General features: G+C 45.2%; 58 protein-coding genes (2 of these 58 running past the window's edge). 21 read left to right on the forward strand and 37 right to left on the reverse strand.

Annotation, left to right across the window (positions count from 1 at the left end; translation table 11 throughout):
* The 7 genes from ACE1OE_RS03950 to ACE1OE_RS03980 all read left to right on the forward strand — a co-directional run.
* Positions 1 to 133, forward strand: partial view of a PTS glucitol/sorbitol transporter subunit IIA gene (locus ACE1OE_RS03950; protein WP_372060646.1) — the 3' portion only. It extends 224 nt beyond the left edge of the window; only the last 133 of its 357 coding nucleotides appear in the window; the start codon falls outside the window, past its left edge; the stop codon is at positions 131 to 133.
* A gap of 53 nt (positions 134 to 186) precedes the next feature.
* A complete protein-coding gene (gene srlD / locus ACE1OE_RS03955; protein ID WP_372060645.1) occupies positions 187 to 963 on the forward strand; it encodes a sorbitol-6-phosphate dehydrogenase in 777 nt (258 codons plus the stop codon).
* Between the two features lie 265 nt (positions 964 to 1,228).
* Positions 1,229 to 1,570, forward strand: coding sequence for a transcriptional regulator GutM (locus ACE1OE_RS03960; RefSeq protein WP_241903195.1), 342 nt, complete (start codon positions 1,229 to 1,231; stop codon positions 1,568 to 1,570).
* 59 nt (positions 1,571 to 1,629) lie between these two features.
* Positions 1,630 to 2,406: a glucitol operon DNA-binding transcriptional repressor SrlR gene (gene srlR / locus ACE1OE_RS03965; protein WP_372060643.1), complete on the forward strand. Its 777-nt coding sequence runs from the start codon at positions 1,630 to 1,632 to the stop codon at positions 2,404 to 2,406.
* A 131-nt stretch (positions 2,407 to 2,537) separates the two neighbouring features.
* Positions 2,538 to 3,101 (forward strand): PTS glucitol/sorbitol transporter subunit IIC, encoded by a 564-nt coding sequence (srlA, locus tag ACE1OE_RS03970; RefSeq protein ID WP_102471925.1) that lies wholly within the window; start codon positions 2,538 to 2,540, stop codon positions 3,099 to 3,101.
* On the forward strand, positions 3,098 to 4,084 hold the full coding sequence (gene srlE / locus ACE1OE_RS03975; protein WP_449210229.1) for a PTS glucitol/sorbitol transporter subunit IIB: 987 nt from the start codon (positions 3,098 to 3,100) through the stop codon (positions 4,082 to 4,084). Before srlA ends, srlE begins: the two co-directional genes overlap by 4 nt.
* Positions 4,085 to 4,092: 8 nt before the next feature.
* Positions 4,093 to 4,452 (forward strand): PTS glucitol/sorbitol transporter subunit IIA, encoded by a 360-nt coding sequence (locus tag ACE1OE_RS03980; RefSeq protein ID WP_102471772.1) that lies wholly within the window; start codon positions 4,093 to 4,095, stop codon positions 4,450 to 4,452.
* Positions 4,453 to 4,523: 71 nt separating this feature from the next.
* Here the strand turns inward: ACE1OE_RS03980 and ACE1OE_RS03985 are convergent, their stop codons facing one another.
* Positions 4,524 to 5,654: a DUF1624 domain-containing protein gene (locus tag ACE1OE_RS03985; protein ID WP_449210230.1), complete on the reverse strand. Its 1,131-nt coding sequence runs from the start codon at positions 5,652 to 5,654 to the stop codon at positions 4,524 to 4,526.
* Between the two features lie 580 nt (positions 5,655 to 6,234).
* Between ACE1OE_RS03985 and ACE1OE_RS03990 the strand changes: the two genes are divergently transcribed.
* The 8 genes from ACE1OE_RS03990 to ACE1OE_RS04025 all read left to right on the forward strand — a co-directional run bounded on the left by ACE1OE_RS03990 (position 6,235) and on the right by ACE1OE_RS04025 (position 14,256).
* Positions 6,235 to 6,690: a hypothetical protein gene (locus ACE1OE_RS03990; RefSeq protein ID WP_449210231.1), complete on the forward strand. Its 456-nt coding sequence runs from the start codon at positions 6,235 to 6,237 to the stop codon at positions 6,688 to 6,690.
* Positions 6,691 to 6,755: 65 nt separating this feature from the next.
* The gene (locus tag ACE1OE_RS03995) at positions 6,756 to 8,960 is read left to right on the forward strand and encodes a protein-disulfide reductase DsbD family protein (protein ID WP_449210232.1); all 2,205 of its coding nucleotides are present in this window, start codon (positions 6,756 to 6,758) and stop codon (positions 8,958 to 8,960) included.
* Positions 8,960 to 9,496 (forward strand): protein disulfide oxidoreductase, encoded by a 537-nt coding sequence (locus tag ACE1OE_RS04000; protein ID WP_449210233.1) that lies wholly within the window; start codon positions 8,960 to 8,962, stop codon positions 9,494 to 9,496. Before ACE1OE_RS03995 ends, ACE1OE_RS04000 begins: the two co-directional genes overlap by 1 nt.
* A 77-nt stretch (positions 9,497 to 9,573) precedes the next feature.
* Positions 9,574 to 10,296, forward strand: coding sequence for a DsbA family protein (locus ACE1OE_RS04005; protein ID WP_449210234.1), 723 nt, complete (start codon positions 9,574 to 9,576; stop codon positions 10,294 to 10,296).
* 735 nt (positions 10,297 to 11,031) lie between these two features.
* Positions 11,032 to 11,991, forward strand: a complete 960-nt coding sequence (locus ACE1OE_RS04010; RefSeq protein WP_102471768.1) for a TRAP transporter substrate-binding protein — start codon at positions 11,032 to 11,034, stop codon at positions 11,989 to 11,991.
* A 79-nt stretch (positions 11,992 to 12,070) separates the two neighbouring features.
* The gene (locus ACE1OE_RS04015) at positions 12,071 to 12,550 is read left to right on the forward strand and encodes a TRAP transporter small permease (RefSeq protein ID WP_449210235.1); all 480 of its coding nucleotides are present in this window, start codon (positions 12,071 to 12,073) and stop codon (positions 12,548 to 12,550) included.
* A gap of 19 nt (positions 12,551 to 12,569) precedes the next feature.
* Entirely contained in the window at positions 12,570 to 13,877 is a 1,308-nt protein-coding gene (locus tag ACE1OE_RS04020; protein WP_449210236.1) for a TRAP transporter large permease, read from the forward strand.
* Between the two features lie 226 nt (positions 13,878 to 14,103).
* Positions 14,104 to 14,256, forward strand: a complete 153-nt coding sequence (locus ACE1OE_RS04025) for a hypothetical protein (protein WP_449210237.1) — start codon at positions 14,104 to 14,106, stop codon at positions 14,254 to 14,256.
* Between the two features lie 157 nt (positions 14,257 to 14,413).
* Here ACE1OE_RS04025 and ACE1OE_RS04030 read toward each other — a convergent pair whose 3' ends face one another.
* The 17 genes from ACE1OE_RS04030 to ACE1OE_RS04110 form a co-directional block, all read right to left on the reverse strand.
* Positions 14,414 to 15,637, reverse strand: a complete 1,224-nt coding sequence (locus ACE1OE_RS04030) for a beta-ketoacyl-ACP synthase (protein WP_102471765.1) — start codon at positions 15,635 to 15,637, stop codon at positions 14,414 to 14,416.
* Entirely contained in the window at positions 15,634 to 16,359 is a 726-nt protein-coding gene (locus ACE1OE_RS04035) for a 3-ketoacyl-ACP reductase FabG2 (RefSeq protein ID WP_102471764.1), read from the reverse strand. Before ACE1OE_RS04035 ends, ACE1OE_RS04030 begins: the two co-directional genes overlap by 4 nt.
* Positions 16,356 to 16,820, reverse strand: a complete 465-nt coding sequence (locus tag ACE1OE_RS04040; RefSeq protein WP_372060631.1) for a hotdog family protein — start codon at positions 16,818 to 16,820, stop codon at positions 16,356 to 16,358. Before ACE1OE_RS04040 ends, ACE1OE_RS04035 begins: the two co-directional genes overlap by 4 nt.
* The gene (locus ACE1OE_RS04045) at positions 16,813 to 18,018 is read right to left on the reverse strand and encodes a beta-ketoacyl-[acyl-carrier-protein] synthase family protein (RefSeq protein WP_449210238.1); all 1,206 of its coding nucleotides are present in this window, start codon (positions 18,016 to 18,018) and stop codon (positions 16,813 to 16,815) included. The genes ACE1OE_RS04040 and ACE1OE_RS04045 overlap by 8 nt, the downstream gene beginning before the upstream one ends.
* Positions 18,019 to 18,020: 2 nt before the next feature.
* Positions 18,021 to 18,650 (reverse strand): DUF3261 domain-containing protein, encoded by a 630-nt coding sequence (locus tag ACE1OE_RS04050; RefSeq protein ID WP_449210478.1) that lies wholly within the window; start codon positions 18,648 to 18,650, stop codon positions 18,021 to 18,023.
* 59 nt (positions 18,651 to 18,709) lie between these two features.
* A complete protein-coding gene (locus ACE1OE_RS04055) occupies positions 18,710 to 21,172 on the reverse strand; it encodes an MMPL family transporter (protein ID WP_449210239.1) in 2,463 nt (820 codons plus the stop codon).
* Positions 21,144 to 21,758: an outer membrane lipoprotein carrier protein LolA gene (locus tag ACE1OE_RS04060; RefSeq protein WP_449210479.1), complete on the reverse strand. Its 615-nt coding sequence runs from the start codon at positions 21,756 to 21,758 to the stop codon at positions 21,144 to 21,146. Before ACE1OE_RS04060 ends, ACE1OE_RS04055 begins: the two co-directional genes overlap by 29 nt.
* Before the next feature lie 55 nt (positions 21,759 to 21,813).
* Entirely contained in the window at positions 21,814 to 22,266 is a 453-nt protein-coding gene (locus ACE1OE_RS04065) for an acyl-CoA thioesterase (RefSeq protein ID WP_449210240.1), read from the reverse strand.
* Positions 22,267 to 22,304: 38 nt separating this feature from the next.
* Positions 22,305 to 23,843 carry an HAL/PAL/TAL family ammonia-lyase gene (locus tag ACE1OE_RS04070; RefSeq protein WP_449210241.1) on the reverse strand — a complete coding sequence of 513 codons (1,539 nt, stop codon included), beginning with the start codon at positions 23,841 to 23,843 and terminating at the stop codon, positions 22,305 to 22,307.
* Positions 23,827 to 25,671: a glycosyltransferase family 2 protein gene (locus ACE1OE_RS04075; RefSeq protein WP_449210480.1), complete on the reverse strand. Its 1,845-nt coding sequence runs from the start codon at positions 25,669 to 25,671 to the stop codon at positions 23,827 to 23,829. Before ACE1OE_RS04075 ends, ACE1OE_RS04070 begins: the two co-directional genes overlap by 17 nt.
* Before the next feature lie 16 nt (positions 25,672 to 25,687).
* Complete coding sequence (locus tag ACE1OE_RS04080; protein ID WP_449210242.1) at positions 25,688 to 26,071, reverse strand: ApeI family dehydratase; 384 nt, start codon at positions 26,069 to 26,071, stop codon at positions 25,688 to 25,690.
* A 91-nt stretch (positions 26,072 to 26,162) separates the two neighbouring features.
* The gene (locus ACE1OE_RS04085) at positions 26,163 to 27,572 is read right to left on the reverse strand and encodes an AMP-binding protein (protein WP_449210243.1); all 1,410 of its coding nucleotides are present in this window, start codon (positions 27,570 to 27,572) and stop codon (positions 26,163 to 26,165) included.
* A 6-nt stretch (positions 27,573 to 27,578) separates the two neighbouring features.
* The gene (locus tag ACE1OE_RS04090) at positions 27,579 to 28,136 is read right to left on the reverse strand and encodes a hypothetical protein (protein ID WP_449210244.1); all 558 of its coding nucleotides are present in this window, start codon (positions 28,134 to 28,136) and stop codon (positions 27,579 to 27,581) included.
* A complete protein-coding gene (locus tag ACE1OE_RS04095; protein WP_102471756.1) occupies positions 28,136 to 28,393 on the reverse strand; it encodes an acyl carrier protein in 258 nt (85 codons plus the stop codon). Before ACE1OE_RS04095 ends, ACE1OE_RS04090 begins: the two co-directional genes overlap by 1 nt.
* 18 nt (positions 28,394 to 28,411) lie before the next feature.
* Complete coding sequence (locus ACE1OE_RS04100; RefSeq protein WP_102471755.1) at positions 28,412 to 28,693, reverse strand: phosphopantetheine-binding protein; 282 nt, start codon at positions 28,691 to 28,693, stop codon at positions 28,412 to 28,414.
* Positions 28,680 to 29,468 carry a lysophospholipid acyltransferase family protein gene (locus tag ACE1OE_RS04105; protein ID WP_449210245.1) on the reverse strand — a complete coding sequence of 263 codons (789 nt, stop codon included), beginning with the start codon at positions 29,466 to 29,468 and terminating at the stop codon, positions 28,680 to 28,682. The genes ACE1OE_RS04100 and ACE1OE_RS04105 overlap by 14 nt, the downstream gene beginning before the upstream one ends.
* Before the next feature lie 21 nt (positions 29,469 to 29,489).
* Positions 29,490 to 30,164 (reverse strand): beta-ketoacyl synthase chain length factor, encoded by a 675-nt coding sequence (locus tag ACE1OE_RS04110; protein ID WP_449210246.1) that lies wholly within the window; start codon positions 30,162 to 30,164, stop codon positions 29,490 to 29,492.
* A 71-nt stretch (positions 30,165 to 30,235) separates the two neighbouring features.
* Here ACE1OE_RS04110 and ACE1OE_RS04115 point away from each other — a divergent pair, with 71 nt between their 5' ends.
* Together ACE1OE_RS04115 and ACE1OE_RS04120 are read left to right on the forward strand one after the other, a co-directional pair.
* Positions 30,236 to 30,628 carry a hypothetical protein gene (locus tag ACE1OE_RS04115; protein WP_102471752.1) on the forward strand — a complete coding sequence of 131 codons (393 nt, stop codon included), beginning with the start codon at positions 30,236 to 30,238 and terminating at the stop codon, positions 30,626 to 30,628.
* A gap of 30 nt (positions 30,629 to 30,658) precedes the next feature.
* Positions 30,659 to 31,726, forward strand: coding sequence for a methyltransferase (locus ACE1OE_RS04120; protein WP_372060619.1), 1,068 nt, complete (start codon positions 30,659 to 30,661; stop codon positions 31,724 to 31,726).
* 111 nt (positions 31,727 to 31,837) lie between these two features.
* On the opposite strand, the gene ACE1OE_RS04125 is transcribed toward ACE1OE_RS04120, so the two are convergent.
* From ACE1OE_RS04125 to ugpB, 12 genes are all read right to left on the reverse strand, one after another.
* Entirely contained in the window at positions 31,838 to 32,269 is a 432-nt protein-coding gene (locus ACE1OE_RS04125; RefSeq protein WP_102471750.1) for a DUF3010 family protein, read from the reverse strand.
* 243 nt (positions 32,270 to 32,512) lie between these two features.
* The gene (locus tag ACE1OE_RS04130) at positions 32,513 to 33,046 is read right to left on the reverse strand and encodes an acyl-CoA thioesterase (RefSeq protein WP_372060618.1); all 534 of its coding nucleotides are present in this window, start codon (positions 33,044 to 33,046) and stop codon (positions 32,513 to 32,515) included.
* A 282-nt stretch (positions 33,047 to 33,328) separates the two neighbouring features.
* On the reverse strand, positions 33,329 to 34,096 hold the full coding sequence (locus tag ACE1OE_RS04135) for an IclR family transcriptional regulator (protein ID WP_102471748.1): 768 nt from the start codon (positions 34,094 to 34,096) through the stop codon (positions 33,329 to 33,331).
* An 82-nt stretch (positions 34,097 to 34,178) separates the two neighbouring features.
* Positions 34,179 to 35,486: a TRAP transporter large permease gene (locus ACE1OE_RS04140; protein ID WP_102471747.1), complete on the reverse strand. Its 1,308-nt coding sequence runs from the start codon at positions 35,484 to 35,486 to the stop codon at positions 34,179 to 34,181.
* Positions 35,487 to 35,494: 8 nt separating this feature from the next.
* The gene (locus tag ACE1OE_RS04145; RefSeq protein WP_241903192.1) at positions 35,495 to 36,028 is read right to left on the reverse strand and encodes a TRAP transporter small permease; all 534 of its coding nucleotides are present in this window, start codon (positions 36,026 to 36,028) and stop codon (positions 35,495 to 35,497) included.
* Between the two features lie 78 nt (positions 36,029 to 36,106).
* Positions 36,107 to 37,096: a TRAP transporter substrate-binding protein gene (locus ACE1OE_RS04150; RefSeq protein ID WP_449210247.1), complete on the reverse strand. Its 990-nt coding sequence runs from the start codon at positions 37,094 to 37,096 to the stop codon at positions 36,107 to 36,109.
* 214 nt (positions 37,097 to 37,310) lie between these two features.
* Positions 37,311 to 38,150 carry a 5-dehydro-4-deoxy-D-glucuronate isomerase gene (kduI, locus tag ACE1OE_RS04155; protein ID WP_449210248.1) on the reverse strand — a complete coding sequence of 280 codons (840 nt, stop codon included), beginning with the start codon at positions 38,148 to 38,150 and terminating at the stop codon, positions 37,311 to 37,313.
* A 317-nt stretch (positions 38,151 to 38,467) separates the two neighbouring features.
* Positions 38,468 to 39,427, reverse strand: a complete 960-nt coding sequence (locus tag ACE1OE_RS04160; protein WP_449210249.1) for an HAD-IIB family hydrolase — start codon at positions 39,425 to 39,427, stop codon at positions 38,468 to 38,470.
* Positions 39,420 to 40,526, reverse strand: a complete 1,107-nt coding sequence (locus ACE1OE_RS04165; RefSeq protein ID WP_449210250.1) for a sn-glycerol-3-phosphate import ATP-binding protein UgpC — start codon at positions 40,524 to 40,526, stop codon at positions 39,420 to 39,422. The genes ACE1OE_RS04160 and ACE1OE_RS04165 overlap by 8 nt, the downstream gene beginning before the upstream one ends.
* Entirely contained in the window at positions 40,527 to 41,375 is an 849-nt protein-coding gene (ugpE, locus tag ACE1OE_RS04170; RefSeq protein WP_372060611.1) for a sn-glycerol-3-phosphate ABC transporter permease UgpE, read from the reverse strand.
* A complete protein-coding gene (gene ugpA, locus ACE1OE_RS04175; protein ID WP_102471741.1) occupies positions 41,375 to 42,256 on the reverse strand; it encodes a sn-glycerol-3-phosphate ABC transporter permease UgpA in 882 nt (293 codons plus the stop codon). Before ugpA ends, ugpE begins: the two co-directional genes overlap by 1 nt.
* A 71-nt stretch (positions 42,257 to 42,327) precedes the next feature.
* A complete protein-coding gene (ugpB, locus tag ACE1OE_RS04180) occupies positions 42,328 to 43,635 on the reverse strand; it encodes a sn-glycerol-3-phosphate ABC transporter substrate-binding protein UgpB (RefSeq protein ID WP_102471740.1) in 1,308 nt (435 codons plus the stop codon).
* 293 nt (positions 43,636 to 43,928) lie between these two features.
* On the opposite strand from ugpB, the gene ACE1OE_RS04185 reads away from it, so the two are divergent.
* The 3 genes from ACE1OE_RS04185 to ACE1OE_RS04195 all read left to right on the forward strand — a co-directional run bounded on the left by ACE1OE_RS04185 (position 43,929) and on the right by ACE1OE_RS04195 (position 46,477).
* Positions 43,929 to 44,687, forward strand: coding sequence for a glycerophosphoryl diester phosphodiesterase (locus ACE1OE_RS04185; protein WP_449210251.1), 759 nt, complete (start codon positions 43,929 to 43,931; stop codon positions 44,685 to 44,687).
* Between the two features lie 2 nt (positions 44,688 to 44,689).
* Positions 44,690 to 45,469 (forward strand): DeoR/GlpR family DNA-binding transcription regulator, encoded by a 780-nt coding sequence (locus ACE1OE_RS04190; protein WP_449210252.1) that lies wholly within the window; start codon positions 44,690 to 44,692, stop codon positions 45,467 to 45,469.
* A gap of 363 nt (positions 45,470 to 45,832) precedes the next feature.
* The gene (locus ACE1OE_RS04195; RefSeq protein WP_372060607.1) at positions 45,833 to 46,477 is read left to right on the forward strand and encodes a murein L,D-transpeptidase catalytic domain family protein; all 645 of its coding nucleotides are present in this window, start codon (positions 45,833 to 45,835) and stop codon (positions 46,475 to 46,477) included.
* 126 nt (positions 46,478 to 46,603) lie between these two features.
* Here ACE1OE_RS04195 and ACE1OE_RS04200 read toward each other — a convergent pair whose 3' ends face one another.
* Both ACE1OE_RS04200 and ACE1OE_RS04205 read right to left on the reverse strand, forming a co-directional pair.
* Entirely contained in the window at positions 46,604 to 48,604 is a 2,001-nt protein-coding gene (locus ACE1OE_RS04200) for a methyl-accepting chemotaxis protein (RefSeq protein WP_449210253.1), read from the reverse strand.
* 288 nt (positions 48,605 to 48,892) lie between these two features.
* A complete protein-coding gene (locus tag ACE1OE_RS04205; RefSeq protein ID WP_449210254.1) occupies positions 48,893 to 50,263 on the reverse strand; it encodes a DEAD/DEAH box helicase in 1,371 nt (456 codons plus the stop codon).
* Between the two features lie 271 nt (positions 50,264 to 50,534).
* Here ACE1OE_RS04205 and ACE1OE_RS04210 point away from each other — a divergent pair, with 271 nt between their 5' ends.
* Entirely contained in the window at positions 50,535 to 51,914 is a 1,380-nt protein-coding gene (locus tag ACE1OE_RS04210) for an MATE family efflux transporter (RefSeq protein ID WP_449210255.1), read from the forward strand.
* 64 nt (positions 51,915 to 51,978) lie between these two features.
* Here the strand turns inward: ACE1OE_RS04210 and dgcA are convergent, their stop codons facing one another.
* From dgcA to mngB, 5 genes are all read right to left on the reverse strand, one after another.
* Positions 51,979 to 52,944: an N-acetyl-D-Glu racemase DgcA gene (gene dgcA, locus ACE1OE_RS04215; protein ID WP_449210481.1), complete on the reverse strand. Its 966-nt coding sequence runs from the start codon at positions 52,942 to 52,944 to the stop codon at positions 51,979 to 51,981.
* An 88-nt stretch (positions 52,945 to 53,032) separates the two neighbouring features.
* Positions 53,033 to 54,037, reverse strand: a complete 1,005-nt coding sequence (gene dgcN, locus ACE1OE_RS04220) for an N-acetyltransferase DgcN (protein WP_449210256.1) — start codon at positions 54,035 to 54,037, stop codon at positions 53,033 to 53,035.
* Positions 54,038 to 54,237: 200 nt separating this feature from the next.
* Entirely contained in the window at positions 54,238 to 55,134 is an 897-nt protein-coding gene (locus ACE1OE_RS04225; protein WP_449210482.1) for a LysR family transcriptional regulator, read from the reverse strand.
* Between the two features lie 365 nt (positions 55,135 to 55,499).
* The gene (gene manA, locus ACE1OE_RS04230; RefSeq protein ID WP_449210257.1) at positions 55,500 to 56,687 is read right to left on the reverse strand and encodes a mannose-6-phosphate isomerase, class I; all 1,188 of its coding nucleotides are present in this window, start codon (positions 56,685 to 56,687) and stop codon (positions 55,500 to 55,502) included.
* 105 nt (positions 56,688 to 56,792) lie between these two features.
* Positions 56,793 to 57,671 carry the end of a mannosylglycerate hydrolase gene (mngB, locus tag ACE1OE_RS04235; RefSeq protein WP_449210258.1) on the reverse strand. Its footprint extends 1,770 nt past the window's final position, so 879 of the gene's 2,649 nt are visible here — the last part of the coding sequence; its start codon lies off the right edge, out of view; its stop codon occupies positions 56,793 to 56,795.

Consider the following 57,671-nt stretch of genomic DNA (forward strand, 5'->3'; position numbering starts at 1 on the left):
AAATTTAGGTAACTTAGGTCATATCACTTTACGTTTTGATGCCGCCAATGAGGCCGATTTTGTTGGAAGTTTGCACCTAGATGGTCTGCAGCCTCAATCGTTACATGTTGGCTCAACGATTTCATTTAATTAATTAATATTTGAGGTTTGAACCTTTCAAGCCTCGCCCTTTTTGGAGAGTTTGTTATGAGAACAGCAGTTGTAATTGGTGGCGGTCAAACGCTTGGTGAGTACCTTTGTGAAGGATTAGCACTAGAAGGGTACAATGTTGGTGTTGCTGACCTCAATGGTCAAAATGCAGTGAGAGTAGCTGATCATATCTGCACTATGTCTGGGCAAACAAACGCATTCGGAGTCGCAGTTGATGCCACTGATGAAGGTAGTGTTGAGAAAGCGTTCAAAGCAATTAATGATCAATTCGGTAGTATCGATGTATTAGTTTACAGCGCAGGTGTTGCAAAAGCGGCAAAGGTGACGGACTTTTCGCTCGATGACTTCAATTTTAACGTCAATGTCAATTTGAATGGCTATTTCTTATGCGCCAGAGAAGCTGCTCGATATATGGTTGACCAAGGTAGGGGGGGGCGAATTCTTCAAATCAACAGCAAATCGGGTAAAGTTGGAAGTAAGCATAACGCGGGTTATAGCTCTGCAAAATTTGCAGGTATAGGGCTTACGCAGTCCATCGCCTTGGACTTGGCAGATGACAATATTACTGTGAACAGTCTAATGCTGGGTAACCTGTTGCAGTCTCCTATGTTCCAGAGTCTAATTCCGCAATATGCAAAAAAATTAGGATTGCCGGAAGATAAAGTAATGGACCACTATATCGATAAAGTCCCACTTAAAGCAGGTTGTGGTTATGATGATGTCCTGAATGTATTGAAATTCTATGCAAGTGAAGGTGCTAAATATTGCACAGGACAATCCATCAATATTACTGGTGGACAGGTAATGTTTTAAACGACGAATGTGAACGGTTATGTTGTAACTCCCCCACATCATTGTATGGGGGAGTTCCTCTTTAGGGGCGAATTTTTTGATTGATTTGAGGAGCTGTTCATGGACATTGTGATTGATGTTTTAGTCTTCGCGGCAATGGTTTTTGCAACGCGGTTTTTCATTGATGTAATGAAGTTAAAGAAATGACGGTGTAGTAATATTACTGTCAGTAAAGTTATTTGATTTAATGTAAATGCGTCATAGGTGATTTATGGACTCAATATCGATGTTAATTGTGGTGGCGATTGCTGCCTGGATAGGGCAAATAGGCTTGAGTTTTTTTCAAATTCGAGCTTTTAACCGAATGCTTCAAGCAATGGCGAAAAAAGGGACGGTAAAAATAGGACGCACTCAGAGTAAATGGAAAAAAAGAACGATAGTAGTTCTTTCTGAATCACCAGAACATAAAATTATTGATGCAAAAGTGTTAAAAGGTGTGACGGTATTTGCTAGGCCTGAAACGTTAGATAGCTTAATTGGTGATGCATTTCCTTTTTCAAATCAAAAGGTAAGTAGCCTTGATAAGGGTACACAAGAAGCGCTAAAGGTGGCTTTTCAAACTGAATGAGCGGCTTTTAAAGTGAAATGCTTTTCGTGTACAATAAAAAAAAGAGGAGATTTTAGCTAATGACCATTGGTGATAGACGTAGTAGATTGGTCTCTTATTTACAAGAGCACGGGAAGACCGCAGTGAATGAACTCGCGGCTATCTTTGAAACTTCTGGCGCAACAATTAGAACGGATCTACGACAACTGGAGCTTCAAGGTGTCGTTGCGCGACGGTATGGTAGTGCAGAAGCTTGTGCGCCATCAGAACCTACATCTATCGCCGAAGATATAGCGATGGATGACAAGAAAACAATCAATCTAGACAAGAAAACCCGAATTGCTCGCAAAGCGGCAGAGCTTGTTCAAGATGGTGAATCTATAATCTTGGACTGTGGGAGCACCACATTACAGATGATACCCAACTTAGATAAGGTTATGTCATTGACATTAATGACAAACAGTATTGATATTCTAAGTGCTCTGAATGATCTCGACTCAGAGCATACGGTGATAATGCCAGGTGGTACTTACAGGAAAAAATCGGCTTCTTTTCATGGTAGCTTAGCAGAAAGCGCATTTAGCCAGTTTTCGTTTGACAAGCTATTTATTGGAGCCGACGGCTTCGATTTACTTCAAGGCTGTACGACATACATAGAAGCTTATCAAGTCAGTCAAGCGATGTGTCAATCAGCGAATCAAATTATAGCGGTGCTTGATTCTTCGAAGTTTGGTCGTAAAAGTCCAAACGTTGTGGTCCCTATTGATCTCGTTGATATCGTTGTGACGGATACAGACATAGCTAAAAGTGATCTAGAGGGCTTAAAGAGTAAAGGGATTACGGTGTATCTAGTGTAAGGTTAAAAGTGATCACTTTCACTTTGAAAGTTTTGTTATTGATAGAACTCACAAAATGAAAGATATGTGCTTTTCAAGTGACTGCAACCAATGAAAAATAGTGGTCACTTGAACGTAACCGTGTGGACACTATGGATAGCATAACACTTGCCGCTGAGTGGTTTTTTAGCCTTTTTGAAAAAGGAGGGGATGTTCTACTAGGAATGGTCGTTGATATATTGCCAGTTCTTATTTGTTTGCTCGTTGCCATGAATTCTCTTATTCGAATTATCGGGCAGCATCGAATTGAAAAACTTGCTAAAAAATGTGCAAGCAACCCGTTTTCTCGTTATTTAGTTCTTCCTTTCCTTGGTACTTTTTTCTTCTGTAATCCTATGACATTAAGTTTGGGTAAGTTTCTACCGGAACGTTATAAACCTTCTTACTACGCATCAGCGTCATACAGTTGCCATACTATGAACGGTATGTTCCCTCACGTAAATCCCGGGGAGCTTTTTATATATTTGGGCATTGCAAATGGACTGTCACAATTAGGTCTTCCTCTAGGCCCTTTAGCTATCACTTATTTACTTGTGGGCTTGATAAGTAATTTCTTTAGAGGCTGGGTCACGGACTTCACGACTTCGATGCTATGTCGGCAGCAAGGTAAAACGCTTTCGGACAATCCGGACTTTGAAAGCCGGAGGAATGTATGAATCAAAGTTTAAAGGTAATTGCAGGCAGTGGAGGCTGGGGAGGCCCACTCTATATTCCAATAAAACCTGGTAAGAAAATTTTATATGTAACTGGTGGAGTAAAACCGGAGATTGTTGATTATTTGAGTCAATTAACCGGTTTAGAAGTGGTTGATGGGTTTAGGAATATTGTCGACGACTTAGATGTGGCCTTCGTTGTTATCGATTGTGGTGGAACATTACGTTGTGGCTTATACCCTAAGAAAAAACTATTTACGCTTAATATACATGCGACTGGTAAGAGTGGGCCACTGGCTGAGTATATTCACGAAGACATTTATGTCTCATCTATAGACTCTTCTGGCATGAGTCTAGTTTCTCGAACTATCGATCATCAAAAAGTCGTTCATTCGGATCCTATCCCTTCACCCACTGCTCCTGCGATTGATATAACAAAAAAAATAAGCGAGCAGAGCAGTGGTTTAGTTGCCAGTATTGGACTTTCGATGGGAAATGTCATGTCGATATTTTACCAAGCAGGGCGTGACACCATTGATACTGTTTTGAAAACAATTCTGCCTTTTATGGCGTTTGTATCGATGCTCATCGGTATTATCATGGCGTCAGGTATAGGTGATCTTATCGCAAACGTGCTGACCCCCTTGTCACAGAATCCATTAGGCCTTATTACGCTGGCATTAATTTGTTCATTCCCTCTGTTCTCGCCATTTCTTGGCCCAGGGGCTGTCATTGCACAAGTCATCGGCGTGCTTGTAGGGGTGCAAATTGGTGCGGGTGCCATCCCCCCTCATTTAGCATTACCAGCTTTGTTTGCGATAAATTCTCAGGCAGCCTGTGATTTTGTTCCTGTTGGGCTTGGGTTGGCAGATGCTAAGCAAGAAACGGTAGAAATTGGCGTACCATCCGTATTGTACTCTCGCTTTATTACAGGAGCTCCTACAGTCTTATTGGCGTGGTTCGTGTCTATGTTCATTTATCAATAGGAGTCGAGATGTCACTTCAATTTAAAGCATCTATAACGAAAATTGGTGAACTTGCGAATGATTCATTGGAGGACGATATGATGATCTTATTCAATGAATCTGCTCCTGAAGATGTAGTGGATTATTGCTTTATCCATAATCAAGGAGCAGAGCGAGGTACATTAACGACTGAAAGCACGTTACTGATTGGTGAGCGAGATTATATAGTGACTTCTATTGGTAAGATGGCGACCAAAAACCTTAATGAGCTAGGACATGTGACGATAAAGTTTGATGGAAGAATGACACCAGAATTACCCGGTATGGTTCACGTTCTTGGGAAACGACCAACAACCATTAGCGTAAACGACGCTATTGTTTTTGGCTAATATGACCAGTACCGAGATGACCTGACCACTTTACAAGTGAAGGTCATCTCGACGTATAGCAATTGAGTTATTTAGAAGTACTTCAAAATTTTACTATTGCTTCGTTGTTTATAGGTCGAAAAAGCCTTCGTAGGGAAATAAAGTACCGCAGCTAAGATCGCTGAAATTAACCAAATATAGCCCACGCTTGGTATTCCGAATAAGTCACCATGGTTTGGACCAAAGACCGTCAAGACTAATCGATAGCCAATGAGTAACAAGTAAAGGTGCACTATGTAGAAGAACATGGGCGCGGAGCCAAAGATTTGCAGTACATTGGTGGCCGCATTGTTCATCTTTTCAAATGCAGCGAGCAAAAGGAGGCCAGCACCTAAGGTCATCAGGATATACAACAACGACGGCGGGTATTTAGTAAAGTTCACAAAAGACATGACACTTTCAAGCAGGCTCCCACTGCTAACCCAAGCATCTGTTTCGCCATATATGTTGAATCCACGCAATACAATAAGTAATGCAAGGCTTAGCAAACCAAGTTTAACTAGGGTTAACTGACGCTTTGCTTGAGTGACCGCTGAACCAAATAATGGGCCGACAGAATAACCGAGTAGAATAACCCCAATCCAAGGTAATACTGGGTACGACACTTTGATTTTCAGTGGCCCTTCAGTGACTAAAAAATTCGCGTCATGGAAGATAGTCCAAAACGTATATCCCACCTCATGCATGGCGAAATTAATTGGGGTAAGTAAGTTATGCCCAAATACAATCAACAAGCCCAAGAGTGCGGTGGCGGTACGTGGTAAACGGCAAAGTAAGCTAAGGCTTATCATACTCAACCCAATAGCCCATATGACTTGTAAATACAGCGTCTCGTAGCGCCCAAACCATGAAAAGTTCACCAATGTCATTTCAAGAAAGACCAGAAACAAGCCACGCTTTAAAAGGAACTCACTCGCATTCCTGCTGGGTCTACCGTGTGGGTTTTCATAAAGCCACGCCGAAATCCCCGTCAGGAAAACAAATAACGGTGCGCATAAGTGCGCAAGGATGCGAGTGAAGAACAGTTCTGGTTCGGTATCCGACAGGCTCATTGGGTCAGATACGGGTTTGTGGTAATAAAATCGCTCACGTACGTGGTCAATGAGCATCAATAAGATAACTAATCCCCGCATAACATCGATAGAAGCGAGACGTGTTTTCACACTTTGAACGTCCGAAGGTGAGGGCGGAATAGTGGCTTGGGCTGACATGTGGAGATGTGTACCTATTTGAGTATTGGAGTTGGAAGCCAGGCGCTGGCCAAGTAAATTGATGCAGCTATAATTACGAATAGTTATCAATTGGCTGAGTTTGAGTTATGTTATAACATAGCCTGTGGGAGAGGGTTAAAAAAAAATATAAATTGAAATAAAGTGCGGGTAACACATGACTATTATCAGATAAAAGCACGAAGGAATGCTTGGGTGTGACAAGAGTCAGTAGAAGCTAACAAGGATTTTATGAAGGTACCTCTATTGACGTGGCAGGTAAAGGGAGATTCAAGCAAATTAACCTGCGATGAGTCGATAACCCGAGGTGTCTACTATGAGCATTTGATTCAAGCGTTTCGATTAAATGTTGGATAGTTATGTCAGACTATGACGTTTCCTATTCATAGAGATTATGGTCCGAAAAGTGTTAATAATCACGAAAATGTATAAATTTCTCTAGAGTTAGTCACAGAGGTTCACTACACTGTGCGAAAAGCAGACAGTAACACTGACAAACGGTAACGAAATTATTTTGAGTCCACTTTTTATCTCTGATCTCAGAGAGAAATCATTAAGCAAAAAAGCCAAATTGGCGCTCATCCTTACTGGGTGGGTGTTGTTTGTGTGCTTGATGCAAAATAGTGGTCTACTGCAAGTGTGTTCTCATCCTAATGCCGTCGAACCCAATCAATCGCTGAGTAGCTCAAAAGGCGCGATATCAGAGGTAAGCTCTGCTAATCGAGACGCGTCCCTTATTAGTCCTGCGGCTTCAGCGCCAGTGAAACAAGCCAGTGATGAATGCAGCTTATCGAGTAAGTTACTCAACTTTCACACCTTAGACCTTGATGGCCTATGGTTGATTACCCTCACGGTTATGCTGCTCACGTTTGGTGTTTGCCGTGTTTATTACCATTCATACCGTCCCTTTACTGAGCCTATTTTTAGTCGGTATCGGATCCATCTCCGGCTTTGCACTTTCCACGAGTAAAAATATCGTCGTACTGGATTGCTTATCGCAATCGGATTCGTCGTGATTTTATTTTAGGAATATCAATGAAAAAACTAAACTTATACCAACGTTCAGTAACGATACTGTTAACGTTATTTGTGCTCGTATTGTCATCGTTCACCTCGCCAGCATTTGCTAAAGAGGGGCTTTTGGTGAGCCCTGAAATTCTCAGCGTTGGGGTGAGTGAGCGTCAGAACGACTCGACCGCTACTGCGACAGAAATAGGCACAGGCTGGATACAAAATAGTGATTATCCCCACGTTGAAACCAGGGTCGTGCTGACTGGGCAAGTAAACGAACAAACCCAAATCGTTGAGGGCTTTCTCGAGGTTCGTTTATCAGGAGACTGGAAAACGTATTGGCGGTCACCTGGTGAGGGGGGGATCGCCCCTGAGCTAAACTGGCAAGCCTCAAGTAATATCAAAGCTATTGATTGGGAATGGCCGTACCCGCATCGATTCGATCTACTTGGTCTTGAAACGTTGGGCTATAAGCATGACGTGACGTTCCCACTTCATATTGAAGTGAAAGACATTCATGCTCCGGTGACGCTTTCGGCGATCGCCACTATTTCAAGCTGCACAACGGTTTGTGTACTGACAGACTTTCCGATAGACATGACCTTTTTACCAATGGACTTGCAAGTGTCGGAAGCCTCGATGTATCAATATGCACAGGCTATCAGTCAAGTCCCAAAGGCGTCGCCATTAATTGAAAAGGTGGACGCTATCTGGGATAGCTCTCGTCAACAGTTACAAGTCACCGTCGTCAATCCACAAGGCTGGGTGAAGCCAGATTTATTGGTGGATAGCAGCGACGTTGATATTGAAGACTACTCATTTCTATCGCCAAACATTGTCGTCAATGAAGATACCCTAGTGGCGACGATGAAGGTGACTAGTTGGTTAAGTGACCCTGACCTGGACCAGCGACCGATATTGGTGACCTTAATCGATCAAAACCTACTGGCTGAGCAGTCCCTCACCGTGACTAATGGTGTGGTCAGTGAGCCAAGTGCCTCTGAATCATGGGCTTCAGGCTCGATGTTGTCGATGTTAGGTTTTGCCCTGTTGGGTGGACTCATCCTTAATATCATGCCGTGCGTCTTTCCTGTACTGGGAATGAAATTAAGCCACGTTATCTCTGCCGCGGCGTCGGAACGGACCAAGGTTCGAACTCAATTTATGGCGTCCGCTTTAGGTATTTTGGCCTCATTTTGGTTGCTTGCCTTATTTATCACGCTATTGAAATTATCCGGGTCAAGTATCGGTTGGGGGATTCAATTCCAAAGCGGTGGCTTTATTGGGTTCATGTTGCTTATCACGGCATTGTTTGGGGCCAATATGCTCGGTCTATTTGAGCTGCGATTGCCAAGTAGTCTGAACACGTGGGTCGCTACGAAAGGAGACAGCTCATATGCGGGGCACTTTGTACAGGGAATGTTTGCGACATTATTGGCAACACCTTGTTCAGCACCGTTTCTGGGTACCGCTGTGGCGTTTGCGCTGGCGACGAGTACAGTGGCAACGTTTGCTATCTTTACCGCTCTAGCAGTCGGCATGGCATCCCCATGGATTCTTGTCGCCTTGTTTCCTCGCATGGTCTCTTGGTTACCGAAGCCAGGCGCTTGGATGAATAAGGTCAAGATTGTCTTTGGTGTGATGATGCTCATGACATCCATTTGGCTCTTGTCTTTGCTGAATAATCATCTTCCACCGTTTTGGGTCGGAGTGCTGGCCTTAGCGGGTTTCGTGTGGCTGTTTTTACGGGTAAAGAAAACCTATGGTGATAAACCGGCCTTGATTTTGGGTGGTGTTAGCATTGTTACCCTGGCGGGTATGCTCATTGGTGGCAGTATGACGGCAAATAGCTGGGCAACACCGCTGCCTCCTGAGCCTGATTGGGTGAAGCTCTCCACGAAAGAGATTTCAGCGCAGGTTGCCGCTGGTAATACGGTATTTGTCGATGTGACGGCAGATTGGTGCATTACTTGTAAGGCCAATAAAATTGGCGTTATCTTGCAACCGCCTGTCTATGACACGCTACAGCGTAGTGATGTGATCGCCATGAAAGGTGACTGGACAACACCGAGTGACAATGTCACGGCATTCTTGCGTTCTTACGGGCGATACGGTGTGCCATTTAACATCGTATTTGGTCCCAATGCACCACAAGGCATTCCACTTCCCGTGATCTTATCGGATGACACCGTACTTGGTGCCATCGCCGAGGCGCAGGGAGTACAATAATGGTGGGTGATAAGCGCGTTAAAAACAAAGCTAAAAAGCCACGTAAAGGCTGGCGTCATCACGTCAAAGAGTGGGGCTTGATAGTGCTGATCATCACCGTGGTGAGTATCGCTGTCGACCACTACCGGACTCGCGATATGCCAGTCGTTGACCTGCCTTCTTTAGCGGGTCAGACATTGCAAGGCGAGTGGATAGATGTGTTGGAAGAGAGTAAACAAGCACCGGTGATTGTCTATTTTTGGGCGACATGGTGCCCTGCGTGCAAGTTCGTCACTCCAACGGTTGATTGGTTTAATGGCCCTTACAAGGTTGTTGGCGTTTCTGCGACTTCCGGCCCTGCTGAACGGGTAGAAAAGTTTATGGTCGGCAAAGAAACGGACTTCCCAAATCTCAATGACCCAAAAGGTGAGATCTTGCATCGTTGGGGTATTACGGCAACGCCAACCATTGTCATTATAAAGGACGGAAAAATCGCCTCCACCACAACAGGGGTCACAACCCCAATAGGCCTCTTCGCTCGGTTAGTGATGTTGTAGTCAACCAACATCATTCTTTATTGCACGCTCAGCATGGCAGAGCCTTGCTGATATAGACAGTTAAATGGATAGTAAAAATGAATAAAATTAAGACATTAATCTCAATTGGGTTGCTTGGTTTTAGCGTTAACGCGATGGCGGATTCAGCCTCGGACGCGACCAATTTGAAAATTAAAGAGATCACTCAAATGCTTCAAGAGCATCCTGAAGTCGTGGACACGCTTCATCAAAGTCTCAGCGGATTTATCGCGCAACAGCAAGGTATTAGTGCCGCACTGCAGCGTTATCAGCCACATATTAATAGTGCTGTTCATTCATCGTTCGGTGAGGCAGAAAATCCACAACTGACGATTGTAAATGTGACGGACTATAATTGCCCTTATTGCAAGAAACTCGATGTTGAATTAGAAAAACTGGTGCAAGATTACCCTCAAGTGAAGGTGGTTAATATCTATGTGCCACTGAAAGAGCGCAATAGTAAACTGGAATACACAACCGCGAGTTATGCCTTGAATGTATGGCGTGACGCACCGGATAAGTTTCAGCAAGTGAATGATTTGTTGGCAGCAAATCCACGTCTTCATAATGAACGTTCGTTGAAGGCTATTGCTGATAAAACGGGTACACAAAGCCAGTTGGTGCAATCGAATGTTTCGGATGAAATCTTGGAGCGAAATAACCAATTCTTCCTCGATTTAGGCTTGCGCGGTACGCCAGCCATGATTATTAACGACCAAATTATTCCTGGTTATTTACCCTATTCAGAGCTAAAGAAAGCGTTAGAGTCTGAGCTTGATTAATAAGTAGGAAAGGCTTGCTAGACTATGTGATATGTAAAATCGTTGCCACCGATGAAGCAGTCGTAAATTGATGAGTTGATCAAAGAAAGTGTTGAGTGTAGTGCCTTGATTGAGGTTGTTCCTGCCCATAAAAGGCCAAGCAATGAATGCCAATCTTTATCAGCCACATTAGTACTAGATGCTAAAGCGCCTAACTACGAGCGGCTGGTTGTCAGTAGTTAACCCGTTCATTATAAAAAGTCACTGTTTGGTGGCTTTTTTGCCATCTGTGTACACATGCTTTTAGCTGGATCCACCCTTCGGTACGTCGTTAATGTATTCAGAAAATATTGAGAGGCGGAAGTCATTGTAGGTATTGAGAATGATTACCTACAAACAGGATTGTTATTATATGACAAGATAATTAGCTGAGAGAGTTGAAGAGCCATCACAAAAACATTAATTGTCTTAGCTACATATTTACCGTTGATAAAAGATAGTTTTGTCAGTAATTTATATTAATTGTTAGATGTCAATCTTGAGGTGAGATATTAATGAGGTGAAAAACGTGATTAATTCTATAAATTACATGTAAGTAGATGTAACACCAATAAGTAAATATTATTTTTTGTTGTATGAACACTTGTGATCTCGCTCATGTATGTATTCTTAGATTATTGTATTACAAAAGTGCATTTTTATAATGGCATTGAATGTTGAGTTGGAATTGACAGAAAACACATCTAAGGAAGTTCAATGAAAAAACTTATATTACCATTATTGGCGACATCCATTTTAGCCGCTTTTAATGTAAGCGCGACAACGTTAACGTTGGGGCATGCAATGTCATTAGATAATGCAGCCCACAAAGGAATGGTTATTTTTGCAGACAAGGTGAAAGAGAAATCTAATGGCGACATGAACGTTAGAATATTCCCTAATGCTCAGTTGGGATCAGAGCGAGACCAAGCCGAACAAGTGGTAACTGGTGCAATTGATATGGCGAAAATAAACGGTGCATTGTCTGAATCGTTTGAACCAACATTTAAAGTACTATCTATCCCTTTCTTATTTAATGATCCTGAGCATATGCGTCGCTTTATGAAGAGTGATACAGCAGAAGAATTATTAGTGTCGAGTAAAGGTAAAGGTTTTATTGGTCTGACATTTTATGATTCAGGATCTCGAAGCTTTTACAGTGAAAAACCAATTAATACGCCAGAAGATTTGAAAGGTCTAAAAGTGCGTGTGCCTGAGTCTCCAACGATGATGGAGATGATTAATCTTTTAGGTGCTAGAGCAACACCAATGCCATTCACTGAGATTTATACTGGATTGCAACAAGGTGTCATCGACGCGGCAGAGAATAATGTGTCGAGCTTAGTGGAGATGCGTCATACAGAAGTCGCGAAGTTCTATTCGTTGGATCAACACACCATGACGCCTGACCTTATCATCATTTCAGAAGAAACATGGGCGCGCTTAAGTGATGCTGAGCAAAAAATATTAAAAGAAGCAGCGGCAGAATCGCTAGACGAAGAAATTCGCATCTGGGATGAGACCGAGAGTGCCAATGTAGAAAAGGCGAAAGCGCTGGGTGTCACCTTTGTAGAAGTAGATAAAGAAAAATTCAGAGAAAAAGTTAAGCCGATGCTAGATTCTGCGCGTGAAGATGAAAAACTAGGTTATTACGTCAATAAGATTCAAGAGATGTAAGTATTAACCGCCTAATGCTGGCTCTATAAATAATATGCCTATAGGGCCGGTATTGTATTTATAATAATAAGGATATTGAATGCATTCCTTTTTGAAAGGTCTACGAAGTATTGTAGACAAGCTAATACTATCATTCTGTGGAGTGGCACTGATTGTTTTGGTAATAACCGTCACATGGCAAGTTTTTAGTCGATATGTATTAAATGATCCTAGCTCTTTTACCGATGAATTATCGCGCTACGTTATGATCTGGTTAGGGTTGCTAGGTGCGAGTTATTTATTTGGCGTAAGAGGGCATTTGGCGATCACCCTCCTTGCTGACAGTGTTCCTAAGCGAGTGAATCAAGTTCTTCAGTTCGCTATTAATGCGCTTATTCTAACGTTTGTGTCGCTCGCAATGTTTAAAGGCGGGGTAGCGTTAATTGGCCGAACCATGCAACAGTTTTCACCAGCCTTACAAATACCAATGGGGTATGTGTATTGCATATTGCCTGTTTCAGCCGTTCTTATAACGATATATCTCTTGCTTAATATGCTGGATTCGTTCTACGAAAAATAATTAATAAGGAATTCCAAGTATGGATATGTCCATAGGCATTTGGTTACTCAGCTTATTTATGGTGATGATTGCTTTTAGTGTCCCTATTGCAATTGCAATTGCCATGTCTTCTCTCATTATTATGTTTACTATCTTGCCATTCGATGTCGCTACGATGACCGCAGGGCAAAAAATTGTGACCGGAATAGACAGCTTTAGCTTACTCGCGATCCCATTTTTTATTCTAGCCGGTAACATTATGAATCGAGGCGGAATTGCGACTCGCTTAGTTAACTTTGCGAAATTATTGGTGGGGTGGCTACCGGGTTCTTTGGCACACGTTAATATCCTGTCAAATATGATGTTTGGTGCCGTTTCTGGATCAGCCGTCGCTTCTGCCGCTGCGGTAGGTAAAACCCTTGCTCCACAACTTAAAAAAGAGGGTTACGACAAGTCGTTTGCGACGGCGGTAAATGTTGCTTCATGTCCGTCTGGTTTGTTGATTCCACCGAGCAACTCTTTAATTGTCTTTTCCGTTGTCAGCGGTGGTACCTCGGTGGCGGCTTTATTTGTTGCAGGCTATGTCCCAGGTATTTTGATGGGCGTTAGTTGCATGGTCGTGGCTTACTTTATCGCAAAGAAAAAAGGCTACGGTGCTGAGGTTGGTCCAAGAAAAACGCTCAAGGAGATCGCGACCGTTGTGTGGCAAGCTACCCCGAGCCTTGGACTGATCATTGTCGTAATTGGCGGGATTATTGGTGGAGTCTTTACTGCGACGGAAGGCGCATGTATTGCGGTTCTTTATGCGTTTGCGCTCTCGCTTTGTTATCGGTCACTGAAGTTGACCGATATGAAAACGATCTGTGTAGAGACAACCGAAATTACAGGGATTATGCTCTTTCTTATTGGCGCCTCAACCATCATGTCTTGGGCAATGGCGTTTACAGGTTTACCGACCATGATCAGTGAGTGGATGTTATCGATATCAGATAACCCAATCATCATCTTCATATTGATGAATATTATTCTTTTGATTATTGGTATGTTCATGGACTTAACGCCGGCATTACTAATTTTCACGCCAATTTTTATGCCGATTGCTACTCAGTTGGGTATGGATCCGATCCACTTTGCAATGATGATTATTTTTAACTTGTGTATTGGTATCGCGACTCCTCCGGTCGGCACCGCATTGTTTGTCGGTTGTAGTGTCAGTGGTGCAAGAATTGAAAGTGTGATTCGTTCAATATGGCCATTTTGCGCAATAATGATGATCACCTTACTACTTATCACCTTCATTCCGTCAATTAGTTTGACCCTGCCAAGAATGTTTGGCTTGATTCAATAAAGTCGACCTCTCAATAAAGTAAATAGGGCCTTAGCAGTAATGTTAAGGCCTTCATTGTTTTATCGCCATGTTTAGCCGACGCCCGGCAGAGAGCGAGTCGTGCGCGATGGAATTGGCAACTGGTCTGCAATAACACCTCTTGTCACGGGCGATTAATACTGAGCGTTGATCATGCCCTTAAGCTTGTATACTCTGGGGTTAAATACCACTGAGCGTTAGAGGGAAAATGAGAAAATATTACACCGTTGAAGGCGATAAGCAGGCAAAAAAAGCCTATCCTAAGCTAGTACTCTGTGAAAAGTGCGTCACCAGTTATGTTGTGATCAATGAAGGCGATCGTACTTATTCTGAGTGTGCAAAATGCGGCGCGGATGATTAGCTGTTTAGGTTTTTGCAGAGGGACTGCTCGTTTTCATTTGGATAACGGCCTCATTTTGATTGAAGGGAGCCGTTTGGGTTGATGTGGCTGAATAAGGTTTTTCTGGTCGCCATAAACTGGCGACGGGTAGGTCGCCAGTCGTAGGATTGGCAATATGTCAGATTTTTTTGAAGATGATGGACGTGTTGATGCCACCAAAGGCAAAGTTGTTACTCATAACGTACTGAGCGTCCATTTCACGGCCTGTGCCAGTAATGTAATCTAGGTCACCGCATTGGCTGTCCAGTTGATTGAGATTAAGCGTGGGGTTGAACCAACCGGTATGCATCATCTCTAGCCCTAGCCATGCCTCAATGGCACCACAAGCACCAAGTGTATGACCAAAGTAGCTCTTCAAAGAGCTGATAGGCACCTTGCCAAACACATTGGCAGTCGCATTGCTTTCTGCAATATCACCACGCTCAGTCGCGGTACCGTGGGCTGAGACATAATCAATCTTATCAGCAGACAGCGCCGCATTTTGCAATGCCATCTCCATACAAATCTGCATGGTTTCCATCTGTGGTTGGGTCACATGGGCAGCGTCACAGTTACTAGCAAAGCCGATGACTTCTGCATAGATGGTCGCACCACGTGCCATCGCATGCTCGTACTCTTCCAGCACTAAAGTACCGGCACCTTCACCAATAACAAGGCCATCACGGCTTGCGTCATAAGGGCTTGGCGTTGATTTGGGCGCGTCGTTTTTTAAGCTGGTGGCAAACAGCGTATCAAATACCGCTGACTCCGTTGGGCAAAGCTCTTCACCACCCCCCGCGACCATGACGGTTTGATAGCCATGTTTGATGGCTTCAAAGGCGTAACCAATCGCTTGGCTTCCCGAGGTGCACGCGCTGCTGGTTGGGATGACACGGCCTCTTAGACCAAAAAACAACCCAACATTAACGGCGGTGGTGTGGGGCATCATTTGCACATACGTTGTTGCAGTGATGGCCTTCGTGCTTTTTTCGTTTAGCATGACGCCAAAGGCACCAATCGCGTCGGTACTGCCTGTTGAAGAGCCATAAGCAATGCCGGTTTGTCCGTTGGTCAATATCTCGTTGCCGAGCAAACCGGATTGGCTCAGGGCATTTTCTGTGGCAACCGTGGCAAGCTTTGATACTCGCCCCATACCTCTGACTTGCTTACGCTTGTAGTGCTTAGGCAATTCAAAGTGATCGATAGGTGCAGCGAGCTTGGTATTTAGGCCGTCATATTGTTCATAAGAGGCCATGTACTGTGTTGCGTTTTCGCATGCGCGCAATTTTGGTTCAATAGATCCCCAGTCATTACCAAATGCGGTGACACCAGACATCCCCGTGACTACTACTCGACGGTTCATACTAAGCCTCCATTGACTGAAATAACTTGGCGCGTAACATACGAAGCGATATCTGACATTAGATAGCTCACCAATCCTGCCACTTCTTCAGGCTCACCCATGCGGCGTAATGGAATTTGTGGCATGGCATGTTCTTTTACATGCTCGTCTACCATACCCGTATCAATCAACCCAGGTGCGACGCAGTTTACGGTGATTTTTCGTTTTGCGAGTTCAAGGGCGAGCGATTTTGTTGCACCAATTACGCCTGCTTTGGCAGCGCTATAGTTGGTTTGACCGCGATTGCCCATAATGCCGGAGACCGATGCAAGGGTAACGATACGTCCGCCTTTGCGCTTTTGAACCATGGGCATTACGCAAGGGTGCAGCACGTTGTAAAAACTGTCGAGATTGGTATGAATAACGCCGTCCCATTCTTCTTCTGTCATGGCAGGAAAGGCAGTGTCTCTGGTGATGCCGGCATTGTTGACGACACCGTAGTAGGCACCATGCGACTCAATGTCGGCTTCGAGTCGTTCACGGCATTGCGCTCGGTTACTGATGTCAAATTGAATCAAGCGGCCGGAGCCACCGTTTGCTTCAATGGTCGCCAGTGTCTGTTGAGCCCCTGCCTCATCGCCCATGTAGTGGACGGCGATGGTGAATCCATCACTGGCTAATTGGATAGCGATAGCTTGACCGATACCTTTGCTGGCACCCGTCACTAATACTTGTCGACTCATTGAGGATTCCTATTTTTCATTTCTTTTAGTTTTTCGTGAGAGGGGACATAAACGTTGAGTTGGCAAGAGCCAATCTGTGTCCCATTACGTTCAAGCCGCGCCGAAAAAACGGCCATGCCATTGTCTTCTATTACTTTTTCCGCGTAGATGTCGAGAGTTTGCCCTTGTTGAAACGCATCACACTCTACCTGATATCGGCGGCTACCAAGCAAAAAGCCAATGGGTGGCGCTTCGCCTTTTTGTTGAGCATGAAACCCAGACCACGCCGCAACAGATTGCGCCATAAATTCAATGCCTACGTAAGCAGGTGTTGATTGTGTCTTTGGATCAAAAAATAAATGGTGATCACCAATATCAACTTGGCAATGAACGGACTCGGCTTGAATATCAACAACTCGATCCACCAAAACCATTGGGGCATCATGAGGAAGAAGCTGCTCTATAGGGGGATAGCTAGTCATGTACTGTTCCAAAAATAAGGCTGATATTATTGCCACCAAATGCAAAGGAGTTACTCAAAATGGCTTTACCATTGAGCTTAGTCTTGTTTTCGACCAGGGTAACCTCGATGTCTGGGGCTTTACTTTGGCAATGTTGCGCGGGTAACACCAAGTCATGCTTGAGTATATGCCAGGCAATAGCCGCTTCGGTCGCGCTAGCTGCCCCTAATGTATGACCGGTTAGCGGTTTAGTTGAGCTCACGGGCACCGATTGGCGGAATACACGGCTGATGGCTTTACTTTCCATACGGTCATTTAATGGCGTAGCGGTGCCATGGGCGTTGATATAACCAATGTCTTCAGGTTGCAGTCCTGCGTCATTCAGAGCTTTTTCCATGGCTTGAGCGGCACCCTCTCCCTCAGGGTGTGGCGCGGAAATATGATGGGCATCGGAACTGTCACCGGCGCCGAGCAAAGCGATGGGGTTGTCATCGTTGGCCGGTGCCTTTTTACTAAGCAACATGAAAGCGGCGGATTCACCAATGTTGATGCCATTTCGGTGTTCATCAAACGGACGACAAAGCGTGTTGGATAGCGCTTCTAAGCTATTAAAGCCATTGAGAGTGAGGGCGCAAATAGTATCAACGCCACCGACAAGAACGGCATCAACAACGCCTGCTTTGAGTAGGCGTTTAGCGCTGATAAAGACTCGACCGCTGGATGAGCATGCCGTCGAGATGGAATAGCTTGGCCCGTTAATACCAAAATATTGACGAATGAAGTCGCTCGTGTTGCCCAACTCTTGTTTTGAATAGTGGAAATCATTGGGGAACTGACCGGTCGCCAATTTGTGTGCATACGCGGTTTCACCGTCTGAGATACCTGAAGTACTAGTACCGATAATGACCGCCAGGCGATCTGATCCATAGCGACGTATTGCGTCGTGAATAGACGGTTCTATCTGCTGCAGAGCAGAAAGGGCGAGGCGATTGTTTCTTGAATCGAATGCAACCAAAGATTGTGGTAGTGAAGGCAGTGATTCCGTGACGCGCCCGACAACGGTTGGTTTACCGTTATTTAGTAATCCGTCTTCATGCACCATGTGTTCACAGCGGCCCAAAGACAAGCTTCGATGAATGCTTTCAGAGGTCTTGCCTAGCGATGAGTGAAAGCCACAATCATGGATAAACAATGGGATTTGAGGGTTGGTTTGTTTCATGCCTAATTGTTTTCGTTATTGAGTTGAAAATTAAGGGTGTCGATGACGATGGAGTAACCCAGCTGTTGGTGCGTAAAGCGGATCGTACCTTGTAGGGGATCGTCATTATCATAGTTAATGATAATAACCGTTGCCCCAGTTTCATCGGTGATCAGGCGCTGACGTTCTGAATCAGTAATGTGCCACTTTATCTTATTTAATGAGGCTTCCCAAGCATTTAGGGGCCATAAGGTGACCATCAGATTAAATAAAATCTGTTCGGGTGCTGGCAAGGTATTCTCGAGTCCATTCAGAACATTGGCTTGTATTTCATCATCTTGGTAGGTGAGCGACATAATACGTGTGCCCCAAGAAGAAAAACCAGCCAGTACGACCTTTGAGTTGTCGACTTGCAACTGGACGGGTAGCTGAGATGACTCATTGCCGTCTTTGCCATGCCATGTCGCCGTAATCAACTGACTGGCAGTCAGCTGATACCCTAAATCAGCCGGTGCAGGTAGGTTAACCATGGTGTTGGGCTTTACCTCCACTTGAGTAGAGGCTTGCTGCGGTTTTAATGCGCACCCAGAAAGGACGAAAAGTGGTAACGCGATGGCCAGCCATCGACATACTGTCCGGCGAAACACCGTCATTGACGTTGCGATATTGACAAGGCACGACGATCTTGAGTTAAGGGGGCATCTTGTGAGTGTCATTGCTGATCCTTTGAATCGTGTTGGTGCCCGGTTGGGGCATCAATAGCCATAGGGGATAATAACCACGCGACAAAAATACCCGTGAGTACGGTGAGACCGAAACTGTGGATGGCATGGGTATCACTAAGAGATAACAGGCCAAAAGATAGCAGGGTCGTGATGGCTGACAGCGTGATCGCTAGCAAGGTACTTTGACATCGCTGTTGCTCGGCAAAAAACAGAGTGTAATCAATGCCAATACCAATAATTAATACCAGTGCTAGGAGATTAAACAGGTTGAGTTCACTGCCGGTCATCCCTGTGACGGCAAGGCCTGCAAGACAAGCAATAAGTGATGGTAACAGGATACGAGCACTGTGTTGTATGCCATACCTCCAGATCAAGACAATGGCAATGGCTAGCGTTGCAATGGCCAATAACTCCATTATCTTAATTCGATACTGAGCAAACAACTGGGAAACCTCTTCTGCCTTGTTGAGGTACGTTAGGTTATCGTGTTGTTGGGCGAAATCTTTAATAACGCCACTGTCAGACACGTCTTTGAGAAGGATAACTGATGCGGTTTGCCCCTCAATTTCTCCCAGATAAAGGAAGCTTACTGGCTCGGAAACGGGCTGCTTTAGATAGTCTGGTAAGGTGATAAGAGTCGGTTTCGCCTCTATTGTTGGTGGTGTATTGAGTTTGAGCGCCTTGGACAATGCGTTGCCTTGGTTTTGGTACAAAGACTGAATAAGGGCAAAATCTTCAGCTTGGCGTTGTTGAGACGGCAAATACTGCTGCAAGCTTTGATAGCCGCTGATGACCTTCGCTTGTTGCCAAGTATCCAGTGTCGTTGAAAGTGATTCCAGAGATTGCAGCAACGTTTCGTTGTTATCTGCGGTTACCACGAGCATTTGTTGTGACGCTTGTATCCCCGTGAGTGACGCAATCTTCGCTTCTTGTTGTTTTAAGTCAGCGGGCATTGCTTGTAGTTGATGAATGTCGTCGTTGTAGCGAACGTGTGTCATGGCGATCGCACTGAGCAGCAAAATCACGGCGGGTAAGCCCCACGACAGTGCTTTGTTGTGCCAAAGGTTTAACCAATGATGGCTTAATGTACGTCCAGGCAGCGGACGAGGCCGACTGGCTGTTTTGGCCAAAATAGGATACCAAGCAACCACGGTTGCGTAGGCTGAGGTGAGACCGATCGCGGAGAACAAGGCAAGTTGTTGTAAACCGGGGAAAGGAGCGATCAGTAGGCCTAAGTAGCCAATTAAGCTGGTCACTAACCCAAGAGTAATAGCCACAAAGATATGTTTTAGACCGGATAGGCTGTTCCATTGTTTACCCGCCGCAAGCCGGTCTGTCAGGTAGTGAAAAGCATAGTCAATGGAGACACCAATAAGACTTGCGCCAAAAACCAGACTGAATAAATGTACCTGACCAAAAATGAAGGTGGTTGCGGCCATCGCGACTAACAACCCGACAGAGACGGAGAGTAGCGCAAGTACAAGCGGGGTGAGGCTGCGGAACACTACTGCAATCAGTAAAATAACACCCAGCAAGGAAAATACCCCAATGGTGCTGATTTCAGATTTCGCACTTCTGGTACCAAAGTCTGCATAAAACAGAACGCCAGTATGGTCGATGTTTACCTGATAATGCTGTGTGATGTTCGCCTGCCACTGTTCAATAAGAGGCACTGCTTGCTGCGCCGCTAAGCTGTAGGGCGAGTCATTAAGCTCGGCGGTAATGAGCAGGTAATCACGGCCTTGATCATGAGTGGTGAGGTAGCCATTGGTCAACTTGAACGCTGAGGTGGATTGACTTAACTGGCTTAAATAATCACGAAAAAGCAAAAAGGGATCATGAGTCAGCTCTTGCCCAGAGACACCAGAAAAAGGGTTATAAACCGACTGTACAACGTGCTGAGTTTGTTGCTCTGGATGCGTTTTCAACCGTTGGCGTTGTTTGTCTGTGAGCTGCTGGAAGCGGTGTTGAAAATAATATTGAGCCCACTGTTGCTGCTGGGTATCTTCAATCTTAGCGGTCACCGTCGCAAAATAGCCACTGCGGGTTAACTGCGCTGAAAACGTCTGTGCAGCGTCATATAATCGTGCTTGGTTTGGCTCGGTATTATGGAGTTCGACACTATTTGCATTTGCATTTGCACTTGTATCGGAATGACTACCGCCTTGAGTGGGGCGTTCGGCGGAAAGAACGAAGACAACCTTATCGCTCATGCTCGCCGTGACTTTATTAAAGGCACTTTCCGCTACAGGATTTTGTTTGTTGACTGGCAGTAGTTTAAGGATGTCAGTTTCTATCGGCGAGATCGGGCTCAGTGCCCATTGTTTGATGAGCAAAGCGATAGCAAATAAAACGACGGCTAGCCACAAACCCGCAAGTTGGTAACTGCGGGCGGTATTTAATAACACCGTGTTGGACGGTTTAGAACTGGAACTGCGCTTGTTCAGCATCCGTTAGGCTCTTTGGTTGATAGCGTTGATTGCTAAAAATAATATCGGTCTTGTCACCGCGAATTTCTTGTAATGTGAGGCTTTCAAGGTCATTTTTGCCTCGTATTGTGATGCTAGTAAACACCGATTTTAATGGCGCGGCTAGAGGTGTTAATACGAGAGACCACTGGCCACTTTCTACCGAAAACGCTAAGTCAAATTGTTGCTTTAATTGCTCGGTATCACCGTGAAAAACCGCCAGGAAAATATGACTAAAATAGAACGCCATTGGATTTTCTTTCGCAGTAATGATTTGTGGCGGTTGTTCAGCAAAGGTTTGGCGCAGCTTGTCATTAGTGAGCACCAATTGGACGGAAAACGGAACGTGCTGATGCCACAGTAAGCCATTACCTTTGTCTAAGGTAAATTGTCCGGATGAAACCAGTGGTTGCTCAAACATCTCGATATGACGCTGTTGTGTAAAGTCACCCCGAACCAGGTCATGGCTTGCTAGCTGGGCTTGTAAATCAGCAAGGTTGTTTACTTGAGCAAAAGACACGGGCGTGAATAAGAACAATGGTACGAATAAAAACAACAAACGGAACATAGTGAAACGCCAAACGAGGTGGTTTGGTGTACTCGACAGAGACAAAGAGCGTGAATTAATCGTCATTGTTGAGCCTTCCATGTTGGTGCCAATGATCGACTTTTTCGATGAAGACACGTGGCGAAGCAAAACACATCTCTTCGCTTTCAATCGATACGGCAACCTGTGTGGTATGGGCTTTGCACATTCGAGTACCTGAATTGGCATCGTAGATAACGTAGTCAACGCGTAGGCGGTTTTCCCATTCAGTCAGTGTGGCCGTGACACGAATAGCGTGGTTGAAGGGGATCATTTTGACGTATTTTACGCGTGTGTCGATGATTGGCCATGCGTAGCCCGATGCTTGCATCGCTCGATAGCCGTACTGAATTTTTTCCATTAAGACACGGCGAGCTTCTTCGAAAAAACGAAAGAAGTTACCGTGATAAATCACGCCCATCGGGTCCGCGTCTTGAAATGAGGTGACAAGTGTCACCTCACAAGTCAGCGAATGTGTTATCTCAGTCATTGTCTCTCCTAATGCCAAGCATCATTAAAGCGGTAAGGTTAGTACAGTGACCAATGGCGCTGTAGAATTCTATCCATGAAATGGCGTAAATCCGCTTCCAGTGGACGGTCCTCAATGACCATGTCGAATTCACTTAATACCGAATCACGAATGGCTTTTAAATTTGCGCTCATGTGGTGCTCGTCAAGTTCATTTTGGCGTTTTCTTAACTCAATTGCCTGTGTCCCAGCTAACAGAGAAGCTGCGGCAACCTGCTCGGTTAATTCTAAAACGCGAAGGCAATCACGGGCAGCAATGGTGCCCATGCTGACTTTATCTTGATTGTGGCATTCAGTTGAGCGGGAAAATACACTCGCTGGCATCGTGTGTTTGAGTGCTTCGGCTGTCCACGCCGATACGCCAATTTGTACCGCTTTGAAGCCATGATTGATAGGCTTACGGTCGCCTTCTGCGCCGGTTAGGTTATAAGGCAGACCATTGTTGAATTTATAATCCATCAACTGCGCCATTTGTCTATCAAGCAAATCCGCTAGATTGGCGACACCGGTTTTGAGTGTATCCATCGCCATCGCGATGTGACCACCATAAAAATGACCGCCGTGCAGTACTCTTTCGTTGTCGCCATCAATGATTGGGTTGTCGTTGGCGCTGTTGAGTTCATTTTCAATCAACTGACGTAGCCATGGCAGTGAATCTTGCACCACGCCAATTACATGAGGAGCGCAACGAAGTGAGTATCGGTCTTGTAATCGGTCGCTGTTACGAGGTGGCTGTTCTGCCTGCAAGTCATCTCGTAACCACGCGGCAATCTGTTGTTGGCCAGGGTGTGGTTTAACAGCAAACAATGCCTCATCAAAATGGAAATCATTGCCTTGAATGCCTACTGAGACCATCGCGGTAATCTTGGTGCATAACTGGGCTAAATACTCGGCGCGTTTGTACGCCAAACAAGCAAGCGCGGTCATCACCGATGTGCCGTTCATTAAGGCAAGGCCTTCTTTGGGTTTTAGCGTGATCGGCGCAATGTCCAATTCTTTAAACACATCGAGTGTTTGGCGGGTTTCACCTTTATACAGGACGTCTCGCTCGCCGATAAGCGTTGCGGCTAAATAGGACAATGGCGTTAAATCGCCGCTAGCACCCACGGATCCTTCTTGCGGGATACGAGGAGCGATATCGTGATTAATAAGGGTCGTAATCTGATTGAGTAGCTCGTGAGAAACACCTGACATTCCTTGTGCCAGAGAACACAAGCGGGTCGCCAGTACGGCACGTGATTGCTCGTGCGTTAAGATATCACCGAGCCCGCAACCATGGAAACGTGTTAGATGTAAAGGCAGTTCGTCAACAAGGTGAGGCGGAATCGCGACGGTACAAGAGTCTCCGTATCCGGTGGTCACGCCATAAATCACCCCTTCTTCTTTTAATAGGCGCTCTAAAAATGCCACGCTTCGGTCGATCTTGGCGACATAGTCAGGCGAGCGATTCATGCTTGCAGAGGCACCAGAAGAAATGGCGACGACATCTTCAATGGAGAGGCGCTCAGCACCAAAAATAATACTATTGTTCTTCGTCATGATGTTTACTTAACGTCCAAAAATTGAAAAAGTTGTACCACTGTAACGGTGCCTGTGTGGCGTAGTGCTCTAAGCGATGAGCGTAACGTTGTACTTCGTGTTGAAGTGAGGCTTGTCGAGTGTTACGTGGTAAGACTATTTTGTCACTAAAGTGTTCAAAATAGACATTGAAATGGGGTACTTTTTGGCTATCGTCTCGAAAACCAAACATAAGGTAGACTGGCGCCTTCAGTACGGATGCCAGCATAAAGGGGCCTTGTGGAAAAGGGGCGGGCTTATCTAAAAAATCGGCCCATACACAACGCTGTTCTTTGCTGGTGGATGTACGATCACCTACGATCACGACCCATTCGCCTTGATCTATTTTTTGCTGCAATAGAATGGCGGTATCTGGGCCCATTTTATTAACCTGAATGAGGTTTAACTCTGAGTTTGGGTTTACGGCCTTCATGACCGAGTTGAACCGTTCCGCATGTTCAGTAAACACGAGTGCGTTAATTTTAATGTGAGCGTAACGACGACTCAAAGCGCGACACAATTCAATATTACCAAGGTGTGAACCTAGTAGTAACACTCCCTGTTTACTATCAATAAGTGGTTGAAACTGTTCTTGCCCGTTAATCGTGAGGTTGTCGAGTGAGAAATCGCCTTTCCACGCAGCAAGCTTATCTAACATCGTGTGACCAAAGGACAGTAGATGCTGATAGCTGTCTAGTTTGCCGGGCAGCGTAAGATTGTGATTCTGAGCAAACGTGCCAAGTTGTTGCAAGTACTGTTCGGAAGCGTCGCGAGCACGGCGGTTCGTGAGATGGTAGTAACGAATGACGACCGACAGTATAAGATTGAAGGCTTTTCTCCCCAGGATTTGATAAACAAATAACAGGGTTTTGATACCAAGTACTGTGCCTCGTTCTTTTTGAGCGGACCAGTGCGTTGCTTTGGCAGTCTTGGTAGTTGTAGTAGTTGCAGTGTGCGCTGAAGCGTCAGTCTGATGAGGATTAAAATGACGAGCAATGAGCGCTGGAATACGCGGCAGCATGCCAAAGAATAGCTTGGTGTGCATCTTGCTGATTTTAACGTTATCCCAAAGGGCATCGAAATGTGAAATCCCCCCCTCTGGGTAGATCACGCGAGTGTCCACAAATTGGATATCGTGACCTTCCCAATACATCCGAACCAGAATTTCTATGTCGAAATCCATACGGGAACCGATACGATACTTGTTCAACACGGCAACGGTGCGGCTGACCGGATAGGCTCGAAATCCGCACATGCTGTCTTTAATATCGAATGACAAGGTTTCTATCCATACCCAGATGTGAGTAGCATATCGGCCATATAAGCGTGATTTTGGCACGCTGTCGTCGTAAACAGGCTTCCCAGAAATTAATACGTCGGGATGCTGCTGTGATGCTGCAATGAGGGCGGGTAACGAGGCAAGATCATGCTGGCCGTCGGAGTCGATCTGAATCGCGTGGCTAAAGCCGAGGTCCTTTGCATGACGAATCCCCGCCATGACCGCGCCACCTTTCCCTTGATTTTGTTCAAGCGTGATCAGGTGAAGTTCAGAGTGGCTATCATTGGATAGAGCTTGCTCGTGTGCTGTTTTCAGTAAAACGGCTAGGGCGTCTTTGGTGGATTGTTCACTGCCGTCATCAACGATCAGCACCGGGTAACTGAACCCCTTTAATGCGTTGACGACATCTGCGACGGTTGAGCCGTGATTAAAGCATGGTATGACAAAACACGGGGTATAGTGCTCGCTTACCTCATGAGAGACCGAGTCATTGAGTGTGTCGTGTTGTGGATCGCCGTGCTGTTCCGTCATTTTTGTACTCAGTGGGTTATTCACGAGGCTCGCCCAGTTTCATCTTGCCAGAAGAATGCACAACGGGGTTATCCCCATTCATTGACGTATATTTAAAAGCCAGCTTCTGATTACCACTGTTCCAGTGCAAAGTCAGCGTAATCGTCGAGTCAGGAAGGATAGGCTCTTGAAATTTGATGACTTCCATTCCTTTGAATGTACTGGGGACATGCAATAATTCAACCGCGTAGTACAGTGCCCAATCGATTTGAGTGACACCGGGCAGCAGTGGAAAGTGGCTAAAATGGCCCTGAAAATCCAAGATGTCCGCATCGGCTTTCAAACACAGCTCAGCGCTAGGCGATGCCTGTTCTTCAAATTGTACGCTAGATTGTATAATTGTCGGTTTTCTTTTTGTCATCGTCTTGTCGGCATCGGTCGTGAAACGGTAAAGGTAAAATCGGTGGTTTCTCGTTATTGCGAGATTGCCATCATGTCTGTGAATCACATATTTACTGGCCAGAGTCAGTAAACAACAGCTCTAAATCACGCACTTGTCGCTTCCCTTGGCTATTAACGGGAATGTCGTCGAGGATTCGAAAGCGACGGGGTACAGCAATCGGCTCTATCCATTGCCTTAACTCTGAACGCAGTAGCAACCAAAACTTGCCTTTGCCGAGTTTTGTTAGCTTTCTATTGCCCGATTCAGAGAGCACGACAGCGGCGTTGAGTGAGAGTCGCTGCTTATCTTGCATCGAGATTACCGCACTTTCGCAAATCCAGTCGAGCTGTTCTAGGCGTTTCTCCACCTCGACTAACGAGATGCGTTTCTCTTCAATCTTAACAATACGGTCGGTGCGCCCTTTTAGTTCAAATAGTCCATTGTGGTGTAATACACAGGCGTCCGCAGTTTGATACCAGCTTAATGGGTCAATATGAGGTGACTTCAACCTCAAACATTGCTCTGGGTTTAACTCAGCGATGACGCCGGGAAATAACTGCCAATATTCTGCTTCACAACGTTGTTGTCTATAAGCGATACCACCGGTTTCGGTGCTACCAAAAACCTCAAATGGAAGTTGGTTGAATAAAAGGTTCACCTGCTGAGCCGCCGAGTAAGGTAAAGGACCGCCGGAGGAGAATATAGCTCGAATAGAGGCCGGTGATGGCGCGGTTAGAAGCCGTTTGAGCAACGCTGGACTACTGATCAGGACGCAATTGACATTGGCATGATTCATCACCTGTTCAGGGTACTCTAGATTATCACAGGCAAACGCTCGACCACTGCATAGTGGCCAAAGTACTCGAAAGAGTAGGCCATAGATATGTTGGTGAGAGACGGTGCTCTCAATGACGCTATCTTTCAAGCGCTCGCCCCACAGCGACTCTAAGATAGCCACTTCAGTATCAAGGTGAGAAAGGGTTTTATTGATAGCTTTGGGTGTGCCACTCGATCCGGATGTAAACAAAATGACATCGATACGGTCTAAATCGAGTGCACAGAACCGCAACGTATCCGCGTTGCCTGACTTGGCGGTATTGACGGCAATAGTCATGCTAGGTTGGTCACTTAGTGGCGCGATATCCTCATCATGGATAAGCAAGTCAAAGTTGGCAGACAGCTCTGCTAAGGCAGATGGCTGATAATTACCGGGCAAGACGACCGTTTTATTCGCGTGACAAATGGCAAGAAAACCAACCGTAAAGTGATAGCTGTCGATGGTGCACAGAGCAATGCGTTCCGCTTCAACGTGTTCGAGTTGGCGTAGCATATTGGCCACATCAAGCTGCAATTGATGCCATGTCCAGTTTTTGTTGTTGCTAAAAGCAATGAGCTGGTCATCGCTTCTTGGTGAGCTAAGCAAGCGAGCAAGAGAATAATATTGATTCACTGGATTGGTCTTTGAATGTTGATGTGACATGGTTGGCTAATCCTCGCGGACAAATTGTCTAATTATCCACTCTGCAGCGAACAGGCTTCCTGCGGCTAGGTAACTGATTAACCCGTTATAGAGTGTCCAGATTTCCAACGATTGAAAGCAGGTATAGAGTGCGATGCTCGCATTAATCACGAAAAAACCACACCACACCTTCGTAACATTGCGCGTATAACGAATGGCACTCTCGGGTAAAGAAGGTTGCTGAAGGCGAGCAAAACGTTCAATGATGGATTGCGGTTGCGTGAGGCTAATAGCAAAAACGGTCAGCATACAAAGGTTGACGACGACAGGGTAGAAGGTTAACCACCCGTGTTGTTTGAATAGAACACCAAGCACGCTTAAGGTGATACCGGTTAAGCCACTGACCCAGGCAAGGTGCTTAAACTCTTTCAGCTTGACCTTATTACTTGAGAGGATTCTTATCACAAAGACGCTGACAAGAACCCCACTAATCGCTTGAATGCCAAATCTCTCAACACCGAAATAAACCGCAAACGGGTAAGCTAAGATAACCAGTGCAGACAGTGCTGTCAGCAACGCTCGCATTATTTATCTTTCAATAGCTCGGCGACGGATACAACGATGTCGTTGACGGTTCGCACGGCTTTAAACTCTTCAGGTTTGATTTTTTTTCCGGTAACTTTTTGAAGGTGAACGACGAGATCGACAGCATCAATGCTGTCAAGATCTAAGTCTTGATAGAGGTGCGCGTCCAATTGGATGTCGGCTTCATCAATCTCAAAAAGCTCCACTAGAGCGCTTTTTACTTGTTCAAAAACTTGTTGTTGGTTGAGTTCTGTCATGTTGGTATCTGTCGTCTATTAGCTGGCTTGAGATGAGATGTAACGAGCAAGGTTTGCAACAGAAGCAAAGTGCTCGCGAGTATTGGTATCATCTGCATCAATCACAATGTTGAATGTTTTCTTGATCGCTAAGCCGAGTTCAAGTGCGTCGATAGAATCAAGCCCTAGACCTTCACCAAAAAGAGGGGCATCGGTGTCAATATCATCGACGGTGATGTCTTCTAAGTTTAAGGCATCAATAATGAGTTGTTTGATTTGCTGTTGTAATGCTTCCACAAGATCCTGCTTATTGTTGGTCATTTTCTGGAAAAAGTGCTTCAGCCAAATGACGGTTTAAATGTCTGGCGGCTAAAGTCGGAGAGTGTGTTTGTTCAACAAACGGCTTTACCTCAATCTTACCCTTTATTTCAATATGGAAAAAGGGTTTGATTGTCGGGACTTTGTACCACATTTTTTCTTTGGTTAAGAAGCTTGGGCTGACCGTAATATGGACGACCCGCAAATCTCGTTGGGTTCGAACGGCGATTTGTGCGGCGCCACGCTGAAGCTTGGGCTCGATACCTGGCGTGGTTCGTGTGCCTTCTGGGAAGACCAGCAGGACGTTACCTTGGTCAAAACGTTCTTCGCATAAATCCATCACATCGTCGGGCGCTTCATTAGGGATGTACCCGGCGGCTTGGACAATATGTTTCATAAAAGGGTTAGTCCAAATGGCACTTTTTACCAAGCAGTCGCACTGCTTGAGTTGTGAGGCGATTAATACATAGTCGATAAGACTGGGGTGATTCGCAACAATGAGACAATTTCGGTCTTGCTGTAAAACCTCTGCGCCTGTGATCTTGTAGTCAATGGCGCCTGTGAACTTCATTAAGCGACAAAACAGATGGAATGAACGCTGCACCAGTGCTTGTACCCGGTATTCTCGAGTGACCTCCTCTGAGGTCGTTCGGATTATGACAGGAATCAAGAGAAAACTGAGAATGAGTCCTCCGAAGCCAAAAATACCAAAGCAGAACCCTGTGGCAATAATACGCCAGAGCTGATTGACCTTTTGATATAGTGGTTTCACTGCCATTTGATTCTGACCTTCTCCCGATTACGGTTGGGATAACAAGTGTTGTAGAAAATCCAATGCTTGTGGTTGAGCATGGGGGGGCCGCGTGGTTTGTTTTATCGAAAACGAGGTATCGTTACCGTGAGACAACACAAGGCCGATGCTGTAGCCATTAAATTCTTGCTCCTGAAACTGCGCGTACACATCAGGGACGGGTTCATCAAAATCAACCAGTAGTACACGATGATAAGGATGTTCTTCTAAATAGCTCCATGCCTCAATAATGGCACTGTTAAACGTGTTTTCTGAGGCGGCGATGGAAGTCACCGGTATTGGTCTCTTGGCCGCGATGGTAGCAAGGCCAGCCGCGGTATTGTGAACCGATTGAGAAAATGCCATCGGGGAGGCATCTTCACCACTGATAATATCTTTAATCAATGCTGAACTGCGGTGTAGCTCACCATGTCGGCTAGAAAAAACAATATAATCAATAGACTGGTCTTTCATTAACTCAAGTGCGCACTGCACAGCAAGCTTACTTAATGAGCTCATTCGGCGGCGCATCATGGCTGGAATATGGTTTACTTCAATGTCACCTTCTTTTGGCCATTGATTCGTTACAGATAAGGTAATCCAATCTTGTGGCGTGTGTAATCCTCTGGATTTAGCACACCAGCGATCAACATTGAAAGAGATTAATGGATGTTGGTTGGGCATAAGGCATTGATTTATTAGAAGGCTGACGGGATAATTATATCGCTTTATAAACCAAAACGTAAGGAAATAATATGAAGGTACTAAAGTTCGCAATAGCATTTTTCATGACATTAGTTTTAGTGGGCTGTGGGCGAGTACAACCGATTCTTAACTTTGAAAATGAACCAGTAACAACAGAGTTGACTGCGGCACAAGTGAAAGCGGTGATTACTGAAGCGGCGACGAACAGAGGTTGGGTGGTTACAGAGCCAAAAGAAGGTGTGTTGAATGCTAATATTTTGGTGCGTGGCCATGAAGCAGAAATTGAAATGCCTTATACAGCAAAATATTATTCAATTACTTACGTGAGTTCAAATAACTTGAAAGCATCGAACGGCGAAATTCACCGAAATTACAATCGCTGGACCAATAATTTGAATACTGATATAAGAAAGAAATTGACTGCCATTGCAGCATCAAAATAATCAATTAAATAGCCATAATTAGGTTGCTACGTGTCTGAACAAAATATTGATCCATACAATGCATTTCAAGCAAAAACAGCCGCTCAGGAGTTGTCTTTTGCTCCTATTGTTTTTCAAGCCGCCCGCACCCTGCGAGATTTGGGGATTTTATCCGCATTGGATAAAGCCGGTGAAGTAGGGTTGAATGCCGATGAGATTGCTGACGCGACGGGCGTCTCCGAATACGGTGTTAAGGTGCTGCTCGACATGGCGATCAGCGCACACATCGTCCTTTGGAATAAACCTAACTATTCCTTGGCGAATATGGGATTCTTCCTGCTACACGATGGCATGACTCAAGCCAATATGGATTTCACTGCTGACGTGTGTTACGCCGCTATGATGCATTTGACTGAGTCTATCAAAGAAGGCAAACCGGCTGGTTTGAAAGAGCTTGGTGAATGGGAGACCATTTATCAAGGGTTGTCTCAGTTGCCTGAAAAAGCGAAAGAAAGCTGGTTTAAATTTGACCATTTCTATTCGGATCGTTCGTTCCCTATTTTGCTCAAAGAAGTGTTTAGTCTTGAGCCAAAACACATTGTTGATATTGGTGGTAACACCGGTAAATGGGCCATGCAGTGTTGTGGTTATAACGACGATGTTGAGGTGACGATTGTCGATTTGCCACAACAGTTGAATGTGGCAATGAAGAATGTCGCGGATAACGGGTTTGCTGAGCGTGTTCATCCATTTCCAGCGAATATGCTGGATAAAGCACAAGCCCTGCCTGCTCATGCTGATGTGTGGTGGATGAGTCAATTCCTTGATTGTTTTTCTCCAATGGAAATCCTGACCATTTTGAAAAACGTACGTGCGCAATTAGCGCCTGATTCAACGGTGTATATATTAGAGTTGTTTTGGGATGCACAAAAGTACGATGCTGCGTCTTTTAGCCTCAATGCGACATCGCTGTATTTTACTTGCTTAGCGAATGGCAACAGCCGGTTTTACCGCAGTGAAGATTTCTTAGAAATTGTTGATGCTTCCGGCTTAGAAGTCGTGAATCGAACGGACAATATTGGTTTGGGGCATACATTGCTAAAACTACGCGCAAAATAATTTTGATGTGTTACGTAGGTATTTAGTGAGTAAAAAAAGGCCGACATTGACGTATCAATGTCGGCCTTTTTGTGCAAAGGGCTAGAACACATTGGTAATGTGTCGCAACGATTAGCCGTTTGAGTTCATGATGCATGCATAGGCAACAAGAAATGCTGGCTCTTGATATTGCTTCAGGCCCGTTTCTTTAAATGGTACAGCAAGCGGGTTACGTTTCAGACGCTCTTTGATATCAGTAGCAGCAATGACTTCAACCGGAAGATCATTGATGAGTTGGATAGCCGCTTCTAGTTTAAAACCAACCGCTCCACCCGCAAACTTACCTTTTGTCTGACGTTGGCGGATAACCACGCGATCGACTTGATAATCCTGCATCAACTTAGCGAATGAAAACTGAAAATCTTTCATTTTTTGAGTATCGTTTGCATCACCGATTGATACTTTAGCTACTCGGCAGTCTGGGATCGTGAATACCCCATCGGACAGTGATAGTAGGCTTACAATCGCGTCATTACCACTAAGTTCAACACCACAAATTTTCATTTCATTACCTTGTCTTTGATGAACCTGAGATTATACGGTGCGTTGTCGCTATGTGCCAGTATTGTGTGTTTTAGTCGAGCGCCAAAGACAAGAATCACGCTGTAGAGCCTCGGTTCAGGGAAAATGATATTTTACACGTCACAACTGAAGTCCAGTTCTCACCCGACGTTATTAAATAACGAGGGATCCGATAGGAATTAGCCTCTACTCCATGGTAAGGGTATTTAGGTTATTTGACTTAAGTTAGTGGCCAATCGGCGGCCAAGGTCTGTGCTGCTCTGAATCCACCCATTCTGTTACCCACAAAGGGAGTGGTGGAGACTCAACGGGCTCGTTCATGGCTTCGAGGATTTGTTGGGGTGAGATTAAGCCTTCTTTAGCGGTTACCCCTGCGCGAATCAACACCGAAGAGCAAGGTTTGCCATTGACCCACATAGACTGCTCGACATACAGCCATTTGTCATCCCATCCCACGCATTGTGTGTGCATGGTGACTTTGTTGAACATATGAACACGTTTTCGATAGCGTACGGAGCTACCGGCAACGACTAACCCCCAGCGTTTATCGGCGAGTACTTTCATTAACCCACACCGAATGCCTAGCTCGGTACGGCCCAAATCGTAAAGTGTCAGGACTCTGCCGTTGTTCATTTCATTAAAAATATCCAAATCCCATGGATGGCAAGAAAACGAAATCTCGCTTTTGTCGGTGAAATGAATCGTAGTGTTGCGCTTGGCCTGCCACATCACTTTTGCTAAACGTAGGAACGGATACATACTCGTTTTTCCTTAAACGGTTACTCATCTATTGAATCGACTGATATTCAGTACCAAAGAAACACCAGCGTTTTTGTATACCCTATAGAGTTAACATTCTAAAAACAAATACTTTACATAAGATGTGAGGTTTAGCCTGAATTTTGAGGAGTAACAGCGGATAGCGAACCTGAATGTGGTTCATCAATGAAGTGTCAGCCCATTGACATGCGTTGAGAGTAAGCGTGAGGGCATGCTAAGCCTCACGTCTGTTTTGAGTATCATGAATGGATTTTTTTACAGCTATTTTAAGTTTTGACTTAGGCACTTGGCTACGCGCATTAATTCGAGTCGAGTGTTCTCAATGTCTTCGATGTGATGATGGACTGTCCTAGAATTCAGCGTCATATAAGGAATAGTAATGATGGCCATAATATCGCCAAGAACGCCAAAAATAGGGAAGGTGATATTGGTGACGCCAGAGATCTGCGGGCTGACGCCAATATAGTAGCCCTGTTGCAAGGTTTCATCTACATGGCTGAGTACGTAGTCGATTTCTTCTTTTGTCGCATCAGATTTAGCAATGATTTCTTGCTGTTTTTCTTTCGTACTGTAGGCAAGAAGAACGATGCCTGATCCGGAAGAACAGACATCAATAACCGCACCAAGCCTTAACCCAAAGCCCATTTTATAAGGGCTTTCTTGAGAGCCAATGACAAGCAACTCACCATTATTGTATTGGCTCAAGTGGCATGACTGAGACACTTTTCCGCATAAGTCTTCCATCATCGGCGCGGCGCGTTTGAGAAGTTGCGCTGTTGGAGGGTGTTGATTGGAGAGCGCAAACATTTTTAAGCTCAGCGCGTAACTGGAGGTTTCATAATCAAACTCGATATACTGGCGTTCAATCAATACGGAAAGCATCCGAAAAATTTCGTTAACACTGCGATCAAGCTTTTCGGCGATCTGTTTCTTGCTTTGAGGTTCCGATGAGAAAGCCAGTAGCTCGAGGATATCGAGTCCCTTCTCAAGAGCAGGTGCTCGATACTCAGTTTTCTTAATGTTATCCATATATTTTGATTAGCTGTCATACAAATTGCCGACAGTATGACAGCATCACTTCCTAGTTAAAAGATGAAGATAATGACCGTTTTTAGCGAATCAGACCCATCCATTGCGGGATAGTCATTGAGATCGCTGGAATGTAAGTCACCAGCATAAGTACGCCAAATATCACGAAGAAGAAGGGCAGTAATGTTTTGATCACACTGTCGATGCTAATGCCGCTTACCTTACACCCGGTAAACAAAATGGGGCCAACAGGTGGAGTAATGGTACCCAGTGATAGATTGAATACCAACAAGATACCAAACTGCACAGGATCCATCCCGAGGTTCATACAAATAGGCAGGAAGATCGGAGTAAAGATCAACACCGCAGGCGTGGGGTCCATAAAGGTCCCGACAAACAAAAGAACCAGATTAATGATAAGCAGGATCAATATAGGGTTGTCGGTCAGTGCCAGTAACGAATCCGCTATCATGGTTGGAATTTGAGTAAACGCCATCACCCAAGACATGATTGAAGAGGTTGCTAGCATAAATATAACAATCGCGGACATTTTAGCCGTACTTAAAAAGATATCGGGTATTTTTTTAAGCTGTAATGAGCGGTAGCATGCAGTAAGAAATAGCGAGTAAACGACCGCAATTGCAGAGGCTTCTGTTGCCGTGAAAATGCCGCCGAGAATACCGCCAATCACCACCACAATCAGTGACAGGCTTGGGATGGCTTGCAGTGTGACCTGTCCACATTCTGTTAAAGACATGGTGTGTTTCGCGATATACCCTTTTCGCTTTGCCATAATGCCAGCCACAATCATGACACCTAATCCCCATAGGATGCCCGGTAAGTAGCCACCAACAAACAAAGCAGACACAGAGACACTGCCTGCTACTGTGGCATAGACAATCAAGGTATTGCTGGGTGGGATAAGCATACCGGTAGGCGCGGAAGCAATGTTAACGGCTGTGCTAAATGCAGGGTCATAGCCTTCTTTTTTCTGAATGGGTGACATGATGCCACCCACGGCGGCAGCGGATGCCACCCCTGAGCCACTAATAGAACCAAATAACATATTGGAAACGACATTGGTTTGAGCCAATGAGCCGGGGAAAAAGCCACTCACAATTCTAGAAAAATTGATGAGCCGAATGGCGATGCCACCATTGTTCATAATATTACCGGCCAAGATGAAAAACGGAATGGCGAGTAAGGCGAACGAATCCAATCCAACGAACATTCGTTGAGCTGAGGTGACCATAGCACCGTGGTAGGGCAGAATGACTGTCATCGCAGCAAAGGAGGCAGCCCCGACGCTAATCGCGATAGGTGCGCCGATGATTAAGAGAAATATCGCGCCACAAAACATGATGAGTGACGCCGTTAATGCAATATCCATTTAAAACCTCACGAGTTTGATGATGCGCTATTCAGATGCAATAGCTTATTGATGAGCTTGAATTCGTTGTATAAAAAGTAAAAAGCGATCAGCCCACCTGCAATAGGAATGGCGGAATAGATGACACCCATCGGAACCTGTAGAGCTGAATCTAGCTGCCACATCTGACGAACCGCACTGTTATAGCCACCAATAATCATGATCGAAAATGCAAAAAATACGGTGACAAGTTCAATAAACATCTCAACGATAGTTTTCAGTTTTTCATTAAACTTATCTTTGATGAAAGTAATGGCCATATGCTCGCGTAAACCAAACACATAAGCACTGCCGAACAAGATGAGCCAAATGAATAAATAGCGTGACATCACTTCACTGATGGCGCTTGGGCTATTAAATAAATAGCGAACCACTACTTGATAAGTCACGAGTAATGTCATTGCACCGACAATGCCGATGAGAGTTAAAGACAGGATTTTATCAACCCATGACTTTGCAGTAGTAAAATACGAAAGAAGACGATCCATTTTCTCATATTGCATGTTGTCTATCCTAATAGGGGCCGAATGACGGCCCCGCGATCACGTTACCGCTGCGAGCAAGTACTACCGATGAGTACGTTACTGCAGAGCGACAATTTTCTTATACAGCGCTTTTTGCTCATTGGTATCAATTAGGCTTGACTGTAATGATTGGCAATTTTTCTGGAACGGTGACACGTCCACTTCATTGAACGTTGCCCCATTTGCCTTCGCAGTTTTCATCGCACTCTCGATTTGGCTATTCCAAATTTTGAATTCATTAGGTGTACTTTCTTTGGCTAGATTCTTAATTGTCGCTTGGTCTTCTTTCGACATCGTGTCTAAGAAATAGCTGCTGATAACGACTAAATCAGGCACCATTAAGTGGCGGGTGGCCGAAAAGTACGGCGCCACTTCATATTGCTTTAGATCGGCATAAGTGATTTCATTATTTTCAGCACCGTCTAAGACCCCTTGTTGGATGGCGGTATACACCTCGCCTTGGCTCATTGGTACGCCCGTGCCACCCATGCAAGATAAGGTTTTAATCATGGTATCGGATTGCATGACGCGAATTTTGTTGCCTTTCATATCAGCAATTGAGTTCACTGGAGCAGCCTTGGTGTACATGCTTCGAGCGCCTGCGGTATACGCTGTCAGTACCTCGAAACCAAATTTCTTGGTTGAAGCGAATAGGTCATTTAATTCACCTGACGTAAAGACCGCTTCTTGATGCGCTGGACCGGTATAGACGTAAGGCATACCTAAAACTCGGAAGGTTTGGTCGTAGTTCTCGACGAGTGGGTTAGCCACGACCGCCATTTGAATGGCGCCATTTTGAACCAGCTCAAGCGCAGCACGCTGATCGCCAAGTAAATCGTTAGGATAAATCGCCAGCTTGTAGCGACCATCGGTCTGCTCTTCGAGCTTCTCTCCAAACGCCTTAAGTGCTAAATATTGTGGGTGGCTATCGGATTGGTTGAACGCTGCTTTAATTTCAGTAGCAGCAGAGGCGAGAGCTGAGAACCCTAAAGTGCTGCTCATTATCGCGGTTAGAGCCGCGACTTTTAACGTCATTATTTTGCGCATGATACTGTCTCCATGTGGTATGCATTGCTGGTTCGTATAGTTCGGTTCGTATAGTTCTGGTGCGTAAAGTTCAGGTACGTATATTGTTGGGTCATATATTGGAATACGGCTTAAGTGGAATACGGCTTGCCACTTAAGTTGAACAGTGACTATTAACGCTTTGCCCTAGGTAAAAGTGTGCCCTAGATATAACGCGATAAAATAGATTCTGTGGTTATCGGATTGCTGTCATATCAACGAAATCCATGTCGTCAAAGGTTTGATTCTCACCAAGCATCCCCCATACAAAGCTGTAGTTTTTGGTGCCACAACCTGAGTGAATAGACCAACTAGGCGAGAGTACCAGTTGTTTATTTCTTACAATGAGATGGCGAGTCTCGTCGGGTTCCCCCATAAAGTGAAAGACCACATGTTCTGGCGCAATATTGAAATACAAGTATGCCTCCATGCGACGTTCATGTGTGTGTGCTGGCATGGTATTCCAGACACTTCCTTCTGCCAGATGAGTCACGCCCATGCAAAGTTGGCACGTCGGTAACACATCTGGGTGCAGGTATTGATTGATAACACGCTGATTCGCACTTTCATTGCTGCCTAGTTCAACCTGTCGTGCGTCCGTTTGACTGATAACTCGAGAAGGAAAGCTGTGATGAGCAGGGGCGCTTAAGCAGTAAATAGCCGGTTCAATGGTTGAATCAAGGCTGGAAAAAACAACGTTTTGCTCGCCTTTGCCTAGATAAAGTGCATCAAATGGATTCAAGGTATAGGTCTGGCGTTCGGTTTTTACCTCGACTTTTCCACCGAGGTTGATCATGCCAAGTTCACGGCGCTGTAAGAAGAATTCCGTGCCAAATGCTTGTTTATCAATATGGTCATCAAGTGCGATTTTGACTGTTTTTGGACACACCCCGAAGGCGACGACACGGTCAATATGGCTATACACCATTTGTAGAGCATCAGGCTGGAATAGTGTCTCGGTCAAAAATTCGTCACGTAATCGAGATGTATCGTAAGCCTTTGAATCTTTGGGGTTGTTATTGTAATTAATAAACATCGATAACTCCTTGTTGATAGAGTTAAGCTTACTAAATATTCATATTTGATCAATATCGTTTATATTTGAATTTATTTTGTCTGTGAACTCAAGAAATTAATTGCTGGGAAAGTAACCAATATATGTGACAGGTACGGGTAAAAAAGCATCGAATCAGTAATGAAATGAGAGGTTGATCATTTTTAATTTTTTTAATTGAAATGATGGTTCATTTTGATTTTTGGGGTGTGTTTAGTTCGGTGGCTCATCGTTGGATGGCATATAAGAAATGAGTAAACCAAAGGGGGAGGGGAACCCCTTTGGTTTTGAGAAATGAATTAATCGTGTCCTGTACATCTATCGATGCGTTTAGCATCGACTATCCTGCTTGCCAGCTCAGCGAAGCCATAACCACCATTGTCTTTGGTGATATAACTGGGTTTATCAGTGAGTTGGGGTAACCAGCGTGAGATATTGTTTACGCCGAAGGTGGTGGGTAGCCACGCAAACATGGACTCGTCATTTAGCGAGTCACCAATATAAGTCACCTGGTTAAGAGACAGAGCGAGATCTCTATTAGGCGTGTCTTCAAGACCTTGCACTGAGCTTGTGCCTATGTGATTGCTTATTTGATTGTCGATGAGGTAAGCCTCACTGGACACTCGTTTACTGTGTTCGCCGAGCCAGACGTTGATGTGAATAGAGCTTTGCGTTGCCTTTACCTGCTGGTCGTCGATCATCAATGTGCGAATATGCTCGAGTAAACGTTGACAAATAGTAGCGTCAACAGGTGCCCGGTCTTGCCCTATGTTGATCGCCACATCGCAATAGCGAAATGTTTGGTCATCAGCAAATTGAATGTCAGGGTAATCATCGAGCAGCGTTTGCAATTGCTCGAGTAACCGTGTTTGTTGCCGCTTCATTGTTGATAGCGGAAGCGCAGATTGAGTATGAAAACCAGTGGTGTTCTTCTGCATATAAAATGCACCATTCTCACCGATGACCCCATGGATGGGCCACAGCTTGGCAATTTGGTCGCACCAACCCGCGCAGGCACCAGTGACGGCAACAACATGTACGCCAACAGCCTTGAGTTGGGTTAGAGCATGTAACGTTTCGGGCGGCAATGTACCTTCCCATGTTAACGTATCATCCACATCCGTGAGCAACCATTGAATATTCTTGAGCGTGTCTAATGACACGCTATCCAGTGGTTTTGGGTTATCTAGCCGGCGCTGGCTATCTCGTTGGTTTGGACCACCTAGGAAAGACGGATTGGGTTGTCGCGAGCTAGGCATTGATGACCTCTTGGTTGATCGCTGCATGTGGCGTAAATTCGATGCGTTTTTCAGTCTTGGCATCAAATAGGTGCACGTGTTCAGGATTGATGGTTAGACCAAGCGTATCACCAATATTGATATTACTGTGTCCTTCGACTCGCACGACGAGCTTTTGTTGTTGGTCGTCTTTCGTTTGGCAGTAAAGCAATAAGTCTGCACCAAGAGATTCGACCAATTCAACGTCGACATTAAACCAAGGGTGATGGTCTGTTAGCGTTAGGTGTTCTGGTCTTAATCCTAGCTTGATCTCGCCAAGATCCAATGTTTGCGTTGTGCTCAGCATTAATGATTCTCCGATTTGAAGTCCATCAACGACCACTTGCGCATCCAGAATATTCATAGCAGGGGAGCCGATGAATGTCGCCACAAACATAGAGGCAGGGTTGTCGTAGATTTCTAGCGGCGACCCAACTTGTTCGACATTACCTTTGTTAAGAACCACCAACTTGTCGGCCAGTGTCATTGCTTCAACTTGGTCGTGAGTCACATAGACGGCGGTTGTTGCGAGTCGACGCTGAAGTTTTTTGATCTCGAGGCGCATCTGAACACGTAACTTAGCATCAAGGTTTGATAAAGGCTCATCGAATAAGAACACTTTTGGCTCACGAACGATAGCTCGGCCCATAGCTACTCGTTGGCGTTGCCCGCCAGACAACTCTTTTGGCTTGCGGTCGAGTAGGTGGGAGAGTTCAAGCATTTCAGCGGCTTCATCTACAAGGCGCTGAATCTCGGCTTTTGGCGTCTTGCGATTACGCAGCCCATACGCCATGTTATTGAAGACGGACATATGTGGGTACAGAGCGTAGTTTTGAAAGACCATTGCGATGTCGCGTTCGCCGGGTTCAAGATCATTGACGACCTTATTATCGATCGTCAGCGTACCGGAGGTGATCTCTTCTAAACCGGCAATCATTCGCAATAGCGTTGATTTGCCGCAGCCACTTGGACCAACCAGGACAACCATCTCGCCATCCTTAATATCCAGATCCAGTTTGTGTACCGCTTGGTATCCATTAGGGTACGATTTTGCAATATTTGAAAGTGTGAGCGTTGACATTTATTTCTCCGAATCGACTAGGCCTTTGACGAATGCTTTTTGCATCCCAATAACGACGATAACTGGTGGTAGCATGGCAATAATGGTTGTCGCCATGATTTTGTTCCATTCCACGACCCCATCGACAACGCCAAGCATTTGTTTAATACCCATGACAATCGTGAAGTACTGGGTATCGGTAGTGATTAATAGTGGCCAGAGGTATTGGTTCCAGCCGTAGATAAAGGTAATAACAAATAATGCCGCGATATTGGTTCTTGATAATGGCAAGAGGATATCAATGAAAAACTTAATTGGCCCTGCGCCATCCATACGAGCGGCTTCCACTAATTCGTGCGGTACGGTTAAAAAGAACTGACGAAACAGAAAGGTCGCAGTGGCACTCGCAATTAAGGGAATAGTGAGTCCGGAGAACGAGTTGAGCATATTGAGGTTAGTGATGACCTCAAAGGTTGGCATGATTCGTACTTCTACTGGCAGCATTAGGGTGAAAAATATCATCCAAAAGGCGAGCATTCTTCCTGGAAATCGGAAAAAAACCACAGCGTACGCCGATAGAATGGAAATCGTCAGCTTACCAACCGTAATGCACAATGCCATGACAAAGGAGTTGAAGAGCATATGCGTAATGGGCAGTGCTGAGTTGTTATAGGTGCTTTCATTGCTCCACAACTCTCTAAACACGCTAAACCCTAAGTCGCCAAACCACAGCGGAGTGCTGGTGGCGAATGCCGTATTGTCATGAGTTGTTGCAACCAACGCCACCCAAACCGGTAGGGCTATCGAGAGGATGCCGAGAATGAGAATTACATGACAGAAAATGCCAAATAGCGGTCTTCTTTCAACCATTAGTACGCCACCTTTTTTTCTACATATTTAAATTGGAATACGGTCAGAAGCGCGACGAGACCCATCAGTATGACGGACTGTGCCGCGGATGAGCCGAGATCGAGCCCGATGAAGCCGTCGTTATAAACCTTGTAGACCAGTGTTGAGGTGCTATTACTCGGTCCACCTTGTGTCATGGCATGGATAACGGCAAATGTGTCGAAAAACGCATAAACAAAGTTGACCACCAAGAGGAAAAAACTCGTCGGTGAAATCAGCGGAAAACTGATGGTCATAAAGCGTTTAATCGGACCACTGCCATCGATTGCAGCGGCTTCGTGTAGGGATTTTGGTACCGATTGTAATGCGGCAAGAAAGAACAAAAAGTTATAGCTGATTTGCTTCCATGTAGAGGTGATGATCACCATCCACATGGCGTGACTACCGTTGAGGGTCGGGTTCCAGTTCACACCAAACCACTCCAGTATTTCCGTGACAACACCAATCGTTGGATCAAAAAGAAACAACCAAAGTGAGCCTGCCACTACCGGCGCAACAGCGTATGGCCAAATTAAAAATGTTCGATAAAAAGTGGACCCTCGAACAATTTGCTCAGCAAACGCCGATAATATAAGCGCACTGATTAAGGCCAAAAACGCAACGCTAATGCTGAACTGTAATGTGGTCAAAAAGGAATTGAGGTAATAGGGGTCATTGAACAATGTGACGAAGTTTTCTAATCCCACGAATTCTCGACTCAACCCAAACGCATCTTCAAGCTGAGCGGATTGAAATACAGCCTGACCCGCAGGCCAGATGAAGAAAACCAAAGTGATGATCAACTGAGGCGCGATGAGCGCGACGGGTAACCATTTATTTTTAAAGACAACAGGTGATGACATACAAGTGTTCCAAGGGACTGCAACTAAGCATCGCCACCCCCATTATTGAGGTGGCGACCAATTATGTTTTGTTATTTTTGTGTGCGCTCAAAGCGACGCAGCTGTTCGTCACCACGACGGACGGCATTGTTTAGGGCAGTTTTAGCGGTAGCTTTACCTGCCCACACGGCTTCTAGCTCTTCGTTGATGATGTCGCGAGTTTGCAAGAAGTTGCCAAAGCGAATGCCTTTTGAGTTCGCCGTTGGCTCTGTCGATGTCATTTGTACGACGGCGGTATCCGTCCCCGGATTAGCGTTGTAGAACCCTTGTTCTTTCGTTAGCGTGTAGGCTTCCTTGGTAATCGGTAGGTAGCCAGTAAACTGATGCCAATCAGCTTGTACTTCAGCGCTTGATAGGTAGCTAAAGAATTTAGCAACGCCTTGGTATTGTGCATCAGATTGACCACGAAGAACCCAAAGTGACGCTCCACCAATAATGGTGTTTTGTGGTTTTTCAATCAACGTATCGTCGTAAGGCAGTTGAGCAACACCCACGTCGATGCCTTCCATATTCTCTTGGATGCCAGCCAGACCTGCTGAAGAGCCCATTGTCATGCCACATTCTTGTGTGTAGAACAAAGGCATGCCGTCAGATTGGCGACCGCCATATTTAAATATGCCGGCTTTTGACCACTCACCCATTTGCTCGATGTGTTTTACAAAAGGCGCATCGTTGAATTTGAAGTGCGTATCAACTCCGCCAAACCCATTGTTGTTGTCTGCAACGGCGATGTTATTACGTGCGCCGAAGTTTTCAATTTGTGTCCAAGATTGCCATGTCGTCGTAAAGCCACATTGAGCGCCTGATTCCATGAGCTTACGTGATACTGACTCCATCTCTTTCCATGTTTTTGGCGCAGTCTCGATACCTGCTTTTTTAAACATGTCGCGGTTGTAGTACATAACGGGCGTCGAACTGTTAAACGGCATCGATACCATTTGACCGTCTTCAGTCGTGTAGTAACCGGTAACGGCCGCAAGATAATCATCCGTATTAAATGGTTCTTTAGTATCTTCCATTAATTCGTACACTGGATAGATCGCTTGCTTTGCCCCCATCATCGTTGCGGTGCCCACCTCAAAAACTTGGACAATGGCAGGTTGTTCTTTCGCTCTAAACGCAGCAATCGCGCTCGTCATGGTTTCGGCATAGCTGCCTTTATATACTGGCTTTATCTCGTATTCTGATTGGGTAGCGTTAAAGTCAGCTGCAATTTCATTGACTTTTTGACCTAGCGCGCCACCCATAGCGTGCCACCATTCGACCTCTGTTTTAGCGTGAACTTGAGTACTTAATAGCGCTGTCGTAATAGCTAAACCAGTAAGAGTCTTAATTGACATGAGATTTTCCTTATCTGAGGACATCAATATCGTTTAATAAAAAATGACAGGATAATGTTATCGCCGCCAAAAATGTTCACTTGAAAGTTAAATGAACTTAATGACGCTTAGGTGACAGAAAAATGAACTTAATTTGTCGTTTTATGTTCACTCATTTTCAATTGTTGTGAAATAAAACGGTAACGTAGGTTTGCGATTCTTCATTTGAACTTGAAAGAACACCTAATTTCAAAAGCATTCAAATTGCTTACTTTTAGAGTATTCAAATTAATAGAAGAATAGAGGTATGAGCCATGAAAACGACCGCACATAGAGGCGTATCAAGCATTGCACCAGAAAATACATTGGCGGCGTTTAATCTTGCTAAGGCGTATCATTGTGATTGGATTGAAATTGACGTTCAGTTAAGTTTAGATAATATTCCAATGGTGATACATGACCAAACCATAGACCGATGTAGTAATGGGACGGGGAAAGTCTCATCGATGACTCAAGCAGAACTTCAAACGGTCGATGCAGGCTCTTGGTTTGGTTGGGAATTTAATAAAGAGACAATTCCGACACTTAGCGAAACACTTGAGCTTGCTAAAAATAACGGCACAAAGGTAAATATAGAAATAAAGGCCTATCCTGAAGATGACGTTTTCTTGCTTTGCGATCAAATAAAGGCAGTGATCATTAAAAGCAATATTGAAGCGTCAGATTTATTGTTTTCAAGTTTTGATACCGACGTATTAAAGTATTTAGGTGTTATCTTTCCTGAGATTAAACGTGGTCAACTGTGGAAGCATATTCCTTCGAATGCGAATTATATATTGTTGGCGGTGTCAGCATTTAGCGTGCATTGTGATTATCGGTACCTAACCGATAAGCAAGCAAAATATATTAAGTCACTGGGTTATGAATTATATTGTTATACGCCAAATTGTCCGGAGACAGTCAGTGAATACTGGTATTGGGGTGTAGACATGATGATTACCGATAGACCACAAGCATATATTAATGAAGAAACAAAATCGGTTATTAATGATTATGACCTAGAGGTTATATAAAGATGCCACCATTGAGTATTCGTCAACAAGAGATCGTAGATAAAATACATGGGCAAGAATATTGTTCTATAGAAGAACTTGCCCATTATTTCGAGATGACGACGCAAACGATTCGTCGTGATATCAATGAATTGTGTCGGCTTGGTTTTGCTCGTCGTCATCATGGTGGCGTTGGTTTACCTGTCACTCTCGCCAATCGCAGTTATGTGGCGAGGCAAACGACAAACCAAGATGAGAAGCAAGATATCGCTAAGCAAGTGGCGCAAAGTATACCTAATGGCAGTACGGTATTTTTGGGAATCGGCACCACGATTGCAATGATAGCGGAGCACTTGGTCGCACACCAAGAATTGAGGGTGGTCACCAATAATTTTGAGGCCGCCCATATCTTGTCGCAGTACAACAACATAGAAACATGGGTGCCGGGAGGGCGGGTTCGTACTAATGATAGGGATGTGGTGGGTGATAGCGTCGTGTCTTTCTTTGCTCAGTTTACCGCAGATATTGGTATTATCAGTTGCGCGGCAATCAAGTCGATTACTCCCATGAGAGACAGCCATGGGAGCTCGTTTAATACGCCGTCAAACGAATCTCAAGCGTTCGCTTTTGAGCATGAACTGAGAGAGGCGGTCGTGAGCCAACATATTGTCGGTGGTGCACAAGAAAAATGGCTGGTGGCCAACCGTACAAAATGGCAAGGAAAAGCGAATGCTAAAATTGCCTCGTTGAAGCACTTTGATCGTGTTTTTGGTGTTGAACCCACAAGCGTTGGACAAGAATGAATGGGATTGAATAAAGAGAAGGAGGGTAAGTAATTGAAATATGGTTTATTGAATAGTGATAAACCAGCTTTCTTAGAGAATGATTAAATAAATTCACCGTGCTGGAAAATACTGTTAACTGGGATTTATAAATAGTGTGGCGTGTATTGGTAAGTAATAATAATATCTGCATTATTGAATAACTTAACTTGTTGATTTTAAATAAAGCCGTATATTCAAAGTTATTAAATACACGATTAGTTTCAAATTATTGGTCGAAATATCGCCTAATATATTTAAAGTTAGAAAAATTTAGCGTAATATTGCCTCAATTGTGAGCGTGAGACTTCTCATGCAGTCGTTCTAATTGGTTACTTGGTAGCAATGATTAAACTAAATTTATTTCCTTTATGGGCAATGGTTTTCATAACCAGCCTCATATTTTCAACTAATGTGCGCAGCGAAACAGAAATACCCACAAGTATAGCGAAACGAATATACCAAAGTGCAGCATTAGACGGTGTCGTTGATTTTCAACTATTTAAAGATGCGTACATCGCTTATCGTAAAACCCCAGAGCGTAAAAAATCGTTGCTAACTATCATTGATTATTCAAAACCATCGACTGATAAACGATTCTTTGTCATTGATATGGATAAGAAGTCTTTAGTGTTTAACACTTATGTCTCTCATGGTGTCAATAGTGGCGCAAAACAAGCGACGGCTTTTTCCAATGCGGTGAATTCACGTAAGACCTCATTAGGTACGTTTGTTACTGATACGACGTACTATGGGTCAAATGGCTATTCACTAAGATTAGATGGGATGACAAGTGGTGTGAATGACAATGCCCGTGAGCGTTATATTGTGGTGCATGGCGCGAATTATGCGAATGAGTCGTTCATTAAAAAGAATGGCTACTTGGGGCGCAGTTGGGGTTGTCCAGCTTTGCCAGAAGCTGTCTCAAAAGAGATTATTGATACCATCAAGGGTGGCAGTGTCATTTATGCGAGTTCTAAGGCATCTTGATGCCTAGCCTGCGATGGCGTTAACGGCTTGCCTTTATCTGCATCTTATTCCCACCGCCATTCAGAGGAAAGTGCCACATTGCGCACTTTCCTTTGGTTACTTCAGCATTATTCAATCGCTATCTGACTAAGCATTCAGTTTAAAATCAGACACTTCTTGCACCAGCTCCGACATCCGTTGTTTGACGGTATTCATCTCGTTATGGAGATTCGCGACAGTATGGTTGGTGGTTTCAACCAACGTCAACAAGTTGTCGATATCAGACTCGACGGATAGTGTGGTTTGAGACTGTTCTTCTGATGCGGTAGCGATACTCGTATTGAAGTCGGTGATCTCTTTTACGGTCACAATCAGTGCGTCCATCATATCGTTGGTTTCCGATACTTTCGTTTGAGTCGTGTAACTGGCGTCTCGACTTTGTTGCATATTACCAAACGAGGTTTTAGCGTTGTCACTGATGCTATCCAAAAGATGACGAATGTCTTCTGTGGACTGTTTGCTACGCTGTGCCAACGTTCTAACCTCGTCAGCAACAACGGCAAACCCTCGGCCTTGTTCCCCTGCTCGTGCTGCTTCAATCGCGGCATTTAGGGCGAGTAAGTTGGTTTGCTCAGAGATGGCATTAATATTATCGAGAATCTCGGTCACGTTCACCGTTTGCTGTTCAAGGCTCTCTAGGCACGTGTAAGTGTCGTTAACACTACCAATCAAACGGGTTGTTGTGGCTAACGAGGCTTCGCCGTGTTGGTGACACTCAACCGCTTTGTCTTTCACACTGTCAGCGCTTTGTTGTGCATCGACGGTAATGCTTGCCACTTCTTGGCTGGTCTGAGACATCTCCGTCATGGCTGTCGCAATATTATCGCAGCGTAAGTGGGTTTGTTGGCTGACTTCTTGGGCCTGACTCACCAAGTGACTCATGCTCTTCATCTCTTGTTCCGTGCGATTAGCTACGTCAAGTGATTTACTCAGTGCCTGGCTTAAACTGTCCGTAAGGTAATTAAAATGGTAGGCAATTTCACCGAGCTCATCATTTTTTGAGCTGGTTAGCTTCAAGGTAAGATCTTTATTTTTGGCTATGTGATCGAGCTGTTGAGTGAATGTCGCAACTCGCCTGCGTATCGTGCGAACGGAATGGATAGCGAGGATAGTAAGCGGTACGACAATAAATAGCGCCAATGCAATGTAACCAAAGCGCAAGCGGTTCGCTTGTGTTTCAAGTTTCAATGCCGTGTGAGTGATATCCTGCGCAAAGGCGTCGCGTAATGACTTAATCAATCCGATTCTTTGCGTTGCCAGTGAAAACCATACTTGAGCCGTTGGGCCACTGAGGTTGTCGAGTGAGGCTTTTTGGGCGAGGTATTGCTGTTGTATGGTGTTCACCTCGCGCCATGTACTACTGCGAGTCGCCTGAGTGAGTTGGTGTTGAATATCGCCTTGAAGCAACAGGTTTGCTTGTCGTAGCGCATTTTTTTCTGTTTCTATGTAATTGTTGATATTCGCATAGGAATCTAAAGATGAACGTTTAGCAGCAAATGCACCATTCAGCGCGCCACGTGCTTTTCCGGCTTCTTCTTTGATGACGAGTAATTCTAATAACCCTTGCAGCTGAAGCTTTAGCTGCGTGTCGCTAATTTGAGTAAGAAGGACCGATAAATTGTCCAGTGCTAGGCTATTAATTGCCGTGTAAAAAGCAAAAGGAGAATCTTTGATAGTGAGCGCATCCACTTGAGATCGAATATTAGCGCGTCTCTCAAGTTGTGGCTTGATATCTGCCATCAGGTTGTCAAATAATACCGGCTCGATATGTGCAGGTTGAAAGCGGATAAGATTTTGGTAAGCACGATCGGCATTTTGTCGTTGCTTCCGTAAGGCTTCCACTTGGGCCCCTAAACCTTTGGCTGCCACCACCCCTGCAGTTAGACCACGCTCAACTGCAAACTGATGGGCAACTTCATCATACAAATGAAAGAGTTCTACAGACTCCTGGGATATCTCGGCTTGCGCAACTTGTTCACTTGTTTTGCTGATCTGAATGCCAATTAAAATGATAAGAAGTGATGTTGGAATAAGAAATACAATAAGAATCGTACTTCTTATATTAACTGAGCGAGAAAATCCGAACATGATATAAGCCTTTATTATATATTTGACGCGAATTTAACAAATAATATAAATAAGTGAAAATAGGTTTTCGGGTTAATTTATAGAATGATGATGTGGCGCAATGAGTGTCAAGGTGTTGACGAGGTGTCAAAAAAACACCTACCCATTTAGTGTTATATTTGCAATTCTTTGTCTTCAATAAGTATGTTAATTAACAATAAAAAAGGACCATTAAAATAATGGTCCTTTTTTATTGTTGGTGCTTAATTGTCCCTACCTACTTTATTGATTAGGCAGGGACTTCATCCGCTATTGGGATTTTGGCGCATTGTTGGTCGGTTTTGGACGACGTCTTCTTGCACTATTTCCTGAACGCGTATTGGCGTTGCCGCCTTCTTTGTTCGCAGAGTCAGGCTTACCGAATTGGCGTTGTTTTGTTTTTTGGCTACTACTTGTCGTGCGTTGACCATCCGAATGTTCTGTTCTTGGTTTCTTCGGCTTTTTCGGCTTAGGTGCGCGAGCGCCTAGCTTAGAGGCCGGAAGCGGATGTACGGGTTTGTGACCTTCGATTTCATTTCGTGTCAGCACTTCGCGAATCAGTCTTTCAATCGCGAACAATTCTTTTGCTTCATCGGCACAAACCAATGAATAGGCTTTGCCCGTTTCACCAGCTCGACCAGTACGACCGATACGGTGTACATAGTCTTCAGAAACGTGCGGTAACTCAAAGTTGACTACTTGTGGCAGCTGAGGAATGTCTAAACCACGAGCGGCAATATCGGTCGCAACCAACACTCGGATTTGACCGGTTTTAAAGTGCTCAAGAGCTTTGGTTCGTGCACCTTGGCTCTTATTACCGTGAATGGCCATCGCAGAGATATTCTTGCCTTCTAAAAAGCGAGCAAGACGGTTAGCACCGTGTTTAGTCTTACTAAACACAAGCACCTGTTTCCAATTACCTTGTTCAATGAGCTTAGCAAGGATGGCTGACTTCTGGTTTTTGTCGGCAACGTAAATGCTTTGCTCAACCAATTTGGTGGTTGAGTTTGGCGGGTTGACGGAAATCTCAACCGGATTATGCACCAAGCCTTTTGCTAGGGAACGAATCTCTGGTGAAAATGTGGCAGAAAATAACAGGTTTTGACGTTCTTTTGGTAACAGGTCTAGGATTTTTTTGATGTCGCGGAAAAAGCCCATGTCTAACATGCGATCGGCTTCGTCTAAGACCAATACCTCAAGCTGCGAAAACTTAACGGCATTTTGGCTATAGAGATCAAGCAATCGACCAGGGGTCGCAACAAGGACATCGCAACCCTTACGAAGCTTTTGCATTTGCGGGTTGACCTTAACGCCGCCAAACACAACATTTGATGTCAATGGTAGGTGAGCACCATATTTGACGACACTGTCGTGGACCTGAGCCGCAAGCTCACGGGTAGGGGTTAGGATCAATGCACGAACATGATTACTTTTGGCTTTTTGGCCCGAGCTTAACTTTTCAAGTAGCGGTAAAGTGAATCCTGCAGTTTTGCCTGTTCCAGTCTGGGCAGCCGCCATCACATCCTTGCCTTCGATAATGGCCGGGATTGCTTTTTCTTGAATTGGCGATGCCTTGGTGTAACCAAGCTCGTCGATAGCGCGAAGAAGTGGAACAGATAATCCTAAGGATTCAAAACTCATAGTGGTACTCAATAAGTGGGGTAGGAGAGTGGGAACTCAATATTAATACGTTGAACATAGAGGTATTTTTGAGAGCCCTTATACCCAAAGATAGGGCAAGGCGCGCTATTTTGCGTGCTTTCGTGTCGAACATCAATACAATTCTGAGTTAATGGCGGCTTGAAATTGAGAATAATGACGTTTATATTGTCGCCGCCCCAAGGGCACACCCTAAAAATGCACACTGCCATCCCGCCATTATTGGTGTATTTCTATTGGTGTTTGAACCCCCATGCACACTAAAGCTCGTCCTTTTTTACCCCGTTTTACCCGTGAATCCGGTGCGTTAATGACATTGTCAACGCCAATCATACTCACTCAACTCGCGACCCAAGCAATGGGGTTTGTTGATACCACTATGGCCGGACAAGTCAGTCCTGCTGATCTTGCTGCGATTGCACTTGGCACTAGCCTATGGATCCCTGTATTGCTGCTATTGCGTGGCATTATTATGGCGTTGACGCCAGTGGTGGCTTTTCACCGCGGTGCGCGTGATTTTGACAGCATCTCTGTCGAATTCATTCAGATGCTTTGGTTAGCGTTTATCTCAAGCCTCTTGCTAATTGCGTATCTGCTGAGTGCAAAACCGATTCTAGAATGGATTGGTGTTGCCTCTGAGATTATCCCTATAGCCAGTGACTATGCCTTTGCTTTGGCGTTTGGTGTGCCGGGTATCGCCTTGTTTTATACCCTAAATGGTTTTTGTGAAGGGATGAACAATACCAAGGCCCCAATGATTATTTCGGTATTAGGCTTGTTGGTAAATATTCCGGTGAACTATGTACTCATCTATGGCAAGTTTGGCTTTCCTGAAATGGGCGCGGTCGGCTGTGGTTGGGCAACGAGCTTAGTATATTGGTTGATGTCCGCGCTATTGTATTCCTACATCAAGGGACATCATCACTTTAAAAGTATGATTCGTTTCAATGACGCGAAACCAAGAATGAAAGAGATCAGCCATCTCTTGAGGCTTGGTCTACCTATTGGTATGAATATCGCCGTGTGTGGCAGTATTTTTGCCGTGATTGCTTTGCTGATTGCTCGTATCGGGGCAGAAAACGTTGCGGCGGCTCAGATCGCGTTGAATATCTCGAGCATGACGTATGTTATCCCGATGAGTATCTCTTTTGGTATTACGATCCGAGTGGGTCACGCTTTAGGAGCGAAAGATAACCAAAGCGCACTGGAACGAAGCCAAATGGGTATTGTGGTCGCTGGCTTAATGTCATTGTTATCGGTGGCGATGTTCTTGCTTTTCCCTGACGTCATTATTCGGCTCTACACTACCGATCCTGCTATCAGCGCGACGGCGGCGACACTCTTGGTGTTTACGGCGATGTATCAGTTTAGCGATGCCTTACAAACGTCAGCAAACGGCGCTTTGCGTGGTTACAAAGACACCAAGGTGCCAATGTTCTTAGCCATTGCTTCGTATTGGGGATTAGCGCTACCTATTGGCGTAGTCTTTGGCATGACCGATTACGTGGTTCCTGCAATGGGAGAGGAAGGGTTCTGGGTAGGCATACTCACAGGGTTGACCGTCGCCGCAACGCTGATGTTGTTACGTTTGCGAGTGGTAATTCGAAGACATAACCAAGCCACACTAGGTTAATCAATAATGAATCGAGCCATGGAATGATGTTCTATGGCTCGATTGTTACTAACGCAGTAAAACATTACAGTATGACGGTACCATTTTGATAACTGAGCCCATTTTCAACGTCGCTGCCAAGCAGCACTGGGCCGTCAAGGTCGACGATTTCGGCATTGGTCGCAATTGGCAGGGCAGCTTTCATCGCTAGCGATGAACCTAACATACACCCTGCCATAATATTCAGCCCTAGCGAGCGTGCTTTGGCTTCCAGGGCAAGCGCCTCCGTTAACCCGCCTGTTTTATCTAACTTAATATTAATCATCTCATAGCACCCTAGTAGCGAGTCCAATTCTGCTCGCGTATGGCAGCTTTCATCGGCGCATAATGGGATCGGGTGATCAATGCCTTTCAGTAGTTCATCTCTACCGCTGGGTACAGGCTGTTCTATCATAGTGATATCGAGGGTCGCGAGCTGATCGAACAAAGTCTCAAGTGGCAAATCTTGCCATGCTTCATTGGCGTCGATAATGATTCGAGCTTGTGGGGCGGCGTGACGGATAGCGGTCATCTTTTCAATGACATCGGTGCCGTCTAGTTTGACCTTGAGCAGCGTTGCGCCTTCTTTGACGTATTGCTGGGTTTGTTCAATCATTGTTGCTTTATCGCCAACGGAAACCGTCATTGCCGTCTCGATGCTGGGCTTAATAGCAAAGTAGGGCGATGGAAAAACGTGTCCTTTCTCTTTGGCCTCCAGCGACCATAAGGCGCAATCGATAGCATTTCGTGCGGCGCCGGCCGGACACTGTTGAAGTGCTAAGCGAGCTTCGTGAGGTGTAAGCGAATGAATGGCTTGGCTGAATTGCTGAATTTGTTCCATCACAGACTCTACGGATTCACCGTAGCGGGGATAGGGTGTGCATTCACCTATGGCAACATGTTGTTGATAGCGAATGGTTACGCGTACCACTTCACAATGTGTGCGCGTCCCTCGGGAAATGGTGAATGGCTTAGCCAGCTTAATCGAGTGGTGACGGCTTTCAATATTCATAGCGCCCTTATAATTCATAGTACCCTCATAGCGTAGTGCTTATACAATCGGGAGACCTTCTTACGTGGTGAACTCATACGCGGTGAGTTCATAACGAAGACAGGTGCTCTACAATAGTATCTACCCCAAATCGCACTGGGTCTGTCACGGGAAGGTTAAATTGTTCTTGCCATGTTAAACACAGTTGCTTTGCTGTAGGTTCATCGAGTCGTGAGGTATTTAAACAAATCCCTGCAAATTGAACCTTGGAATTGGTCACACTGGCCGCTAAAAGGTTGGCATCAATAGTCTGCTCTATGGTCGGAAGTGGGGCGTGGGGAAGGTGGCGGATATGCTCACGCCCGATTTCATGGCAAAGGACCAAGGCATCGGGTTGTGCGCCATGAATGAGCCCTAAACTCACGCCAGCATATGAGGGGTTAAACAGTGAGCCTTGTCCTTCGATGATGTCCCACTGATGGTCTAAAAAGCTAGGACTAATGGCCTCGACAGCACCCGAAATAAAGTCAGCCACTACCGCATCCACGGAAATCCCTGTTCCTTCAATAAGAATACCAGTCTGCCCCGTGGCTTTAAATCGACTGTCGATACCTTTGTTATTGAGCGCTTTTTCGATGGCAAGCGCACTGAACATTTTTCCTACGGAGCAGTCTGTCCCAACGGTAAGTAGGCGCTTACCTTGACGTTTTTTACCCGTACCGACGTTCAGGCGTTCGTCGTAATGGCGAACGTCAAATAATTGAGTCACGCCTTGCTCAGCCAGCGCCGCAAGCTCTGGGATATCATTCAATTTTTGATGCATGCCAGAGGCAATATCAAAGCCGAGGTTGGCGGCGCTAATGAGGGTCTCGACCCAGCTTCGTGGGATAAAACCGCCGGCATTTGCCGTTCCGATGACAAGCGTTTTTGCACCGAGCTCCTTGGCTTGAATGAGCGAAAGATTCGTTAGACCTAAAGAGACGGTCTTATCGGTTAGCCTTAATTGACCAAGGCAGACATCAGGGCGCCATTTCACAATGCCACGGGCCGTTTTCGCGGAGAGAGGATCGGTGACATCACCGAGGAAAAGTAAATAGGGTTGAGAGATATTCATGGTGTCCCTTTTGTTAAAGCTACTATGGCGTTGTCATTACGATAGAGCTTAGAAGGGATGAGCGCGAATACTCAGTTGTATGCTGCCTATAACGTTACGTTATGAGCCTTTGTCGTGAATGTATCCCAAAGGCGGTGAGCATCATCGATGAGTGTTAAAACGAAAGCGCGTGGTATTGACTGACCGCAATTGGGGTAAAGCTAAGTGTGGCGGTGTAGTGCGCTTAAAAACTGTTTCGCGGTAATTGACTGTGGATGCACATCACTGGTTAACAGTGACACTGAGCAATTAACCGCTGGGTGTAGGTTGGCAAGTTGTAATGCGCCATGGTTAGCGTATTGCGCTGCCGTCCATGGGTCGACGATTGCAATGCCAGCACCAAGTTTGGCAAGCTCAGCGCCTGCAGCGTAACTTCTTACGGTCAGGGAGGGGCTGAAGCTAGGGGCGACTTGCTCAATCGCGTAGGTCACTTTTTGCCCCAATGGGTCGCGTCTATCTAATGCGATGACGGTTAGGGGGTGTTGCAACAGAGCTTCTAGCGCGACCGATGGAACCGGAGCGCGTTCGGACGGAATTAGGTCATGACAAGGCAGAGGTATGAGCGCTTGCATCGACGTATCAATCAGTAATTGGTGAGAGATACCTGCGGGTGTGTCTTGGCCAAATGTCACGGCAATATCGAGTTCATTATTGAGTAATCCGTCACATAACTCATTTCGGTTGCCTGTGACAAGCTCAACGGAACACTGGTGTAATTGATAAAAATTGGCGACAAGTGGAGCCAGAAAGTGGCTGGCTAACACGGGAGGGGCACCGACACGAATATGTTGTTGGCCTTTCTTAAGCTTGTTCGTTAGCGCCCGAAATTGATCAAGCTGGCCGTAGATGCTCTCGACCTTGGGCAGTAGCGTATTCGCTTCTTGAGTGGCGACTAATCGGCCTTTTACTCGCTCAAATAGCGTGAACCCCAATTGCTGCTCTGTGTGAGCAAGCACTCGTGTGACGTTAGGTTGCGACACATGCAGATTCTTGGCTGCTCCGGACACGGTGCCTGCTTGCATGATGGCGTAAAAGACTTCAAGTTGTCGTAGGTTCACACATAATCCATTGGTCGTCGGCATATTGAGCCACTTTAATGGAATTGGCTCGAATTGAGAATGGCAATTTTTTGTTCGAGACTAGGCGATGAATCGCCATGGTGAGCGTATTAATTTGGAAACAACAAGGCCAATGAAAAAATGATGACAAAAAGCACGGCAACGAGTTTTATTAGTTTTCCGATTTGTGTGGTTCCGCCTTTTGGCGATTGGTTACAGCATCCCATTAGATTGACCATCGTTGAATAAGCATGAGATAAAACTAAGGCCTGACCTAGGGGGAGGGTCAAGCCTTTTTATATCAGAAAAACAGTTAGGGTGTCGTTCATCATTTTGGATGAATAAAACGATAGGGCATCTTGTGATTAATTGTACGCTCTCGCCAATACTCCATTACCTTGATAGTCGTAGCTACCGGTATCATTGCCAATAAAAATAGCCTCGCCTGCAGTGAGTGATATGCATTGGTCTGCGGAGGAAATAGTCGCGTCACCGGCCACACAAAAGATAATCTCAGCGCTACGCACGTATTGTATATCGCGGTTTTCTGTAGCGTTCAAAATATCAAATCCAAAGTCATCGACAGGGATCGGATAGCTGAGTTTTCCGTCCTTGAGTATTGGTTCAAGTTTTATTGTATCTGGGTCCATCGAGGTGAATCGGGTGTTATCGATAAGCTCAGGGACATCAATGTATTTCGGCGTTAAACCCGCCCTCAGCACATTGTCAGAGTTCGCCATAATCTCTAATCCCGTTCCCTTGACGTAAGCATGAGGGGTTTCTGCATGCAAGAACATGGCTTCGCCGGGAGAGAGTTCAATAGTATTGAGCATTAATGGGGCAAATAACCCAATATCGTCCGGATAATGTTGTTTGAAGTCGGCGCTGTACAAGAGCGCTTCACGTGCCATTGCCGTTGCAGATGAGCGATTATATGCCAAATAAAGCTCGTTGAGAGCGGCATCTTTTCGGGCACCGTTGAGTGACATAATGGCAGAGAAGAACTGTTGCAATCCTTCGTTATTTTGGTTGTCTGTTAATGCGGCTAACTCTGAGGAGAGTGACTCGATATTGATTTCATTAAACAGAGCAATGATATGCTTGATTGGGCGAAATCCATTCATCGCTTTATACAGGGTAAGCGCATAAACCAATTCGGGTTTATGGTTAGGATCTTTGTAGTTTCGATTGGCGGCAGTCATGGCAATACCCTGCGCGTTCTCGCGAGCAAAGCCGAACTCTGCTTTATGTTTACTTGGGTGCACTTGAATAGAGAGCGGTGTTTCGGCGGCTAATACCTTAAACAAATAGGGTAAATCGCCGAATCGATTGTCAGTATAGTCGCCCAATAAGCGGGTAGGGTTTTGCGCGATTAACTCGGAGAGTGGTTGCTGGGTTGCGGCTATTTTGGAACAACCACTTGGGTGAATACCCATCCAAATCTCGGCTTGAGGTTCTGATTTTGGGTTAGGAATACCAAAGAGATTAGTAATGGACTCCTTGCTACCCCATGCGTAATTTTGAATAACATTATCTAACTTAAACAAAGACATTTTACCGTTCACTTTTTTTGGTGTACATGTTGTTGCCAGGTAAGAAATCCGAGCAGCATACACTGAACGGATTTCTTATGGTGACTCAAATTAACGAAGAAAATCTTAATTGGAGCATAGCTTCACTTGGAACGTTTTCGCTTGGCAGGCTTTTAGTATGCCCACTGATTCGCTTTCGACGTCAGTCGTGCGTACTTCTTCAGCCAAATTAGTCTCTAGCCATGATGCCACCGGTTGAGTGAACGATACGGTATCGCTTATCTCGTCATTTTCACTAGGGTTGTACATTCTTAGAATGAGCGCATCGGTATCTTCAGCTTTCTTCAAAACACTGAGCACGGCACCTTGTTTCGCTGTATTTAATAGCGAGAATGTCAGTGGCTTATCTTGAGTGCCAACGTTTAGTTTCATCGCGTTGTATGGAATTTTGTTATAGCACTCGATAGGCGTAACGTTATCACGGGCTTCAGCCATGATGTTGGCATCAATGTGATTACCTTCAAAGCCGAAGAGACTAAATTCACATACCAGCTTGCCACGAGTCTGAGACTCTGGTGTTGGGATCTTGATCCCTGATGGTCGCCCTGGACGCAATAAGAGCTCTTCTTTACCGAGCACACCCACGCCACGTAATAAGGTTAATGCGAAGGTGTCACGCGCCTCGTCACCCTTACTGGAGATGACTTCAAATTCACGCAAACCACCAGTCATGATCGCAAGCCCACCTTTGTCGTTTTCTACCGCTGCGACGTTCATCAACTGGTACACAGGAACAGGGGCTTCTTTCCAGCCTTCTTGTTCCCACACGTCCATCGCCGGATCATTGGTTGGGCGGGTAATGAGACCAAATTGGTTATCGGCCACAACGTTTTCAGAGACAAACGGTGTTGGAATTAATACGCGAATACGATGATCGTCGGCTTGGTTGTCCACTTCCATGCGCACCTCGATGCGACGAGAGCCTTGTTTTAATACGACCTGACA

The organism is Vibrio sp. E150_011, assembly GCF_053544015.1.

Coding starts and splice junctions, on each gene's coding strand:
- ACE1OE_RS04085 (WP_449210243.1), bottom strand. CDS start 27,572: ATGTCACATCAACATTCAAAGACCAATCCAGTGAATCAATATTATTCT.
- ACE1OE_RS04165 (WP_449210250.1), bottom strand. CDS start 40,526: ATGTCAACGCTCACACTTTCAAATATTGCAAAATCGTACCCTAATGGA.
- ugpE (WP_372060611.1), bottom strand. CDS start 41,375: ATGGTTGAAAGAAGACCGCTATTTGGCATTTTCTGTCATGTAATTCTC.
- ACE1OE_RS04070 (WP_449210241.1), bottom strand. CDS start 23,843: ATGACGAAGAACAATAGTATTATTTTTGGTGCTGAGCGCCTCTCCATT.
- ACE1OE_RS04080 (WP_449210242.1), bottom strand. CDS start 26,071: ATGACAAAAAGAAAACCGACAATTATACAATCTAGCGTACAATTTGAA.
- ACE1OE_RS04050 (WP_449210478.1), bottom strand. CDS start 18,650: ATGACGGTGTTTCGCCGGACAGTATGTCGATGGCTGGCCATCGCGTTA.
- ACE1OE_RS03995 (WP_449210232.1), top strand. CDS start 6,756: ATGAAAAAACTAAACTTATACCAACGTTCAGTAACGATACTGTTAACG.
- ACE1OE_RS03960 (WP_241903195.1), top strand. CDS start 1,229: ATGTTAATTGTGGTGGCGATTGCTGCCTGGATAGGGCAAATAGGCTTG.
- ACE1OE_RS04105 (WP_449210245.1), bottom strand. CDS start 29,468: ATGGCAGTGAAACCACTATATCAAAAGGTCAATCAGCTCTGGCGTATT.
- ACE1OE_RS04040 (WP_372060631.1), bottom strand. CDS start 16,820: ATGACTAGCTATCCCCCTATAGAGCAGCTTCTTCCTCATGATGCCCCA.
- ACE1OE_RS04090 (WP_449210244.1), bottom strand. CDS start 28,136: ATGCGAGCGTTGCTGACAGCACTGTCTGCACTGGTTATCTTAGCTTAC.
- ACE1OE_RS04100 (WP_102471755.1), bottom strand. CDS start 28,693: ATGACCAACAATAAGCAGGATCTTGTGGAAGCATTACAACAGCAAATC.
- ACE1OE_RS04125 (WP_102471750.1), bottom strand. CDS start 32,269: ATGAAAATTTGTGGTGTTGAACTTAGTGGTAATGACGCGATTGTAAGC.
- srlA (WP_102471925.1), top strand. CDS start 2,538: ATGGATAGCATAACACTTGCCGCTGAGTGGTTTTTTAGCCTTTTTGAA.
- ACE1OE_RS04205 (WP_449210254.1), bottom strand. CDS start 50,263: ATGAGTTTTGAATCCTTAGGATTATCTGTTCCACTTCTTCGCGCTATC.
- ACE1OE_RS04135 (WP_102471748.1), bottom strand. CDS start 34,096: ATGGATAACATTAAGAAAACTGAGTATCGAGCACCTGCTCTTGAGAAG.
- ACE1OE_RS04045 (WP_449210238.1), bottom strand. CDS start 18,018: ATGAAACAAACCAACCCTCAAATCCCATTGTTTATCCATGATTGTGGC.
- ACE1OE_RS04000 (WP_449210233.1), top strand. CDS start 8,960: ATGGTGGGTGATAAGCGCGTTAAAAACAAAGCTAAAAAGCCACGTAAA.
- ACE1OE_RS04010 (WP_102471768.1), top strand. CDS start 11,032: ATGAAAAAACTTATATTACCATTATTGGCGACATCCATTTTAGCCGCT.
- ACE1OE_RS04075 (WP_449210480.1), bottom strand. CDS start 25,671: ATGACGGAACAGCACGGCGATCCACAACACGACACACTCAATGACTCG.
- ACE1OE_RS04145 (WP_241903192.1), bottom strand. CDS start 36,028: ATGCAATATGAGAAAATGGATCGTCTTCTTTCGTATTTTACTACTGCA.
- ACE1OE_RS04150 (WP_449210247.1), bottom strand. CDS start 37,096: ATGCGCAAAATAATGACGTTAAAAGTCGCGGCTCTAACCGCGATAATG.
- ACE1OE_RS04015 (WP_449210235.1), top strand. CDS start 12,071: ATGCATTCCTTTTTGAAAGGTCTACGAAGTATTGTAGACAAGCTAATA.
- ACE1OE_RS04200 (WP_449210253.1), bottom strand. CDS start 48,604: ATGTTCGGATTTTCTCGCTCAGTTAATATAAGAAGTACGATTCTTATT.
- srlD (WP_372060645.1), top strand. CDS start 187: ATGAGAACAGCAGTTGTAATTGGTGGCGGTCAAACGCTTGGTGAGTAC.
- dgcN (WP_449210256.1), bottom strand. CDS start 54,037: ATGAATATCTCTCAACCCTATTTACTTTTCCTCGGTGATGTCACCGAT.
- ACE1OE_RS03980 (WP_102471772.1), top strand. CDS start 4,093: ATGTCACTTCAATTTAAAGCATCTATAACGAAAATTGGTGAACTTGCG.
- ACE1OE_RS04210 (WP_449210255.1), top strand. CDS start 50,535: ATGCACACTAAAGCTCGTCCTTTTTTACCCCGTTTTACCCGTGAATCC.
- ACE1OE_RS04065 (WP_449210240.1), bottom strand. CDS start 22,266: ATGACTGAGATAACACATTCGCTGACTTGTGAGGTGACACTTGTCACC.
- ACE1OE_RS04025 (WP_449210237.1), top strand. CDS start 14,104: ATGAGAAAATATTACACCGTTGAAGGCGATAAGCAGGCAAAAAAAGCC.
- ACE1OE_RS04005 (WP_449210234.1), top strand. CDS start 9,574: ATGAATAAAATTAAGACATTAATCTCAATTGGGTTGCTTGGTTTTAGC.
- ACE1OE_RS04130 (WP_372060618.1), bottom strand. CDS start 33,046: ATGTATCCGTTCCTACGTTTAGCAAAAGTGATGTGGCAGGCCAAGCGC.
- manA (WP_449210257.1), bottom strand. CDS start 56,687: ATGTCTTTGTTTAAGTTAGATAATGTTATTCAAAATTACGCATGGGGT.
- ACE1OE_RS04190 (WP_449210252.1), top strand. CDS start 44,690: ATGCCACCATTGAGTATTCGTCAACAAGAGATCGTAGATAAAATACAT.
- ugpB (WP_102471740.1), bottom strand. CDS start 43,635: ATGTCAATTAAGACTCTTACTGGTTTAGCTATTACGACAGCGCTATTA.
- ACE1OE_RS04020 (WP_449210236.1), top strand. CDS start 12,570: ATGGATATGTCCATAGGCATTTGGTTACTCAGCTTATTTATGGTGATG.
- ACE1OE_RS04115 (WP_102471752.1), top strand. CDS start 30,236: ATGAAGGTACTAAAGTTCGCAATAGCATTTTTCATGACATTAGTTTTA.
- ACE1OE_RS04140 (WP_102471747.1), bottom strand. CDS start 35,486: ATGGATATTGCATTAACGGCGTCACTCATCATGTTTTGTGGCGCGATA.
- ACE1OE_RS04055 (WP_449210239.1), bottom strand. CDS start 21,172: ATGCTGAACAAGCGCAGTTCCAGTTCTAAACCGTCCAACACGGTGTTA.
- ACE1OE_RS04095 (WP_102471756.1), bottom strand. CDS start 28,393: ATGACAGAACTCAACCAACAACAAGTTTTTGAACAAGTAAAAAGCGCT.
- dgcA (WP_449210481.1), bottom strand. CDS start 52,944: ATGAATATTGAAAGCCGTCACCACTCGATTAAGCTGGCTAAGCCATTC.
- ACE1OE_RS04060 (WP_449210479.1), bottom strand. CDS start 21,758: ATGTTCCGTTTGTTGTTTTTATTCGTACCATTGTTCTTATTCACGCCC.
- srlE (WP_449210229.1), top strand. CDS start 3,098: ATGAATCAAAGTTTAAAGGTAATTGCAGGCAGTGGAGGCTGGGGAGGC.
- ACE1OE_RS04030 (WP_102471765.1), bottom strand. CDS start 15,637: ATGAACCGTCGAGTAGTAGTCACGGGGATGTCTGGTGTCACCGCATTT.
- srlR (WP_372060643.1), top strand. CDS start 1,630: ATGACCATTGGTGATAGACGTAGTAGATTGGTCTCTTATTTACAAGAG.
- kduI (WP_449210248.1), bottom strand. CDS start 38,150: ATGTTTATTAATTACAATAACAACCCCAAAGATTCAAAGGCTTACGAT.
- ACE1OE_RS04110 (WP_449210246.1), bottom strand. CDS start 30,164: ATGCCCAACCAACATCCATTAATCTCTTTCAATGTTGATCGCTGGTGT.
- ACE1OE_RS04035 (WP_102471764.1), bottom strand. CDS start 16,359: ATGAGTCGACAAGTATTAGTGACGGGTGCCAGCAAAGGTATCGGTCAA.
- ACE1OE_RS04185 (WP_449210251.1), top strand. CDS start 43,929: ATGAAAACGACCGCACATAGAGGCGTATCAAGCATTGCACCAGAAAAT.
- ACE1OE_RS04160 (WP_449210249.1), bottom strand. CDS start 39,427: ATGCCTAGCTCGCGACAACCCAATCCGTCTTTCCTAGGTGGTCCAAAC.
- ACE1OE_RS04195 (WP_372060607.1), top strand. CDS start 45,833: ATGATTAAACTAAATTTATTTCCTTTATGGGCAATGGTTTTCATAACC.
- ugpA (WP_102471741.1), bottom strand. CDS start 42,256: ATGTCATCACCTGTTGTCTTTAAAAATAAATGGTTACCCGTCGCGCTC.